The sequence below is a fragment of the Amycolatopsis ruanii genome (assembly GCF_003385175.1).
GTDB lineage: Bacteria > Actinomycetota > Actinomycetes > Mycobacteriales > Pseudonocardiaceae > Amycolatopsis_E > Amycolatopsis_E thermalba.
In genome coordinates, this window is sequence record NZ_PQHY01000001.1 from 165,038 (window position 1) to 217,496 (window position 52,459).

The window sequence follows — 52,459 nt, forward strand, 5'->3', positions numbered from 1 at the left end:
GGGCCGGCGCCTTCGCGGCCGACGGCGTCTGCCACGACCCGGTCAGTCAGCTGCCCCTCGTCGGCCGCGCCGCCATCCGCGCCTTCATCGCCTCGGTCGTGCCCGGCTTCGACCCCTTCCTGGGGCCTGACCCCGCACGAGGCGCACACCGTCGGCAACGGTCAGGCCCGCGCCAGGGTGGTCCAGGTGGTGTTGTAGCCCCGTGCAGCAGGCGGGACTGGCGCAGCAGCCGCGGCAGCAAGGCCAGCAGTTGCCCGTAGCCGATCCGGCCGCTGCGGGCGGCCTCGCGCGGCAGCAGCCACACCGTGGCCAGGCCCGCCAGGGCGGTCAGCAGGTAGACCGCGGGCCAGCCCAGTGCCGGCCCGACAAGCCCGCCGACGACGCGGGAGCCGATGATGCCGGTCATCAGCCCGATCTGGACATCGGCCACCACCATCGCACGCCGCGCCAGCGGCACCAGCAGGGAGATCCCTGCGGCGTAGCCGAACTGAGCGCAGGTCGCCGCGATCCCCGCTGATGCCGCCGGCACCCCAGGTCGCGGGCGAACAGCTCCAGCAGTGGCCGGACCATCTGATGGCCGAGCTGGCCTGGGCCGTTCCGCCCGGCGAGGGGGACCTGCCCGCCTCCGCCGAGCGGCTGTTCGACTACCACCGCGCCCGCCCCGAGGCGCTGCGGCCCCGCGCACGACCGGCACGACCTACCCACGCCCTGCCCCGGGAACCCGAGGTGTGACAGCAGGCACGGCGGGTCTATACCGGACGGATGGGGAAATTCATCACGATCGGCTACGGCGACAGCGCCGGCTACGAGCGGACCGACGAGGCGGTGCGCGCCGCCGCGCACGAGCATGACTCCCGGCTGCGCGCCGGCGGCGTCGAGATGGGGATCGCGGGCCAGCCGGTGCAGGTGCGCAACCACGACGCGGCCGGAGCGCAGGTGACGCCGGGCCCCTACCTGCGGTCGGACCTGCCGGTGGCGGGTTTCGCGATCATCGAGGCGGACTCGGTCGAGGAGGCGGCGCGCATGGTGGCCGGCACGCCGTGCGCGGTCGCGCACGGCGTGGTCGAGGTGTGGCCGCTGCGGGCGTGACGCCCTACCTCGGTGGTGCCTGGAAGCCGCCGATCTCCCGCTCGAGCAGTTCGGCCAGCCGCAGCGGGGTGCGGTCCTCGAACATCGGACCGATGAGCTGCACGCCGACCGGCAGACCCTCGGGCGACCGGCCCGCGGGCACGGCGGTGGCGGGCAGGCCGGGCATGGTGGCCAGGCCGGCCCACACGAGCTGGTCGAAGTACGGGTACTCGGCGCCGTCGATGTCGATGCGCCGTGCCATCGGGTTGGGGGTGTGGTCGTGCGGGAACGCCGGTGTCGGCGTGATCGGGCACGCCACGGCGTCGAACTCGGTGAACAGCTGCCGCCAGCCGTGGCGGTGGAGTTCGCGGCCGGTGTTCGCCTCGATCCAGTTGCGGTGGCTGAACGCCATGGCCCGCAGCCGCACGGCGTTCAGGCTCTGATCATCGGCGGCGGGGAGTTGCAGCGAGCCGAGGGGAAAGCGCGCGACAGCGCCGGAAATCAGCAACTGCATGTAGAGCGTGGCGGCTTCGGTCAGGTCGGGCAGCAGCGGGCTGTGCCACTCGACGCGGGCGCCGGCGTCGGCGAGCGCGGCGGCCACCCGCAGCACGCCCGCCCGCACGGCGGACCCGGTCGGGAGGAGCGGGTGCTCGTCGAGGACCAGGACCCGGAAATCGCCCAGCCGCTCGTGACGGGCAGGCGGCAGTGCCAGCCGGTACGCCACGCCGAGCGTCAGCGGATCCGGCCCGGCCATGACGTCGAGCAGGAGCGCGAGGTCGCGTGCGGTGCGCGCCATCGGGCCGACGACGGCGAGGTCGAGCTCGGCGGGCAGGGCCGGTTCGGACGGCGGGACCATGCCGCGGCTGGCCGCCAGCCCGACGGTCGGCTTGTGGGCGTAGACGCCGCAGAAATGCGCGGGGGTGCGCAGCGAGCCGGCGATGTCGGAGCCGAGGGACAGCGCGCCGAACCCGGACGCCAGGGCCGCCGCCGACCCGCCGGAGGATCCGCCCGAAGTGCGCGCGGAATCCCACGGGTTGGTGGTGGTGCCGTAGATCTCGTTGAAGCTCTGGATGTCCTGCAGCCCCAGCGGCACGTTGGTCTTGCCGAGCACCACCGCGCCCGCGGCCTTGAGCCGCGACACCTGCACCGCGTCCGCGGCCGGCACGTAGTCCCGGTGCGGCGGCATGCCCCAGGTGGTGGGCAGCCCGGCGATGTCGTAGGACTCCTTGACGGTCACCGGAACCCCGAGCAGCGGCCGGTCTTCGCCGTGGGCGCGGGCCTGGTCGGCACGGTGTGCGGCGGCCCGGGCGCGGTCGAAGTCCGGTACGCAGATCGCGTTGATCACCTCGTCGTCGCGCTCGATCCGGGCGATCGCCTCGTCGGTCAGCTCCACCGAGGTCACTTCGCCGGCACGCATCGCGGTCGTGAGCTCTTCGGCCGACCGGTAGTTCCATTCCATGAATCCGACCGTATCCGCCTTCCGAACAGGCCATAAAATCCCGATTTGCACAACGGATTCGGGGCCTGCTGCGCGACGTCGATCCCGTCGGGGATAGTGGTGGGATGCCTGGCGATCCGGTGTGGCAGGCCGCGCGGCTGTCGCTCGGCACCGCCTCGGCCCTGGGGTTCGCGCGCTTCGCCTACGGGCTCGTCGTCCCGGCGATGGGGCGCGATCTGGGGTGGAGCCTCGCCGACGCCGGGGTGATGAGCACCGCCAACGGGCTCGGCTACCTCCTCGGCGCGCTGGTCACCGCCACCGTCGCCCGGCGGGTGGGCGCGGCGGCCGCGTTCCGCTGGGGCATGGTGCTGACCGCGCTGGCGCTGGCGGCCACCGCGGTCAGCGGGAACTTCGTGGTGCTGCTGGTCGTGCGCGCCGTGGCCGGGGTGACGGGCGCGGTGGTGTTCATCGTCGGGGGTGTGCTCGCGTCGCGGATCGCCGTCCGCGCGTCGTCCGGGACGCCCAGCACCGTCTACTTCGCCGGCAGCGGGCTCGGCATCGTCCTCAGTGGAGCGGTGATCCCCGCCCTGGGGCCGCACTGGCGCCTGGCCTGGCTCGGGCTCGGCGCCGCGGCCGCGGTCGCCGCGCTGGTGAGCTGGTCCGCGGCCGCAGTGGACGTCGGCGCCCCGGCCACGAGCACCGGGCGCGCCCGGATGAAGCCGTTGTGGCCCACCGCGGTGGCCTACCTGCTGTTCGCCCTGGGCTACATCACCTACATCACGTTCCTGTCCGCCGTCCTCGCCGCGCACGGCGCCGCGGTCTGGCAGGTGAGTCTGGTGTGGACGGTGCTGGGCCTGGCGGTGGTGGTGGCGTCCGCGCTGTGGCGCGGCGGCCGCGGGCTGGCCACCCTGCTCGCGGTGCTCGCCGCGGGCTCCGCGCTGGCGCTGGTCTCCCCCGCGCTGCCGGTCGTGCTGACCTCCGCGATCGTCTACGGGGCCACGTTCATCGGGGTGCCGGCCGCGGTCACCGCGCTGATCAGGGACCACACCCCGCCCGCCGACTGGACCGCCACCCTCGGCGCGTTCACCACCGTGTTCGCGGCCGGGCAGACCGCGGGCCCGTGGCTGGCCGGTGTGGTGGCCGACCACACGTCCCCGGCCGCGACCGTGGCGTGGACAGCCGTGCTGTGCGCCGCCGGGGCACTGGTCGCCCTGATCCCGGCTCCCCGGCGCGGCCCACGGTGACGCGGCAGTCGCGGACCTCGTGTCGCCGACACGTCGCGCTGCGCGGGGCCGGTTGTCAGGCGCGTGGGTCCGGCACCGCGCGGATCGCCAGGAAGCCGGTCGGCTCGCGGGTCAGCCGCGCGTAGCGGTCGGGGTCCACGGTGGCCGCCTCGGCCGGGGGCCGGGGCTCGAGCAGCCGTTCGATCAGGAAGCCGGCCTCGTGCAGTTCCTCGCAGGTCTGCTCCAGCGGGTTGAGCCAGTAGCGGACCCGCCAGCCCCGGCTCCACACCTCCTCGATCACGCGCGGCTCGAAGTAGTTGCCGCCGTGCCGGAGCCAGTCGCCGAAGGGGTGCTGGCGGGACAGCACCAGCGCACCCTCCGGCCGCAGCACGCGACGCAGCTCCCGCAGCACCGCGACCCGGTCGTCGAGGTACTCCACGGCCAGCGCGAACAGCACCCGGTCCACCGACGCGTCCGGCAGCCAGTCCAGCGGCCGGGCGAGGTCGTGCACCCGGAACTCACCGCCGGGCACGCGACGCCGGGCCAGCTCGACCATGCGCGGGCTGATGTCCGCGCCGATCACCCGGGCGCCGCGCTCCACCAGGTCCGCGGCGTAGAGCCCCGGACCGCAGGCGGCGTCCAGCACCGTCAGCCCGTCCACCTCGCCCAGCAGGTCCCGGCACGCGGGCCGGTCCAGGTGGGCGTTGTAGAACCCGTCGCGGGCGTGGTCGAGGAACTCGTCGGCGAACGCCTCGTACTGCGGCTCGGGGCCGACGCTCACGCGCCGGTCAGCCCGGCCAGCGCCAGCAGCGGCGCGATCTCCGGGTCGCGGCCGCGGAAGGCGCGGAAGAAGGCCATCGGGTCACCGGCGCCGCCACGGGAGAGCAGCGTGCGGCGGAAGTGGTCGCCGTTGGCGCGGGTCAGGCCGCCGTTCTCGCGGAACCACTCCACGGTGTCGGCGTCGAGCACCTCGCTCCAGATGTAGGAGTAGTACCCGGCCGAGTAGCCGCCGCTGAACACGTGCGCGAAGTAGGTGCTGCGGTAGCGCGGCGGGATCGCCGGCACCGCCACCCCGGCCTTCTCCAGGGCCGCGGCCTCGAACGCGGCGGTGACCCCGACCGCGTCCTCGGTGCCCAGCCCGTGCCAGGCCTGGTCCAGCAGCGACGCGGCCAGGTACTCGGTGGTGGCGAAGGGCTGCCCGTGCTGGGCCGACTCCGCCAACCGCTCCACCAGGCGCTGCGGCAGCGGCTCGCCGGTTTCGTGGTGCTTGGCGTAGTTGGGCAGCACCTCCGGCCACAGCATCCACATCTCGTTGACCTGCGACGGGTACTCCACGAAGTCGCGCGGCACGCTGGTGCCGGAGAACTTCGGGTAGCGCACGTCGGAGACCAGCGCGTGCAGCGCGTGCCCGAACTCGTGGAACAGCGTGGTGACCTCGTCGAACGTGAGCAGCGTCGGCTCACCCGCCGGCGGCTTGGCGATGTTGAGGTTGTTCACCACCACCGGCCGCTCCCCCAGCAGGTGCGACTGGTCGGTGAAGGTGTTCATCCAGGCGCCGCCGCGCTTGGAGTCGCGCGTGTAGTAGTCGCCCAGGAACAGGCCCAGCGGGCTGCCGTCGGCGTCGAAGACCTCGAACACCCGCACGTCCGGGTGGTAGACGGGCAGGTCGTGGCGTTCGGTGAAGCTCAGCCCGTACAGCTTGCTCGCGGCGAACAGGACACCGTCGCGCACCACGCGGTCCAGCTCGAAATACGGGCGCAGCGTGGCGTCGTCCAGGTCGAACTTCGCCTTCCGGACGCGTTCGGCGTAGAAGGCCCAGTCCCACGGCTGCAGCGTGGCGCCGGGGTGGTCCTGCTCCAGGTAGGCCTGCAGCTCCTCGGCGTCGCGGCGGGCATTGGCGACCGCGACCGGCGCGAGGCGCTCCAGCAGCCCGACGGCGGCCTCGGCGGTGCGGGCGGTCTCGTCGGAGATCACGTACGCCGCGTGGCTGGGGTGGCCGAGCAGCGCGGCCCGTTCGGCGCGCAGTTGCACGACCCGGGCCAGCACCGCGGTGTTGTCGTTGTCGTTGCCGCGGTTGCCGCGGGAGATGGACGCGGTGAACAGCCGCTCCCGCAGCGCCCGGTTCGCCAGCGACGCCAGCAGCGGCTGCGAGGTGGGCAGGTTCAAGGTGAGCAGGTACTTGCCCGCCTCGCCCCGGGACGCGGCCGCCTCACCGGCCGCGGCGATCGTGCCCTCGGACAGCCCGGCCAGCTCCGCCACGTCCTCGACCAGCACGGCGAGGTCGTTGGTGTCGCGCAGCAGGTTCTCCTGGAACCGGGTGGACAACGTGGACAGTTCCTCGTTGAGCACCCGCAACCGGGCCTGCTGGCTCTCGTCGAGCCCGGCGCCGGCGCGCTGGAAGTCGGTGTAGGTGCGCTCCAGCAGCCAGGCCGACTCCTCGTCCAGGCCCAGCTGGTCGCGCCGCTCGTAGAGGTCGCGCACGCGGGCGAACAGCGCCGGATTCAGGTGGATGGCGTCGGAGTGCGCGGCCAGCTTCGGCGCGACCTCGGCCTGCAGCTCCTGCCGCGCCGGGTTGGTGTCGGAGGAGGTGAGGTTGAAGAACACCGACGACACGCGCTGCAGCAAGCGGCCGGAGGTGTCCAGGGCCACGATGGTGTTCTCGAAGGTCGCCGGTTCCGGGTTGGTGGCGATGGCCTCGATCTCGGCGGCGTGCTCGGCCAGTCCCGCCTCGAACGCCGGGCCGAAGTGCTCGTCGGCGATCCGGTCGAACGGGGGCAGACCGTAGGGCAGGTCACTCGCCTGCGAGAACGGGTTGTCCGGTGTCATCCAGCGCGGCCCTTCTGTCCTGTCGACCCTCCGACCTCCGCGTCGGAGGACGTCTTCTTCTTCCTACCGCGCTTCGGTGCGGGCGGCACCACCCCGGCCAGATCGGAGCTGTGGTCGTTGACGCGCATCACGAACGGGCGCACCTCGGTGTAGCGGACGACGGAGATCGACGCCGGGTCGACCACGATCCGCTGGAACGCGTCCAGGTGCTGGCCCAGCGCGTCGGCCAGGATGGACTTGAGCACGTCGCCGTGGCTGCACAGCAGCCAGACGGCGTGGTCGCCGTGCTCGGCGCTGATCCGCGCGTCGTGCTCGCGCACGGCGGTGACCGCGCGGGCCTGCATGCCGGCCAGCCCCTCGCCGCCGGGGAACACCGCGGCCGAGGGGTGGGCCTGCACGACCCGCCACAGCGGTTCCTTGACCAGGGTCTTCAGCTCGCGGCCGGTCCACTCGCCGTAGTCCACTTCGGACAGCCGCGGGTCGACGGTGCGGGTGAGGCCCCGCTCGGCGACGAGCGGGGCCACGGTGTTCTTGCAGCGCAGCAGCGGCGAGCACACGACCTCGGCCAGCGGCACGCCGGCCAGCCGCTCGACGAGCGCCCGCGCCTGCGCGCGGCCGGTGTCGTCGAGCCCGACCTTGGGGGTCCGCCCGGCCAGCACGCCCGACCCGTTCGCGGTCGAGCGGCCGTGCCGGAGCAGGATCACGGTAGCCACGCCGCCAACCTACAGGGCGGGCCCCGCGTCCGGATCAAGGACGCCGGTGGCGACCAGCACGATCAGCAGCGCGCCGAGCGCGAGCCGGTAGATCACGAACGGCACGTAGCTCTTGGTCTTGATGAAGTTCATCAGCCAGGCGATCACCACGTAGCCGACGCCGAAGGCGACCAGGGTCGCGAGGATCGTCGGCCCCCACTGCGGGCTGTGCTCGCCGCCGATGTCGGTGAGCTTGTACAGGCCGGAGGCGAACACCGCGGGCACAGCCAGCAGGAACGCGTACTCGGTGGCGTCGGCGCGGGTGTAGCCGAGGAACAGGCCCGCGGTGACGGTGCCGCCGGAGCGGGACACGCCCGGGATCAGCGCCATCGCCTGGGCGAAGCCGTAACCCAGGCCGTGCGGGACGGTCAGGTGGTCCAGCGTCCGGTACTGGCGGCCGACCCGGTCGGCGATGAGCAGCAGGATGCCGAACCCGATCAGGGTCGTCGCGGTGAGCCGCAGGTCGCGGAAGGCGCTGTCGATGGCGTCCTGGAACAGCAGGCCCAGCACCGCGATCGGCAGCGACCCGACGATGATCAGCCAGCCCAGCCGGGCGTCCGGGTCGTGACGCGCCTCCCGCTGGTAGAGCGAGCGCCACCAGGCGGCCAGGACGCGGCCGATCTTCTTCGAGAAGTAGAGGATGACCGCCAGCTCGGTGCCGATCTGGGTGACCGCGGTGAACGCCGCCCCGGGGTCGTCCCAGCCGGCGAGCGCGGCGGTGATGCGCAGGTGGGCGCTGGAGGAAATCGGGAGGAACTCGGTCAGGCCCTGCACCAGGCCGAGGACGAGTGCTTCGAACCAGCCCATGCTCACCGGGCCTTCGGGAAAATCAGTCGCGTTCGCACGGTGGGAGAGGCTATCGGCGGCCCGCGTCACTCGATGAGCCGCCTTCGTCAAGTTGTTTACGGTACTGTCGTTACGCCCTCCCGTCGCCCGCCGCCACCCTCAACGGTGGCGCTCCGCGCCGCAGTTACCCTCTGTGTATGCAGAAGCGACAGCTCGGCAGGTCGGGGTTGCGGGTCTCCCGGATGGCGCTCGGCACGATGTCCTGGGGCGCGGAGACGGACGCCGACGAGGCGGCCAGCCAGCTCGTCGCGTTCGTCGAGGCGGGCGGGACGCTCGTCGACACCGCCGACATCTACTCCGGCGGCGAGAGCGAGCGGATCCTCGGCGGGCTGCTGGGCGACCTGGTGCCGCGCGACGAGATCGTCGTGGCGACCAAGGCCGTCGCCCGCCGCACCGACGGGCCGTTCGGCGGTGGCGCCTCCCGCGGCGCGCTGCTGTCCGCGCTGGAGGGGTCGCTGCGGCGGCTCGGCGTGGACCACCTGGACCTGTGGCAGCTGCACGCCTGGGACGACTCGGTGCCGCTGGAGGAAACCCTCTCGGCACTGGACCACGCGGTGACCTCCGGCAAGGTCCGCTACACCGGGGTGTGCAACTACTCAGGCTGGCAGCTGGCCTCGGCCGCGGCGGCCCGGCCCGCCGGGCTGGTCGCCAGCCAGGCCGAGTACTCGCTGGTGGAGCGCGGTGTGGAACGGGAGCTGGTGCCGGCGGCCCGCTACCACGGGCTCGGCGTGCTGCCGTGGGCGCCGCTGGGCCGCGGGGTGCTGACCGGCAAATACCGGCACGGCACGCCGGCCGACTCGCGGGGCGCGTCGGCCGAGTACGCCGGCTACGTCGAGCAGCACCGCACCGAACGGGCGGCGCGGATCGTGGAGGCGGTCGCCACCGCGGCCGACGGGCTGGGGGTGTCTCCGCTGGTGGTGGCGCTGGCGTGGGTGCGGGACCGGCCGGGTGTGGTGGCGCCGGTGGTCGGGGCGCGCGACACCGGGCAGCTCACCGGGTCGCTGGCGGCGGAGGAGATCGCGCTGCCGGTCGCGATCTCCTCGGCGCTGGACGACGTCAGCGCCGTCGAGTTCGGTTACCCCGAGCGGGGCACGAAGTGACCGTGAGGTGGATGGCACGTGACGCGGCGGGGTTTTCAGGGGATGCTGGAGGCAACAGAGGAATGCGATCCGGAGGTCTTGTGCGCTCCTCCGCCACCGTCGGGACCGGTGTCGCGCTGGTCTGCGCCCTGGTGCTGAACGGGTGCTCGTCGCAGTCCACCGAATCCACCGACACCCTGCAGGTCGTGGCCAACCCGGTCGCGGCGACCGCCCCGGTGTCGCCCCCGCCTGCGGCCGCCCCGGCGGGCACGGTGATCCCCTCCGCCGAGGTCACCGCGCTGGCCGCCGACCCGGCCACCGGGACACTCGCCGTGGCCGTTCCGGACGCCGTGCTGCTGTACCGGTCCGCCGATCCGGCGGCCGCGCCGGTGCGGGTGCCGGTGGCCGGGCGCGTCGAGCAGCTGCGCGTGTCCGGCGGGGTGCTACTGGCCACGCTGCCCGCGGCCGGGCAGGTCGCGCGGATCGCGCTGCCCGGGGGCGAGGTGAGCACGCTCGCGGTGGCGGGGCAGCCGGCCGGCGCGGTCGTCGACGGCGACCGGACGCTGGTCGCGGTGCGGGACCGCAAGGCCGTGGACGTGTTCACCGGCGGGCAGCTGACCAAGACCATCCAGGGCCAGCTCTACAGCGCCGACGACGTGCTGCGGGCCGGCGGGCACACCGTCGTGCTGGACGAGCTGCGCACCGCCGTGTTCGCGGTGGACGTCGACGGCGGCACGATCGCCGAGGGCCTGCGCGCCGGGGACGGCGCCACGCACGCGGTCGCGGACTCCTTCGGCCGGGTGCTCGTGGTCGACACCCGCGCCGGTGCCCTCCTGGCGTTCTCCACCGGCCCGCTGTTGCTGCGGCAGCGGTACCCGGTGCCCGGCGGGGCGTACGGCCTCGCCTACGACGCGCAGCGCGCGCTGGCGTGGGTGACGCTCACCGAGCGCAACGAGGTCGTCGGGTTCGACGTGCGCGGCGGCGAACCGGTCGAGAAGTACCGTTTCCCGGCGGTCCGGCAGCCGAATTCGGTTACCGTCGAGGAGCGGAGCGGGCGGGTGGTCGTCGGCTCCGCGGCGGGAGAAGGGGTCCAGGTGATCCAGCCATGAAGCACCCGGAGGCGGTGGTCGACGAGGACTGGGAGTACCGCCGGTTGCAGTTGCCACCCGGCGTCTCCCGGCGGGCCGCGGCCACGCAGCTGTCCATCAACGCCGAGTACGGCGGGTGGGAGCTGTCGACGGTCCGGCTCTACTCCGACGGCACCCGGCGCGTGTGGCTGCGCCGCAAGCGCCAGCCGGCCACCGCGCTGCCCGAGGTCCTGATCTGACCGAGCGGCGTGGCGCCGCCTCCGCGGGGGCGTGGCGGCGTTGGCGCTGCCCGCCCCGCGTCAGCCGGCGAGCGAGCGGCCCGTCTCGGCGAGCGCCTCGCGGAGGATGCGCATCGCTTTGGGGCCCATGCCGTGCAGGGCGAGCAGCTCGGCCTCCGTCAGGGCGGCGACCTGGTCGAGTGTGGTGATCCCGGCGTCCGCGATCGCGCGGGTGGCGGGGCGGCCGATGGCGCGGGGCAGGTCACCGGTCCCGGGCTCCGCGGACTCGGCGGCCCGCGCCCGCGCGGCCAGCGGTTCGGGCGCGTGGGCGAGCCAGGCGCGCCGGACCCAGTGGTTGAGCTGCTGCCCGTTGATGTCGGCCAGTGGCACCCGCACCCCGCCGCGCACGCGGGTGGCGGAGGGGTGCGCGGCGAGCACCTCGGCCACCTCCGCGGCGGGCAGCCGCAGTTCCGCCTGCTTGTCCGCGAGCGCCGCGAACACCACGCCGCCCACGGTGAAGGCGCCGCCGTCGGCCACCGCCTCCGGGAGGGATCCCGCCGTCTTGCGCAACTGCGCCGCGGTGGTCATGACGCGCGGAAGAACCGGTCCAGCACGCGGGTGCCGAACTTGAGCGCGTCCACCGGCACCCGCTCGTCCACGCCGTGGAACAGCCCGGAGAAGTCCAGGTCGGCGGGCAGTTGCAGGGGGACGAACCCGAAGTTGCGGATGCCCAGCGTCTGGAACGACTTGGCGTCGGTGCCGCCGGAGAGCATGTAGGGCAGCACCTTCGCGCCGGGGTCCTCGGCGGTGATGGAGGCGGTCATGGCGTCCACGAGCGCGCCGTCGAACGTGGTCTCGACCGGGGGCAGCTCCATCCACTCCTTCTCGATGTCCGGGCCGAGGATCTCGTCCAGCTCGCGGTCGAAGGCCTCCATCCGGCCGGGCAGGATGCGGCAGTCCACGGCGGCCTCGGCGACCGAGGGGATGACGTTGGACTTGTAGCCGGCGGTGAGCATGGTCGGGTTGGCGGTGTCGCGCAGGGTCGCGCCGATCATGCGGGAGATGTTGCCGAGCTTGGCCACGGCGCCGTCGATGTCGTCCTCGGGGAAGTCCCAGCCGGTGATCTCGGTGACGCCGGCGAGGAACTCGCGCACCGAGTCGGTGAGCACGAGCGGGAACCGGTGCTGACCGAGCCGCGCGACCGCGGCCGACAGCTTGGTGACGGCGTTGTCGCGGTGGATCATGGAGCCGTGGCCGGCGGTGCCGCGCACGCGCAGCTTCATCCACCGGATGCCCTTCTCCGCGGTCTCCACCACGTAGGTGCGCACGTCGTCCTTGAGGTTGATGGAGAAGCCGCCGACCTCGCTGATCGCCTCGGTGGCGCCCTCGAACAGGTCGCGGCGGTTTTCCACCAGCCACTGGGCGCCGAACTTGCCGCCGGCCTCCTCGTCGGCGAGGAAGGCGAAGATGATGTCGCGCGGCGGCACGATGTTCTCGCGCTTGTAGTGGCGGGCCAGGGCCAGCATGATGCCGAGCATGTCCTTCATGTCGACGGCGCCGCGGCCCCACACGTAGCCGTCCTGGACGGCGCCGGAGAACGGGTGGACCGACCACTCGGAGGCGTCGGCGGGGACGACGTCGAGGTGGCCGTGCACGAGCAGCGCCCCGCGGCTGGGGTCGGCGCCGGCGAGGCGGGTGATCACGTTGTGCCGGTTGCGGCCGCCGGACTCGACGTAGTCGATCTCGTAGCCGACCTCGGTGAGCTTCTCCGCGACGAACTCCGCTGCCGCCTTCTCCCCCACCAGCGTGTCCGGGTCGCCGGTGTTGGTGGTGTCGATGCGGATCAGCTCGCTGGTCAGCGTGACGGCTTCGTCGGCCGCGATCTCGATGCTCACGCCGCCATTCCTATCATCACGCGGGTGCGAGATCAGCTGGAGCGGGCCGTCGGGCTCGTCCGCGACGTCACCGGCGCGGCGCTGCTCGGCGTCTACCTCCACGGTTCCGGTGTGCGCCGGAGCCTGGACCAGCGGCAGCGGCGGGCGCTGCTGGAGGGCTTGCTGGAGATCTCCGCTCCGGCCACCGCAGCCCGGCCGGTCGAACTCACCGTCGTCGTCCAGTCCGAGATCCGTCCCTGGCGGTTCCCGCCGTCCGGCGACTTCCTCTACGGCGAGTGGCTGCGGGACGACCTGGAAGCGAGCGGGCCTCCCCGGCCCGGCCCGATGGCGGACCTGGCCGTGGTGCTCACGATGGTCCTGGCCGGTGACCAGGTCCGGGCGAGCGTCGCGGGCATCCCGGAGCTGCTCGCCGAACTGGACGACGACACCCGCAACGTCGTGCTGACCTTCGCCCGCGTCTGGGCGACACTGTCCACCGGCGAGATCAAGTCCAAGGAGGCCGCCGCGGACTGGGCCCTCGCCGTCTCCCGCCGGCACACCGCCCCGTGCTGGCGCACGCCCGCGATCTGTACCACACCCGCCACTACGCGGACGAAAGCTGGACTCCCGACCTGCGGGCGCGGGTGCGGCCGCACGTGGACGAGGTCCTCGCCCACATCGGCCGGCTGCGGGCCTGAGTCAGGGCCGGGAGCCGATCCCGGTGCCGATCTCGCCGATGCGGCCTGCCGCGGAGTCGGCGGCCAGCGGCGGGGTGTTCATGCCCGCGCCGGCACGCAGACCGGCCAGGAACTCGCCGATCGCCTCGAGGCCGTCGTGGCGCGGGATCCAGCCGAGTTCCTCGCGGGCGCGAGTGGTGTCCATGATCGGCAGCCGCAGGACGGTGTCGAGCAGGCCGGGTGAGGCCGGCAGCAGGTGGGCGTACCAGCCGGCGGACACCGCCGCCCGCAGCGTCCACGTGGGCACGGGCACGGTGCGGGCGCCCAGCAGGCGGGCCAGTGCGTTGGCGTCGATGACCGGGTCGGCGGCGATGTTGAACGCGCCGCGCACGTCGGTGAGCGCCGCCAGGCGGAACGCTTCGCCGATGTCGGCGGAGTGCACGGCCTGCACCCGCAGGCCGGCAACGTCCGGGATGACCGGGATCAGCGACGGCCGGGCCAGGCTGCCGGGCAGGAACGGGCCGGCGAACAGGCGGCGCTGCTCGGAGGCGGCTTCGCGTTTGAAGACGAACGCCGGGCGCAGCCGCACGACCCGCACGCCGGGATTGGTTTTCTCGAACCCGTCCAGGTAGCGCTCCAGGTAGGACTTCTCGCGCGGGTAGGCGGCCGCGGGCCAGCCGTGGGTGGGCCAGGTCTCGGTGACCGGGCGGTCCTTCGGGCCGGGCGAGTAGGCGCCGACCGACGAGGAGTACACCAGGGCGGGCACGTGCTCCCGGGCGGCGGCCTCGAACACGCGGATCGCGCCGAGCACGTTGGCGCGCCAGGTCAGCGCCGGGTCGTGGGTCGGCTGGAACAGCCACGCCAGGTGGACGACCACGTCGGCGTCGCGCACCAGGTGGGCGATCTGGTCCTCGGCCAGGTCGGCGGTGCGCCACCGCAGCTTCGGCACGCTCCACTCGGGTTCGCGGCGGACCACGCCGAGGATCGACGCCACCGCCGGGTCGCGGCTGAGCGCCTGGACGGTGCTGGTGCCCACGTTGCCGCTGGCGCCGGTGACCACGACGCGCAGGCCCTTGCTCACTGGCGAGTTCATGCGCACGCGGATACCCGGCGGGCCGGGGCGTCAACCGTCGCGTTTGGTGCGGCCGGGATCGGGGACACCTCGGGGCAGATGAGGAAGGAGTGCGCATGGGACAGCCACCCCAGCAGCAGGAACCGCCGGGCGTGACGCACGAGATGGAGCCCGCGCCGCGGGACCGGATGGCCGGCTACACCGGGCGCGGATTGCTGCGCGACAAGCGCGCGCTGGTGACCGGCGGGGACTCCGGCATCGGGCGGGCGGTCGCGATCGCGTTCGCCAAGGAGGGCGCCGACGTGGCGATCGCCTACCTGGAGGAGCATTCCGACGCGGAGGAGACCGCGGAGCTGGTGCGCAAGGAGGGCCGGCGCTGCCTGTTGCTGCCCGGCGACCTCGGGGAGCGGGAGCGGTGCCGCACGATCGTGGACGAGACCGTGCGCGAGTTCGGCGGGCTGGACGTGCTGGTCAACAACGTGGCCACGCAGCAGGAGCTGGATTCGCCCGAGGATCTGACCGACGAGCAGTGGATGCGCACCTTCGACGTGAACATCCACAGCTACTTCCGGGTGACGCACGCGGCGCTGCCGCACCTGGGCGAGGGCTCGTCGATCATCAACACCGCGTCGGTGAACGGGTTGCGCGGCAACAAGTCCCTGATCGACTACTCGGCCACCAAGGGCGCGGTGATCGCCTGGACCTACGCGATGGCGCAGGCGCTGGCCGGCCGGGGCGTGCGGATCAACGCGGTCGCGCCGGGTCCGGTGTGGACGCCGCTGATCCCGGCGACGATGTCGGGCGAGCACGTGGAAAAGTTCGGGCAGCAGGTGCCGATGGGGCGGGCGGCGCAGCCGGACGAGCTGGCGCCGTCGTTCGTGTTCTTCGCGTCCGGCCAGCTGTCGTCGTACTACACCGGTGAGGTGCTCGCCGCGCTCGGCGGCGAGACGCTGCCGGGCTGAGGAGGGACCATGCCGCAGGAGCCAGTGTCGGAGCAGCAGGAGAACCTGGAGCTGGACGCCGAGCCGGAGCCGCTGGAGGACCCGGTGACCTGGCGGGTGACCGATCCGGACCGGGCGGTCGAACCGGATTCGGAGGCCGCGGCCGAGCAGGTGTCGGCGCCCGACCGGTCCAACGAGCTGATCGACGCCGAGGGCACCGAGATCGGTGAGGACCAGGGCCGCCGCCGGCCGGCCGGGGGCGCCGAGCAGCAGGCGTTGCGGGTCGAGGACGGCGAAGTTTGACGTACGGGCGTCCCGGGAAACCGTCGGCCAGGCACGAGAGGCGACAGGAGGTGCTCCGATGCCTGGACGTGAGGCCCTGCCCAGCACGCTGAAGCGGTCGTCGAAGAAGGCGCAGGACACGTGGGTGAAGACCCACGATTCGGCGGTGGAGACCTACGGCGAGGGCCGGCGCGCGCACCAGACGGCGTACGCGTCGCTGAAGCACTCGTTCGAGAAGGTCGGCGACCACTGGGAGGAGAAGGGCCGCAAGGGCCCGTCGGACAAGCAAGCCGCGCGGGGCGCCGGCCGCAAGCCGGCGAAGACCGCCGGCGGGGTGGACGCCTCGGCCAGCAAGCAGCACCTGTACGACGTGGCGAAGAAGCTCGACATCAAGGGCCGCTCGTCGATGAACAAGAACGAACTGGTCAAGGCGATCCAGAAGGCCAACGACCGGGAGACCGCGAAGGCTCGCCGGTAGCGGTCCGGCAGGTACTGGTTGAGGAAGGGCCCGGCTCCGGCCGGGCCCTTCGTCATGCCCGGCCGCGCTCAGGCCGGGGGCAGTGGCGGGCGCCCGTGCCGGTCGATCGTCTGGCGGGCCGGGCGGGGGACCCGCCAGTCGAGACGGGTGCCGGCGCTGCGTTCGAGCTTGGTGAGCACCTGGCGGGCCGCGGCGAAGGCGGCTTCCTGCTCGGCCGGGGTTGCCGCGCCCTCGGCCAGTTCGAGCAGCTTGATGCCCTGGTTGATCAGCGCCCGCTCGTCGGTGGTGAACCGCGAGGCGCGCAGCTTGTCGGCCGCCTCGCAGGCCGCCCGCCACGCCTGTTCCGCGTTCTCGGTGGCCGCGACGTACTTGCGGGCCACCTCGGTGGGCGGGTAGCTCTCGGTGTGCAGCGCCATGGCCTCGTGGAAGGCGTCGATGAACCGGCTGGTCGAGGGCACCGCCGGATCGGCGAGCGCGGGCCGCCGCAGGACCTGCTTCGGGTCGGATTCGTAGTCGCCGTACTCCCCCGCGATCCGGGCGTACCGGTCACGCGCGGCGTCCCACAGGGCGCGCAGCGACTCGGCGGCGTCGGGGGCGTCGACGGGCCGTCCGGGTGGCCGGGACGGCGCGGGGTGCGCGCGGGCCTGCCAGCGCTGGTGCATCGCCGCGCGGGAGTAGGACGCGGCCAGCACCCAGATCAGCACCATGATGGGCCAGATGAACGCTCCCAGGTCTTGGTAGGGCATCGGCTGCTCCCTCACCACGGCGGCGCCCGGCGCGAGCGCCCTGCCTCCATGATGCGCCTGGTTCCGGGTGGCGGTGGAATGTGCGCCACACCCGCCCGCCCGGCGCGCCTGGCACAATCCGGGGCACTGCACGACGACGAGTGGGGAGCGCCGATGGGGCCGCTGGCCGGGATCAAGGTGCTGGAACTGGCGGGCATCGGCCCGGGACCGCACGCGGCGATGATCCTCGCCGACCTCGGTGCGGACGTGGTGCGCGTGGAGCGGCCCTCCGGTGGCCTGCAGGTGCTGCCGCCGCAGGCGCGGGACCACGTGCTGCGCGGCCGCCGTTCGATCGCGGCCGACCTGAAGACCCCCGAGGGCAAGCGGCTGGTGCAGCAGCTGATCGACAAGGCCGACGTGCTGCTGGAGGGCTTCCGGCCGGGGGTGGCCGAGCGGCTCGGCGTCGGGCCGGAGGACTGCCTGGCCCGCAACCCGCGCCTGGTCTACGGCCGCATGACCGGCTGGGGCCAGGACGGCCCGATGGCGCCGCGGGCCGGTCACGACATCAACTACATCTCCCTCACCGGCGCGCTGCACGCGGTGCGTGACACCGCCGGCAAGCCGATCCCGCCGCTGAACCTGGTCGGCGATTTCGGTGGCGGCTCGATGTTCCTGGTCACCGGGGTGCTGGCGGCGCTGGTCGAGCGCGCGGGTTCCGGGCGCGGCCAGGTGGTGGACGCGGCGATGGTCGACGGCGCGAGCGTGCTGCTGCAGATGGTGTGGGCGCTGCGGGCGCAGGGCGCGTGGGCCGACGAGCCGGGCACGAACCTGCTCGACACCGGCTGCCCCTACTACGACACCTACCGGTGCGCCGACGGCCGGTACATCGCGGTCGGGGCGCTGGAGCCCCAGTTCTACGCCGAGCTGCTCAAGGGGCTGGGCCTGGACGGTGCGGACCTGCCCGCGCAGGGCGACCGCGGCGGCTGGCCGAAGCTGCGGGAGCGGTTCACCGAGGTCATCGCCTCCCGCACCCGCGACGAATGGACGGCGGTGTTCGCCGGCACGGACGCGTGCGTGACGCCGGTGCTGTCCTTCGCCGAGGCGGCGGAGAACGAGCACCTGGCCGCGCGCGGCTCGGTGCGGGACATCAACGGCGGGACGCAGGCCGCGCCCGCCCCGCGCTTCTCCCGCACGGCCAACGCGGAGCCGGCGCCGCCGGCCACGCCGGGCGAGGACACCGCGGAGGTCATCCGCGACTGGGGCGTTCAGGCCTGAGCCGGCCGCGGCAGCCCCACCTGGTCCGGCACCACGCGGACCAGGTCGCGTAGCCAGGTCTCGACGTCGTCGGGCCACCACCGGCCGGACGGCAGCCGGGAGAGCGCTTCCCGCACGGCGGGCACCGTCGGCCGGCCGGGACGACCCGGCTGGGCGCGGCGCCCGCGAGCACGCCCAGCCACCAGTGCTTCCCCGTGGCGGGCAGGGATTCCGGGTCGAGGACGAGGTAGTAGTCGGGCAGCAGCGTGGCGCCCCGGCGCAGGTCGGCCACCGCGGTCTCGATCGCGACCTCCAGGGTGCCGGGTGGTGCCTGCCGGTCGAAGAACCGGGCCCAGGCGTCGGCGACCCCGGCGAGCGGATCCCGGTCGTGCACCACGTACGCGGCGTGGGTCTGCCCCACGAGCGCGGCCGCCTCTCCGGAGGACGCCACGCGGACGTTGGCCAGCCCGTCGAGCCCGGCGAGGACCTTCTCGCTGCCGGAGCCGGCGAGCACGACGACGGTGCTGTTCGGCCTTGCCATGCCGTCCAACCTACCGACGGAAGTCGTAGGCCGGACAGAGGTCTGGACCTCTCGCCGGAGTGTGGGCTAGGTTACACCCGGGCCATTAAGTTGCCCGCGGCAACAAATCCATGTGTCAAGGAGGACCACGGATGAGACCCCGATCTGTTCGCCGGAGATCCCTGTTCACCGCGCTCGCCGCCACCGTCGCACTCACCTCCGGTGCGACCTCGGTGTCGGCGGCGCCCCTCCAGCGCGGACCCGCCTACCTCGACCCGGGCAAGCCCGTCGCGGTGCGGGTGACCGACCTGATGTCCCGCATGAGCCTGGACGACAAGCTCGGCCAGATGACCCAGGCCGAGCGCAGCGCCATCGCCGACCCCGCCGACATCGCCACCCACCGGCTCGGGTCGCTGCTGTCCGGCGGCGGTTCCGTGCCCACCCCGAACACCGCGCAGTCCTGGGCCGACATGTACGACGGGTTCCAGCGCGCCGCGCTGACCGCTCCCCTGCGCATCCCGATCATCTACGGCGTGGACGCCGTGCACGGCCACAACAACGTCCACGGCGCGACGATCTTCCCGCACAACATCGGCCTGGGCGCCACCCGCGACCCGCATCTGGTGGGCCGCATCGGCGACGCGGTGGCCGAGGAGGTCTCGGGCACCGGCGTGGACTGGGACTTCGCGCCCTGCCTGTGCGTGGCCCGCAACGACCGCTGGGGCCGCACCTACGAGTCCTTCGGCGAGACCCCGGAACTGGTCTCGTCGATGTCCACGATCATCGACGGCCTGCAGGGCCGGTCCCTGTCCGGCCGCGATTCGATCCTGGCCACGGCCAAGCACTACGTCGGCGACGGCGGCACCACCGGCGGCGTCGACCAGGGCAACACCGAGCTGACCGAGCAGCAGCTGCGCGCCATCCACCTGCCGCCGTTCCGGGCCGCGGTACAGCGCGGGGTCGGGTCGGTGATGATCTCCTACAGCAGCTGGAACGGCGTGAAGATGCACGCCAACCGCTACCTCGTCACCGACGTGCTCAAGGGCGAGCTGGGCTTCACCGGGTTCGTCGTGTCGGACTGGCAGGGCATCGACAAGATCGACGGCCAGGAGGGCTTCACCGCCGAGGAGGTCCGCGCCGCGATCAACGCGGGCGTGGACATGGTGATGGTGCCCTACGACTACGTGAAGTTCATCGACACGCTGCGCGCCGAGGTGCAGGCGGGCCGGGTGCCGATGAGCCGCGTCGACGACGCCAACCGCCGCATCCTGACCAAGAAGTTCCAGCTCGGCCTGTTCGAGCGGCCCTTCACCGACCGCCACTACACCTCGACGGTCGGCAGCCCGGCGCACCGGGCCCTGGCCCGCCAGGCGGTGCGGGAGTCGCAGGTGCTGCTCAAGAACGACGGCGGGGTGCTGCCGCTGGACCGCGGCGGCCAGAAGATTTTCGTGGCCGGCAAGAACGCCGACGACATCGGCAACCAGAGCGGCGGGTGGACGATCACCTGGCAGGGTTCCAGTGGCCCCATCACACCGGGAACCACGATCCTGCAAGGCATCCGCGACAAGGCGCGCGCCGGCACGGTGACCTACGACCGGGGCGGCGCCGGCATCGACGGCAGCTACGACGTCGCGGTCGCGGTGGTCGGCGAGACGCCGTACGCGGAGTTCATGGGCGACCGGCCGGCCGGCCTGGGCCTGGACGCCGAGGACCTGGCGACCCTGCAGCGGCTGAAGGACTCCGGGGTGCCGGTGGTGGTCGTGCTGGTGTCCGGCCGGCCGCTGGACATCGCGGCGGAGCTGCCCGGCTGGGACGCGCTGCTGGCGTCGTGGCTGCCGGGCACCGAAGGCGGCGGGGTCGCCGACGTGCTGTTCGGCGACTACAACCCGACCGGCAAGCTGCCGGTGACGTGGATGCGCAGCGCAGCGCAGCAGCCGATCAACCTCGGCGACGGGCAGGACCCGCTGTTCCGCTACGGGTTCGGCCTCCGCTACGGCCGGGGCTGACCACGCCCGGGGAAGCACGGCCTTGAGGGCCCGGGCGGTCACGCGCGCCGGTCAGCGGCGGCCCGCGCGGCTGCCCTGGTACGCGGGCTCCCGCAGGCGCGACAGCCAGTCCGGGTAGAGGCGGGCGCCGGGTGGGCTGTGCAGCATCGGGTCGAAGCTGGGGCGCTCGCCGTCACCCAGGGGGTTGTCCAGCACGATCCGCGCCACCGGGGTGGCCGGGCCGGTGAGCTTGGCGACGCAGCACGTCACCGTCACCGGCCCGGCCGCCACCGCGTCCAGCGAGGCGCCGTCCGGCCCGTCCACCGACGCGAGGATCCACCGCAGCCCGCGCGCCACCCGGTAGGGCACGACACTGCTGAACCGCGCCCGCCGCCACCCGCGCGCCGGGCGCAGCAGCACCCGCGCGCTCGCGCTGGCCAGGGTGAGGTCCCACGGGCCGTCGTCGGTCGGGATGCGCAACGCCAGGCCGAGGATGTCGGGCATCCGGCCGGGCAGACCGGCCCCTTTGGACAGCCGCGCCACGACCGGGCCACCGAGCAGCCACGGCAGCTCGTCCGGTGCCAGCGTCTCGAGCGTGCCCCGCAGCAGGATTCCGCGCGGGTGGAACACGCGCGCCCGCCGCCACCGGGCCAGCGCGCCGAACACGGGTCGCACGACGGGAGGTGCCATACCTGGCGGCTACCCAGCCACGGGCGAATCATCCGTCCTCCGATGGGTAGCCGTACCCGGACACCGACCGGGAAGGGGCCGACGAATGTTCCCCGCCGACTCGCTCACCTTCATCGGCACCGCCACCACCCTGGTCCGGCTGGGGCCGTTCACGGTGCTGACCGACCCGAACTTCCTGCACCGCGGCCAGTGGTCCTACTTCGGCCAGGGCCTGGTCTCCCGGCGCCGCACCGAACCGGCCGCGCAGGTCGCCGACCTGCCGCCGCTGGACGGAGTCGTGCTGTCGCACCTGCACGGCGACCACTTCGACCGGGTCGCCCGCCGGGACCTGCCCGCCGACGTGCCGATCCTGACCACCGAACACGCCGCCCGGCGCCTGGCCAAACGCGGCTTCCGGGCCACCGTCGCCCTGCCCACCTGGCACCACGACACCTTCCGCGACGGCGACGCCCGGCTCTCCGTCACCGCCGTCCCCGCCCGGCGCGGCCGCGGCCCGCTCAACCGGATCCTGCCGCCGGTCATGGGCAGCATCTGGGAGTACACCCCGCACCCCGGCGCCGCCACGCTGCGCATCTACGTCAGCGGCGACACGATCGTCCACGACGAGCTGGCCGGGATCCGCCGCCGCTACCCGGAGATCGACGTGGCCGTGCTGCACCTGGGCGGCACCCGCGTGCTCGGCGTGCTGGTCACCCTGGACGACCGGCAGGGCGGGCGGATACTGGAGCTGATGAACCCCACCCACGTGGTACCGGTGCACTTCGACGACTACGGCAAGTTCACCTCGCCGGTGTCGAACTTCCTCGCCGAGGCCGCCCGCCGCCACCCGGCCACCGACGTGTGCCTGCTCGCCCGCGGCGAGAGCTTCTCCCTGGCGAACCTGCTCAGCGCCCGCTCGCCCGGCTGATCCGCTCCCGCTGCGGCACCACCACGTACCGCGGGTCCTTCGTGGACGCCACCCCGGCCTCGAACACCCCGAACCGCTGCACCGCGCTGCCCGCCAGCAGAGCCAGCCCCGACACCACCTGCACCGCCCGGCTGCGGCGGCCCGCCAGCGCACCCACCGCGCCGCCCAGCGTCAGGTACTCCGACCACTTCCGCAGCCGGTGCGCCTTCCCGGTGGTGTAGGCCTGCGAGACCAGCCCGAGCCGCTGGTCGATCACCTTCGACGCGACCAGCTCCGCCGCCGCGCCGAGCACCGCCAGCCGCCGCGCCGGCCCCGCCTCCGACACGGGCGCGCACACCATGCCCAGCCCGGCGCCGCTGGCCGCGGCCGAACCGGTGAACACGAACGGCAGCTGCCGGTGCGCCTCCCGCCAGGCCGGCACCGCCGTCTGCGACAACAGCACCGCCGTGTAGGAGGCCACCCCGGGCGCGATCGCCGCCGCCGACAACCCCGCCGGCCGCGCCGCCCACCGCACCAACCGCCCGGGCAGCGTGCGCTGCCACCGCCGCGGCACCAGCTCGGCCACCCCCGCCACGCCCGCGCCCGGCCCGTAGGCGACGAGGATCCAGGTGCCCACGCTCATCGGCGAGCTGCGCTTGGCCACCCGCAGCATGTGCAGGAACCGCTCCGGCCGCCCCAGATCCGCCACCAGCAGGTACATCGACGCCGCGAGCGCCCCCAGCGCCCCGGCCCGGCTCGCCCTGCGCAGCACCGGACGGCCGGTCAGGTCGGCGCCCGCGCCGAGCATCGCCGACCCGGCCGACAACCCGCCGGTGAACAGGTAGGCCGGGATCTTCCACTCCCACACCGGCGGCTTGAGCACCGGCCGCCCGTAGTAGGACCGGAACTCGGCCCTGGGCACCGCGACCTGCTCCCTCATCCCCTGCCCCGTCCGAAGAAGACCGACACCGCGGCGGCCACGAACGCCGACGCGGCCATGCCCGCGTACTTCCACATCGACCCCGCGTCCCGCGTGGGCACCACCGGATCCGGCGGCAGGCCGTACACCTCGGGCTCGTCCAGCAGCAGGAAGAACGCGCCGTCGCCGCCCACGCCGTCGTCCGGGCTCTCCCCGTACAACCGCGCCTGCGGCACCCCGGCCTCGTGCAACGCGTCCACCCGGCGCGCGGCCCGCTCCCGCAGCTCGTCCAGCCGCCCGAACTGGATCGAATCGGTCGGGCACGCCTTCGCGCACGCCGGTTCCAGCCCGTCGCGCAGCCGGTCGTAGCACAACGTGCACTTCCACGCCCGGCCGTCGTCCTCGCGCCGGTCGATCACCCCGTACGGGCAGCCGGACACGCAGTAGCCGCACCCGTTGCAGATGTCCGGCTGCACCACCACCGAACCGAACTCGGTGCGGAACAACGCGCCGGTCGGGCACACGTCCAGGCAACCGGCGTGCGTGCAGTGCTTGCACACGTCCGAGCTCATCAGCCACCGGAAGTCCGTCCGGCTCTCCGCGCCGCCGCCCGCGCCGGGCAGGTCGAACGACGGCATCCCGAGGTCCACCGACGGCGGCTCCGGCTGCTCGACGAACGCCACGTGCCGCCACGAGTTCGCCCCGAGCATCCCGGTGTTGTCGAACGACATGCCGAGCAGGTCGAACCCGTCGTCGGGCACCCCGTTCCACTCCTTGCACGCCACCTCGCACGCCTTGCAGCCGATGCACACCGAGGTGTCGGTGAAGAACCCCATCCGCGGCGGGTGCTCGAGGTGGCCGGCGTCGCCCGCCGGATCGTCGAGCGGACCGTAGAAGCTGTTGCCCATCACCCCTCCGCTCCCCGCGCCGTGTCCAGGTGGGTGCCGGTCGCCACGGTGATCCCCGCCCGCGCGCGGTACTCCTGCAGGTAGGCCAGTAGATCCGGGCCCCGGGGGCGGCGGCCCGGCCGGATGTCGCAGGTGGCGACCTTGCTCTCCTGGATGAACACGTTCGGATCGAGCACCACGCCGAGCAGGTCGTTGACCACGTCCCCGTCCACCAGGCCGGTCTGCCCCCAGTGGTAGGGCATCCAGATCTGGTGCACCACCCGGTCCTCGATCCGCAACGGCCGCATCCGCTCGGTCACGAACACCCGCGCGTCCACCGCCGCCCTGCTGGTCACCACGTGCGCCCAGTCCAGGTGCGCCAGCCCGCGCTCGGCGGCCAGTTCCGGCGACACCTCGACGAACAACGCCGGCTGCAGCTCCGCCAGGTAGGGCAGCTGACGGCTCATCCCGCCCGCCGTGTGGTGCTCGGTCAGCCGCGCGGCGGTGAACACGTACGGGAACACCTCGCCGTGCGGCTCCGGCGGCGACGGGTTGGACGGGTTGTCCACCCGCGGATACACCTTGCGCGCCGGGTTGCCCTGCTGCCCGTACAGCGGGTTGCGCACCGGCGACTCGTGCGGCTCGTAGTGCGTGGGCAGCGGCCCGTCCAGCACCCCGTTCGGCGCGAACAACCACGCCTTGCCGTCAGCCTGCATGATGAACGGGTCGTCCCCGTGCAGCGCCTCCGGGCCGACGGCGCCCGGCTCGGGCCGGTAGTCCGGCGGCTTGGTCTTCTCGAAGTCCGGCACGTCGTGCCCGGTCCACTCGCCCTTGCCGGCGTCCCACCACACGAGCTTCTTGCGTTCGCTCCACGGGCGGCCCCGCGGATCGGCCGAGGCGCGGTTGTAGAGCACGCGCCGGTTCAGCGGCCACGTCCAGCCCCACTCCGACTCGTACGGCCCCTGCTCGTCGTGCGGTTTCCGCCGCGCCGCCTGGTTCACTTCGCCGGCGTAGACCCCACTGTAGATCCAGCACCCGCACGCCGTGCTGCCGTCGGCCTTCAGCTCCAGGTAGCCGTTCAGCGCGCGCCCGGTCTCCAGGTTCACTCCGTTGATGCGCCGCAGCACGTCCTCCCCGGAGGGCTCGTCGCCGTGCTCCATCCGGTAGTCCCACCACAGGTCCAGCAGGGGCCGGTCCCGCTCGTCGGCGGAGCCGGCCAGCTTCTCCTTCAGGATCCGGCCCAGGTGGTAGAAGAACCACAGCTCGCTGCGCTGGTCGCCCCTCGGCTCGACGGCCTTGTCCCGCCACTGCAGCATCCGCTGCGTCTGGGTGAACGTGCCCGACTTCTCCACGTGCGAGGCCGCCGGGAAGAAGAACACCTCGGTGCGGCACCGCTCCGGCGCGATCTCCCCGGTCTCGATCTCCGGCGAGTCCTTCCAGAACGTGGCGCTCTCGATCATCGCCAGGTCCCGCACCACCAGCCAGTCCAGGTTCGCCATGCCCAGCCGCTGCAACCGCCCGTGCGCCGAGCCCACCGCCGGGTTCTGCCCCAGCAGGAAGTAGCCGAAGACCTTCCCGTCGATCATGTCCATGACCGTGCGGTAGGTGCCGTGGTCACCGTTGATCCGCGGCAGGTAGCCGAAACACCAGTCGTTCTCCGCGGTGGCGTGCTCGCCCCAGTACTCCTTCAGCAGCGACACCAGGTAGGCGTCGGCGTTGCGCCAGAACCCCTTCTGCCGGTCACCCCGCACCAGGCGCAGGTAGTCCGCGATGCTCTCGTGCGAGGTGTCCGGCATCGGCAGGTAGCCGGGCAGCAGGTTGAACAACGTCGGGATGTCCGTCGACCCCTGGATCGAAGCGTGACCCCGCAACGCGAACACCCCGCCACCCGGGCGGCCGATGTTGCCCAGCAGCAACTGGATGATCGACCCCGCCCGGATGTACTGCGCCCCCATCGAATGCTGCGTCCAGCCCACGCTGTACACCAGCGCCGCCGTCCGCTCCCGGCCCGAGTTCTCCGTCCACGCCCGGCACACCTCGTCGAACAGCTCCCGGGGCACCCCGCAGGTCCGCTCCACCATCTCCGGCGTGTACCGCGCGAAATGCCGCTTGAGCACCTGGAACACGCACCGCGGGTGCTCCAGCGACGGATCCGCGGCGATCTCGTCCGCCCCGCCCTCCAGCGGCGGCCCGCCCGACCCGTGCTGGTCCGGCGCCGACTGCTCCTTCGCCCGCGCACCCCCGCCCTCCCGCGGCCGCGCGCTCTCGTAGTGCCAGCTCGCCGGATCGTAGGAACCCGTCTCCGGGTCGTACCCGCTGAACAACCCGTCCAGGTCCTCGGTGTCGGCGAAGTCCTCCCGCACCAGGAACGACGCGTTCGTGTACGCCCGCACGTACTCCCGGAACTCCAGCCCGTGGGACAGGATGTGGTTGATCACCCCGCCCAGGAACGCGATGTCCGACCCCGCCCGCAACGGCACGTGCCGGTCCGCCAGCGCGCTCGTCCGCGTGAACCGCGGGTCGATGTGGAACACCTTCGCGCCACGCGCCTTGGCCTCCACCACCCACTGGAACCCGACCGGATGGGCCTCGGCCATGTTCGAGCCCATGATGATCACGCAGTCGGAGTTGACGAGATCCTGCTGGTAGTCCGTCGCGCCACCGCGACCGAAGGAGGCTCCCAGACCGGGAACCGTGGCGGAGTGTCAAATACGGGCCTGGTTCTCGATCTGGATCGCGCCCAGCGCCGTGAACAGCTTCTTGATCAGGAAGTTCTCTTCGTTGTCCAGCGTCGCGCCGCCCAGGCTCGCCAGCCCCATCGTGCGGCGCAGCGGACGGCCGTGCTCGTCGTGGTCCTGCCAGCCCCGCCGCCGCGCGTCCAGCACCCGCTCGGCCACCATGTCCATCGCCGCCGGCAGATCCAGCTCCCGCCACTCCGTGGCGTACGGCGCGCGGTAGAGCACCTTGTCCAGCCGCTGCGGGCCGGTCACCAGCTGCTTGCTGGCCGACCCCTTCGGGCACAGCCGGCCGCGCGAGATCGGCGAGCCGGGATCGCCCTCGATCTGCACGACCCGCTCATCCTTGACGTACACCTTCTGGGCGCACCCCACCGCGCAGTACGGGCACACCGAGTTGACCACCCGGTCCGCCTCGGCGGTGCGGGGCATCAGGGAGCGCGACCGCGCGGACTGCGCCGCGCTGCCCCGGCCCAGCCGGTCGGCGCCGGTCAGCTGCCGGTAGACGGGCCACGACCGCAACCAGTCACCCACGCCCATCGCTCACCTCCGGCCCGTTCTCCAGCCCCGCGTTCCCGGCGCACGCGGCGGGCAAACCCCGCGCGATCAATCTTCGTGCGTCGCCCGCCCCGCGTCCAACCGGGAGTGGTACCGCTCGTGCGCCTCCCGCACCAGCTCGTCCGAGATCCACGCGATCGGCTCGACGTCCACCAGCAACGGCTCGTTGTCCGGCCCGAAGTCGACCTCCTTGCCGGTCAGCACCCACGGCCGCGCACCCTCCGCCTGCTGGTGCGCGTACTGCACGATCCGCCGCGCCAGCCAGTCCTCCACCGGCAACGACCACCAGCCCGGCGCGTTCAGCGGGTTCACCGACACCCCGGGCATCTCCAGCCCGCTCTCGTGATCGGTGCTCGGGTGCTCCGCGTCGGCCTCCGGCCCCGGCGAGTACCGCACGTACACCACGGCGCCGGGGATCAGCAGCTCCGCCAGGTCCGCCAGCCGGCGCAGGGTGGGCAACGAGTCTTCAACCGCCATACCGCACACATGCCCCGCCACGGCTCCGGTTAACCGTCCCCGGCGTAGCGGGTCATCACCGCCTGCCGTTACGCCCCTTGTCGACGGTGGGTTTTGACTGGTGTTCGCCGAGGTGACATGCGAGTCTGGCTGGTATGCCCGGGACCGACGACTTCGACGAGGCCCAACCCGTCGCCGGGTTACGCGAAACGCTGTCCCAGCTGCGATTGCGCGAACTGCTCCGGGAAGTGCAGGACCGCATCGAGCAACTGCTGCAGTCCCGCGACCAGATGGACGGGCTGCTCGAGGCGATGCTCGCGGTCGCCGGCGGTCTCGAGCTCGACGCGACCCTGCGGCGGATCGTGCACGCCGCCATCAACCTCGTCGATTGCCGTTACGGCGCACTGGGTGTGCTCAACCAGGACCGCGAGGGACTCGCCGAGTTCGTCTACGAAGGCATCGACGAGGCCACCCGCCGCGAGATCGGCGAACTGCCCACCGGGCACGGCCTGCTCGGCCTGCTCATCCAGCAACCGAAACCGATTCGCCTCGACGATCTGTCCCAGCACCTCGCCTCCTACGGTTTCCCGCCGCACCACCCACCCATGCGCACCTTCCTCGGCGTTCCGGTGCGGGTGCGCAACGACGTCTTCGGAAACCTCTACCTCACCGAAAAGAACAACGGCCAGCCGTTCACCGAGGACGACGAAGTCGTCGTGCAGGCACTGGCCGCCGCGGCCGGCATCGCCGTGGAAAACGCCCGCCTCTACGAGGAAGCCCAGCTGCGGCAGCGCTGGCAGGAAGCCACCAGCGAGATCCGCGCCGAACTGCTCGCCGCCGCCGACCCCACCGACGTGCTCTCCCTGATCGCCAACCGCGCGCTCGCCCTCGCCGGCGCCGACTACGCGTTCATCGCCCAGCCCGACGACCCCGACGTGCCACCCGCCGACGTCACCCACCTGACGGTCACCGTGTCGGCGGGTCTCGACTCCGACCCGCTGATCGGCCGCGAGATCCCCCTCCGGGGCTCCAGCTGCGGCGCGGCCTACACCGACGCCCAGCCCCGCCGCGTGGAGAACCTCACCTTCGACCTGAGCCACGAGTTCGGGCCCGCCCTGGTCCTGCCGCTGCGCGCGTCCCGCGACTACGTCTCCGGCGTGCTCGTCACCCTGCGCAAGGCCGGGCAGGACCCGTTCGACAGCACCCAGCTGCCGCTGGCCGCCGCGTTCGCCGACCAGGCCGCGCTCGCCCTGCAACTGGCCGAGGACCAGCGTTCCCTCAACGAGCTCAAGGTCGTCTCCGACCGCGACCGCATCGCCCGCGACCTGCACGACCACGTCATCCAGCGGCTGTTCGCCCATGGGCTGGCGCTGCAGAGCACCCACATGCGCACGCGCAACCCGGAGATCCAGCGGCGGCTGGCCGACATGATCGACGACGTGCAGAACATCGTCGCCGAGATCCGCACCGCGATCTTCGACCTGCACGGCGGCCTGCAGGGCACCACCCAGCTGCGCAAGCGGCTCAACGAGATCATCGCCGAGGTCACCGGCGACACCGGCCTGCGCACCACGGTCCGCATGTCCGGCCCGATCGGCGTCGTCGGCAGCGATCTGGCCGAACACGCCGAGGCCGTGCTGCGGGAGGCCCTGTCCAACGCGGTGCGCCACGCCCGCGCGAGCACCCTGGCGATCACCGTCTCGGTCGACGACGACCTGGTCATCGACGTCGTCGACAACGGCACCGGCATCCCCGGGAAGGTGGCCCGCAGCGGGCTGCGCAACCTCACCGAACGCGCCACCCAGGCCGGCGGGCGGTGCACGGTGACCGCCCTGGACAGCGGCGGCACCCGGCTGACCTGGTCCGCCCCGGTCACCTAGGCGGCGCCCAGGGTCCTTCGGCCCTTACCGGCCGTCTCGGGGCCGGTAAGGCTGGGATCATGCACGCCTGGCGAGTGGTCCGCCCCGGGCCTCCCGGCACCCGCGAGTTCGAACTCCGCAACGAGGCGGTCCCCGACGTCGGCGACGGCGAGCTGCTGCTGCGCGTGCTCGCGTGCGGGGTGTGCCGCACCGATCTGCACGTCGTCGAGGGGGATCTGCCGGTGCACCGTGCCGGGGTGGTGCCCGGGCACGAGGCCGTCGGCGAGGTCGCGGCCCTCGGCACGCACGTCACCGGCTTCGCGGCCGGCGACCGGGTCGGCGCCGCCTGGCTCCGCGGCACCTGCGGCGCGTGCGCCTACTGCCGCCGCGGCGCCGAGAACCTCTGCCCGGACTCCCGCTACACCGGCTGGGACGCCGACGGCGGCTACGCCCGCTTCACCACCGTCCCCGCCGCCTACGCCCACCGGCTCCCCGGCGGCTACTCGGCCACCGAGCTCGCCCCGCTGCTGTGCGCCGGCATCATCGGATACCGCGCCCTGCGCCGCGCCGACCTGCCCCGCGGCGGCCGCCTCGGCGTCTACGGCTTCGGCGCCAGCGCCCACCTGGCCACCCAGGTCGCGCTCGCCGAAGGGGCCACCGTGCACGTCATGACCCGCAGCGCCCAGGCCCGGCAACTGGCCCTCGACCTCGGCGCGACCTCCGCCGGCGCCACCGAGGACCCGCCGCCGGAACCCCTCGACGCGGCCATCCTGTTCGCTCCCACCGGCGACCTCGTGCCCGCCGCGCTGGCGGCGCTGGACCGCGGCGGCACCCTCGCCGTCGCCGGCATCCACCTGACCGGCATCCCGCCGCTGACCTACCAGGACCACCTCTTCCAGGAACGCACCCTGCGCAGCGTCACCGCCAACACGCGCCGCGACGCGCGGGAGTTCCTCGGCTTCGCCGGCGAGCACCACCTGCGGATCGTCACCACCGCCTACGCCCTCGACCAGGCCGACCAGGCGCTGGCCGACCTGGCGGCCGGCCGCGTCACGGGCGCCGCGGTGCTGGTCCCCTGATGCCCCGTCCTTGCCAGAAAATCGGAGGAAGGACAGTAGGGTGACCTCCGGCGCGGATTTTTACAGAACCCGCGCCGTATAGGTCGTTATACAGTCTTCTGGTGCTGCCGTCGTTCCTGCTCGACGCGCTCCTGGAAGGCTTTCTCGGCGAAGTAGCGCCGCATCGCCGCCTCCGCCATCTCCTCGGTCGTGTGCCGGCCCGTGCGGGACGCCGCGGACCTCGTCGCCTCCCGGGCGGCGCGCCGGCTCTCCAGGTCGTTCATCGTCCACTCCTTCCCTGGCCGAGCGATTCCCATTCGCGCTCCCACGCGGCCGCGCGGACCCGGTCTAGCGCGACGTGCACCGCGAGCACGACGAGCGTCAGCACCAGCACCACGCCGAGCCACGCGAGCAGGCCGATGCTGAGCGCGATGCTCATCGCGTTGAACGTCGACAGCGGCGGCGGCACCGGCTCCCCCGCGCCGTCCACCCAGATCGGCACCCGGGCTCCCTGGTCGGTGCCGGCCGGGACGGTGACCGGTCCCGTGCGGTCGGTGCCGTCCGGCAGCCGCCACCGGGCCGGGACCTCCGCCACCTGCACGGCGGGCCCGCCGGCCACGAACGTGCCGGCGTCGGCCAGCACCAGCGCGGTCACCTGGGTCCGGTCGGCCTGCTGCGCCCGGGCCAGATCGGCGTGGCGGGCGTAGACGTCGGAGACGAGCACCCCGGCCACCGGCACGGCGACCACCGCCAGCAGGATCGCCAGCACGGTGAGGCGGGCCTCCCAGCGGTCCCACGGGCGCACCAGCGGGCCGCCCGGGTGGAGCAGCCGCCAGAGCCGGACGGGCCACGATTCGGCAGCGGTCATCATCGGCCCGCCTCCCGGCCCGCACGCACCGCCCCGGCTCCGCCGCACATCTCCCGAGTCCTTCCACCACCCAGCTCAAGGGTGACCCCCGAACGGCCGCAGGTAAAGGGGCGTTGTTCCCCTGGTACGAAGCCGGATACCCGGGGCGCGTGCGGGAGCGGGAGCGAGCGGCGCCAGGAGCCGCTGGTGTCCCGAGCCCGGACGCTCCACGGACCAACCGCCCCGCACCGAGCAAGTGGCCCCCGGCCACGCCCTCCCGCACACTGGGGTGGATGCGCGAGATCGGCACCGCCCCCAGACTGTCCGGCCGGGCCGCCGTTCTCGGCGCCATCGCGGTCCTGGCCGCGGCCACCACGCTCGCGAACCGCGTGCTGCCCGGCTGGGCCTATCCGCTCTGCGGGGTGGTGACGGCCGCTGTCCTCATCGGACTCGCGCGGCTGACCGGCCGCCGCTTCGCCGAGATGGGCCTGCGGCACTGGCGCCGCCCGGCGATCGCCGGTGGGCTCGGCTGCCTGGTCGTCGCGGCCGGGTTCGGCGTCGCGCTCGCCGTGCCCGCGCTGCGGCCGCTGTTCCAGGACGGCCGGGTCGGGCAGCACCCACCCGCCGAGCTGGTGTGGCTGGCGCTGGTGCGCATCCCGCTGGGCACCGTGCTCCTCGAAGAGGTCGCCTTCCGCGGCGTGCTGCCCGCGCTCCTGGGCGGCGGCGAACGCTGGCGCTGGCGGCCCGTCCTGGGCGCGTCCGCGTTGTTCGGGCTGTGGCACCTGCTGCCGTCGCTGGCCCTGCGGCGCAACGCCGGCGTCGACGCGGCCGTGGGCGCGCTGCCCCTGCCGGTGCTGTCCGCGCTGGCGATGCGCGTGGCCGCGGTCGCCGGGGTCGTCCTCTGCGCGCTCCGCTACACCGGCCGCGGCGTGCTCGCCCCCGCGCTGGTGCACCTGGCGCTCAACTCCGGCGGGCTCGTCCTGGCCTGGTTCGCCGGGCGCGCCGGCTAGCCGGGAACGTTCGCCTCCAGCTCGTCGAGCCACGCCCGCGCGCTCGCGTCGCTCGGGGCGCGCCAGTCGCCGCGCGGGGACAGCGAACCGCCGGACCCGACCTTCGGCGCGTTGGGCATCGCGGAGCGCTTGAACTGGCTGGTCTGGATGAACCGCCACAGGAACTCGCGCAACCACTTCTTGATCGTCGGCAGGTCGTAGCTGTTGCGCTCGGACTCCGGCACCAGGTCCGGCCACCGCCCGGCGTGCACGTCGCCCCACGCGTGCTGCGCCAGGTAGGCGATGCGGCTGGGCCGGTAGCCGAACCGCAGCAGGTAGTACAGGTGGAAGTCCTGCAGCTCGTACGGCCCGACCTTCGCCTCCGAGCTCTGCGCCGGGCCGGAGTCCGGGCCCTCCCCCGGCACCAGCTCCGGCGAGATCTCCGTGGCCAGGATCGACCGCAGCACCTCGTCGGCGCCCTCGCCCAGCTGCTCGGTCGCCACCTCCCACGCGATCAGGTACCGGATCAGCGTCTTGGGCACCGAGGCGTTGACGTTGTAGTGCGACATCTGGTCGCCCACCCCGTAGGTCGCCCAGCCCAGCGCCTGCTCGCTCAGGTCACCGGTGCCGACCACGAGCGCGTTGTGGTGGTTGGCCAGCCGGAACAGGTGCGAGGTCCGCTCCCCCGCCTGCACGTTCTCGAACGTCACGTCGTACACCGGCGAACCGTCGGCGGCCGGGTGCCCGATGTCGGCCAGCATCTGCTTCGCCGAGGGCCGGATGTCGATCTCGTGCGCGGACGTGCCCAGCGCCTTCATCAGCTTGTGCGCGTTGGTCAGCGTGTGGGTGCTGGTCGCGAACCCGGGCATCGTGTAGGCCAGCACGTTCTCCCGCGGCAGCCCGAGCTTGTCCATGCTCTGCGCGGCGATGATCAGCGCCTGGGTCGAGTCGAGGCCACCGGACACGCCGATGACGACCTTCTCGATGCCGGTCGCCGCGAGCCGCTGCGTCAGCCCCTGCACCTGGATGTGGTGGACCTCGCGGCAGCGCTCGTTGCGGTCCGCGGTGTTCGCCGGCACGTAGGGGAACCGCTGGATCTCCCGCCGCAACCGCACCAGCCCCGGCGGCAGCTCCAGCTCGAAGTCCACGCGCCGGAAGGACTTGAGCCGCTCCCGGTGGTCGTGCGCGTTGTCGTTGAAGCTGGTCATGCGCAGCCGGTCGGCGGCCAGCCGCTCCAGGTCGACGTCGGCGGTCACCAGCTGGTTCGACTCGAACCGCTCGCCCTCGGCCAGCAGCGACCCGTTCTCCGCGATCACCGCCTGCCCGTCCCACGCCAGGTCCGTGGTGGACTCGCCCGGCCCGGCCGCGGAGTACAGGTAGGCGGCGATGTAGCGGGCCGAATGGTTGGTGCACAGCTCGCGCCGGTAGCCGGCCTTGCCGATGACGATGTTGCTCGCCGACAGGTTCAGCAGCACCGTCGCCCCGGCCAGCGCGCCGAACCCGCTCGGCGTCACCGGCACCCAGCCGTCCTCGCAGACCTCGACGTGGAACACCAGGCCCGGCACGTTCGGCGCGGCGAACAGCAGATCGCTGCCGATCGGCGCGTCCTGCCCGGCCACCCGCACCCGCTCCGACACCGCGTCCCGGGCCGCCACGAACTGCCGCTTCTCGTAGAACTCGCGGTAGCCCGGCAGGTAGCTCTTGGGCACCACGCCCAGCACCCGGCCGCGGTGCACCACGATGCCGCAGTTGAACAGCCGCCCCTCGAACCGCTGCGGCGCGCCGATCGCGAACACGCCCGGCAGGTCCGCCGACTCCTGCACGAACCGCGCCACGGCGTCGTCCACCGCGCCCTGCAGCGCGTTCTGGTGGAACAGGTCGTCCGCCGTGTAGGCGGAGAAGCCCAGCTCGGGGAACAAAGTGATGGCGACGCCGTCCCCGGCCGCGCGGCGGGCCAGCGCCAGATGGGCGTCGCAGTTGAACTCCGGATCCGCGACCCGGACCTCCGGGACCGCGGAGGCCACCCGCACGAACCCGTGCCGGTAGAGCGAGGTGAAGTCGTGGGCCTGCGCTGATGTCACACTGTCCCCGTTTCCGCGTGCGTGCCGTGCACCTTCGAGCCTAGATCTAGACTCCGACGATGCCCGACCCCACCACCGCCGTACGTGATCTCGCGGACTCCCACGTGGCGCGGCTGTGCGCCGCCGACCCCCAGCTGGGCACCATGCTGGGCGTCGCGCCCGGGGAGGACCGGCTCACCGACCTCTCCCCCGACGGCCAGCGGGAGCGGGACGAGCTGGCGGCCGCGACGCTGACCCGGCTGCACGGCCTGGAGCCGTCGGGCGACGACGAGCGCCGCTGCGCGCGGCTGCTGCGGGAGCGGCTGGACACCGGGCTGGCGCTCAGCGCCGCCGGTGAGCACCTGCGGATGGTCCGCAACATCCTCGGCCCGTTGCAGAGCCTGCGGAACACGTTCCTGATGATGCCCACGGCCACCGCCGAGGACTGGGCGGTGATCGCCCGCCGGATGATGCGGGTGCCCGGTGCCCTGGCCGGGTACGTCTCGTCGCTGCGCGAGGGTGTGCGGCGCGGCCTGCTCGCCGCGCCCCGGCAGGCCGCAACGGCGATCGCCCAGCTCGACGCGTGGGAGGACTGGTTCACCGGCTTCACCGCGGCGGCAGACGTGCCGCCCGCGCTGCGCGCCGATCTGGACCGGGCCGGCGCCGCCGCGCAGGACGCGCTGACCGGGCTGCGTGACTTCCTGGCCGGCGAGTACCTGCCGCACGCCGCCGGGACGCCGGACGGCGTCGGTGAGGACCGGTACCTGCTGCACGCCCGCCAGTGGACCGGCGCGCACCTCGACCTGGCCGAGATCACCGAGTGGGCGTGGGCGGAGTACCGCGCCCTGGCCGCGCAGGTGCGCGAGGAGGCCGGCCGCGTGCTGCCCGGCGCCCCGGTGCTGGAGGCCATGGCGTACCTGGACCGCGAGGGCCCGGCCGTGGAGGGTGCGGAGGAGGTCCGCGGCTGGCTGGCGGAGCTGACCGAGCGGGCGATGGACGACCTCGACGGCACGCACTTCGACCTGGCGCCGCCGGTGCGGGTGCTGGAGACGCGCCTGGCCCCGCCCGGCAGCGCGGCGGCGCCGTACTACACGCGTCCCGCACGGGACTTCTCCCGGCCCGGCCGCACCTGGCTGCCGACGCTGGGCCAGACGCGGTTTCCACTGTGGACGTTGATCAGCACCTGGTACCACGAGTCCGTACCGGGACACCACCTGCAGTTCGGCCACTGGACCACGCTGTCCGGCCGGTTGTCGCTGTTCCAGACCAGCGCCGGTGCGGTGAGCGCGACCACCGAGGGCTGGGCGCTCTACGCGGAGCGGCTGATGGACGAGCTGGGCTACCTCGACGACCCGGCCGCCCGCCTGGGGTATCTCGATTCGCAGATGATGCGGGTGATCCGGGTGATCGTGGACATCGGCATGCACCTGGGGCTGCCGGTGCCGGAGGAGGCCGGGCTCGGGGCGGGCCTGCGCTGGACCGCGGAGACCGGCCGGGCGTTCTTCGGCGCCCACACCACGCGCGAATCGGCGTTCCTGGACAGCGAGATCGTGCGCTACCTGGGCGTCCCGGGCCAGGCGATCAGCTACAAGCTGGGCGAGCGCGCGTGGCTGGCCGGCCGCGCGGCGGCCCGGGCACGCAACCCGGCGTTCGAGCTGAAGGCGTGGCACATGGCGGCGCTGTCGGTGGGGACGCTCGGGCTGGATGACTTGGAACCGGAACTGGCCGCGCTCTGACCGGCCCGGCGGCGGTGGGCGGCCAGTTCCGCGCTGCGCCCGGCCGGGTCGCGGGGCGGGACGGCCCGCCACGCCGCCGGCGCCGGTCCAGCGCCGGGCGCCCGGCGTCCGCGCGGCCTACGGCGCCGGACGGGTCGCGTTCGAAGGCCTCGGCCTGGCGGCTCCCTCAGCCGAGGGGTTCGACGGGCTGGCGCAGGACCGTGCGGAGCTTGTCCGGAGCGGCCCGGCGCGGGTCGCCGAGGTAGATCTCGTGGTGCAGGCCGGAATGCCGCAACCCCTGCGCGGCCAGGTAGTCGCCCAACCGCGCCAGCACCGGGCCTTCCGCGTCGTACGGACCGACGTGCAGCACCTGGGCGCAGCGTCCCTCGTGCAGCGTGTGGAAGCGGACCCCGGCGATCGCGGGCAGCTTCTTCTTCGCCAGCGCGGCCTGCCGCGCCTCGCCGGCCAGCTGCTCGTCCACCCACGGCGGCTGGCCGATCAGCATCGTCCAGTGCCAGGAGTCCTTCTCCCGCCGCGTGAAGACGCCGTAGTCCTCGGCCCACCACAGCCCCTCCAGCGGGCCCACGACGAAGTCCTCGCCCCCGGCGCGGCGGACGGCGAACTTGATCGTGTAGGCCACCGCGTAGAGCGCCTCGACGGCCCGCGCGTACTCCGTGGACGTGTTGGGGTCGCCGCTGCCGTCGATGGCGACGAACCGCTGCGCGGGCACGTCGACGAGAGCCCAGTCGGTGTTCTTCGGCGCGTAGAGCGTTTTCAGCGCCCGTTTCGGGTCGTAGGCGGGCATGGTCAGCGGTCCCCTTCCAGGGTGGCGCGGTAGCCGCTCAGCCACCGCTGCTCGGCGGCGAGCTGGTGCAGCGAAAAGTCGAAGATCGCCCGCACGAACGCGGGCGCGTCCGGCTGGGCCTCGGCGGCACGGCGGACGGCCTCCACGCGTTCGTCCAGCGCGGCGGCGCGGGCGGCCAGTGCCTCGCGCAGCCGGTCCGGCGGGATGAGCGGCTGGCTGGCCAGGCCGACCAGGACCGGCGGGAACACCGGCCGCGGCCGCGCGATGGCCGCTTCCGCCTCCGCCGCGCACACCTCCCGCCCCCGGTCGGTCGCCCCGAACACCTTGCGCGCCCTGGCCCGTCCGGTGCCGCCGGTCGCGACCTCGGTGATCAGCCCGCGGTCGCGGAGCCGGCCCAGGAGGTAGTAGATCGAGCTGAACCCGATCTCGGTCCACTCCCGCATGCCGCGCGCGGTGATGACCTCGTCCAGCTCGTAGCCGTGCCGGGGTTTCTCCACGAGGAGGCCGAGCAGGGTCAGCTCGGCCGGGGTCAGTGCAGGCGCCACGCAGTTACTCTAGCACTAGAACAACTACTCCACCATGACGCTCTTCGCGAGGTTGCGTGGCCTGTCGATGTCGCGGCCGAGCTTGCGCGCGGTGTGGTAGGCCAGCAGCTGCAGCGGGATCGTCAGCAGAACGGGGTCGAGCTCCGGTCCGGCGGAGGGAACCCGGACCACCTCCTCGGCGCCCGGCACCGCCAGTCCGGTGGTGGTGACCGCGACGACCGGGCCACCGCGCGCCCGGATCTGCTCGATCGTGCCGAGGTTCTTCGCGGCCAGCTCGTCGTCCGGGATCAGCACGACGCTCGGCAGGGCGGGATCGACCAGCGCGAGCGGACCGTGCTCGAGTTCCGAGGACTGGCAGGCCTCGGCGTGCACGTAGGAGATCTCCTTGAGCTTCTGGGCGCCCTCCCGCGCGACCGGCCAGCCACGCACCCGGCCGAGGAAGAACACGTGCTCGGCGTCGCCGACGCGGCCGGCCAGCGACGCGATCCGGTCGGACTCCGCGAGCACCTGCCCGATCCGCTCCGGCAGCTCCGCCAGGGCGCGCGCGATCCGCCTGCCCTCGGCCGGCGACAGGTCCCGGACCCGGCCCAGCGTCAGCGCCAGCAACGCGAACGTCAGCGTCATGTTCGTGAACGCCTTCGTCGAGGCCACCGAGATCTCCGGCCCGGCGTGCAGGAACACCCCGCTGTCGCACTCCCGCGCGATCGCCGACCCGACCACGTTGACCGCACCGGCCACGTGCCCGCCCTTGCGCCGCAGCTCCTCCACCGTGGCGAGGGTGTCGGCGGTCTCGCCGGACTGGCTGACCGCGATGTAGAGGCAGTCCGGGTCGACGACCGGGTTGCGGTAGCGGAACTCGGCCGCCGGTTCGGCGTCGGCGGGCACGCGGGCCAGCTCCTCGACGAGGCCGGCGCCGATCTGCCCGGCGTAGTAGGCCGATCCGCAGCCGAGGAACTTCACCCGGCGGATGCCGCGCAGCTCCCGCGCGGTGAGCCGCAGCCCGTCCAGCCGCGCGGTGCCCAGCCGCTCGTCGAGCCGCCCGCGCAGCACCCGCTGGGCGGCCTCGGGCTGCTCGGCGATCTCCTTGGCCATGAAGTCGGGGTACCCGCCCAGCTCGTAGTCGCCGGGCGCGTCCTCCACCACCGTGGGTGGCCGGTCGGCGCCGCTGGAGGTCACGTAGCCGTCGGCGCGGATCGTGGCCAGCTCGCCGTCCTCGAGGTAGATGACCTGCTGGGTGTGCCGGACGAGCGCGGCCAGGTCGGAGGCCACGAACATCTCGCGGTCGCCCAGGCCGAGCACGAGCGGGCTGCCGTGCCGGGCGGCGACCAGGACGTCCGGCCGCTCGGCGTCGAGCACCAGCAGGCCGTAGGTGCCCTCGACGTCGGCCCGCGCGGCGCGCACCGCCTCGGTGAGCGTGCCGCCGCGCGCGGCCGCGGCGGCGATCAGGTGGGCGAGGACCTCGCTGTCGGTGTCGGACACCAGCCGCACCCCGCACGCGCTCAGCGTCGCGCGCAGCTCGGTGGCGTTCTCGATGATCCCGTTGTGCACCACCGCGATCCGCCGTCCCGTGTCGGTGTGCGGGTGGGCGTTGGTGGCCGTCGCGGGGCCGTGGGTGGCCCAGCGGGTGTGGGCGATGCCGGTGGTGCTGCCGGCCAGGTTCGCGGTGAGCCGGGTCAGTTCCGCGACGCGCACCGCGGCCTTGCGCACCAGCAGCCTGCCGTCGCGGGCGAGCGCGACGCCGGCGGAGTCGTAGCCGCGGTACTCCAGCCGCCGCAGGCCCTCCAGCAGGATCGGCAACGCGGGCCGCCGGCCCAGGTACCCCACGATTCCGCACATGGCGCGCCTTCCCTTCCGCGGGGGCGATGCTGTCGGAGTCGCCGGTGCGGCGACCACCGTTACCGGGGTTCCCGGCGCGGGCGCGTCGTGCCCGGGTCCGTTTTCCGCTGCGGCAGGATGGCGGGATGAGCGACGGGGAGGTCTTCGGCGCGGTCGGGCCGCGGCTGCGGGCGCTGCGCAGGCAGCGCCGGGTCACGCTGGCCCAGCTGGCGGAGGCGACCGGGATCTCGGTGAGCACGCTGTCCCGGCTGGAGTCCGGCGGTCGGCGGCCGACGCTGGAGCTGCTGCTGCCGCTGGCGCGGGTCCACCAGGTGACCCTCGACGAGCTGGTCGGCGCGCCGGACACCGGGGATCCGCGGGTGCACGCCAAGCCGGTGGTGCGGTCCGGGGTGACGATCCTGCCGCTGACCCGGCGGCCGGGCGGGCTGCAGGCGTTCAAGATGATCTACCCGCCCGGCAAGCCCTCGCGCGAACCGGACCAGAAGGTGCACGAGGGTTACGAATGGCTGTACGTGCTCTCCGGCCGGCTGCGGCTGGCGCTCGGCACGCACGACGTGCTCCTCACCCCCGGGGAGGCGGCGGAGTTCGACACGCGGACCCCGCACTGGTTCGGCAACCCCGGCCCGGAGCCGGCCGAGATCCTCAGCCTGTTCGGCCCGCAGGGCGAGCGGGTGCACGTCCGGGCCCGCCCGAAAGGCGAGGCCTAGGCAGTGTCCGGCGAGGATCGCGGGTGGGTTGGGGGATTCTGCTGGTCCTGTCAGACGACGCAGCTTCAACCAGGTCAAACAGTGGCGCTGCACCGCCACCCGATTCGACCGCTTTGAGGACACGCCCTAGCGGGCCGCGGGGTTCCCTTCCGCCCGGCGCGGCGTGGAGCAACGCAGGATCGTTCAACGCCGCGCCGTATAGGTCGTTATACGCCCGGGGTCAGCCCCGCACGGCGGCCGGGTCCATCCACATGATCTCCCAGTTGTGCCCGTCCGGGTCCTCGAAGACGCGCTGGTACATCTGCCCGTAGTCCATCGGGTCGCGGGTCTCCCGGCCCCCGGCCGCGACCGCCTTGTCCACCAGCGCGTCGACCGCCTCCCGGCTCTCCGCCGACAGGGCGAGCAGCACCTCGGTGGACTTGGCGGTGTCGATGATCTGCTTGTCGGTGAAGGTGCCGAAGAACTCGTTTCTCAGCAGCATCACGTAGATCGCGTCGCTGAACACCAGGCAGGCCGCGTTCTCGTCGGTGAACTGCGGGTTGAACTCGTAGCCCAGGTCGGTCCAGAACTTCTTGGCCCGGTCCAGGTCGGACACGGGCAGGTTCACGAAGATCATCTGTTTCGTCATGACCGCACCCTATGACCGGATCGCCCGGGCGCGCTTCTCCTATCTTGCGCTCATCCCCGATCCGGCTCCAGCGGGATCAGCGGCGCCGGGCCGGCCAGCTCCCCCGCCGGGGCCGGGTGGCAGGCGAAGTTCTTCGCCCGGGCGCCGCCGTCGACCACGAGGTCGCAGCCGGTGATCAGGCGCGCGTAGTCCGAGCACAGCCACGTCCGCGCCGACGGCCTCGACCACCCCGGCGCCCTCGTGGCCGCCGACCACGGGAAGCGCATCTGCGCGTCGCCCTTCTGGATGCGGTCGTCGGAGTGGCACAGGCCGGCCGCGTGGTGATGGTCATGACGGTCCCCGTTCGCTGACGTGGGGTGGCGGGACCCACCTTCACTTCGGGCCCCGGACCGCACCAGCGCCCTTCCCACGTCACGCAAACCTTGCGCCCCGGCTCAGGCCGCGCCGGGGATTCGCTCCACAACGCCGGAGCCGGGCATTCCGGGGTGCCGGTCAGCGGCCCCGCAGCGACGGGTCGGCCGGCGCGGGGCGGGTGTCGGCCTTCTCGGCCGGGGCGAGGCCGAGCACCTGCAGCGCGCGGCACACCGCGCCCGACGGCGCGCCTCACGCCTCGGAGCGGCGGGCTCGCCCCGCGAACGGGGATTCGCCCGCCGGACGGTGGCACCCGCCTCGCCGAACGTGGCACTCACGCGCCCGAACGTGGCACTCACGCGCCCGAACGTGGCACTCGCGCACCGGAGCGTGGGACTCGCGCGCCGTAGCGTGGGACTCGCGCGGCTGAGCGTGGGATCGCGCAACCGGTCAGGCGCGCGCGGGCGCCGGGACCTCCAGCCCCTGCAACGCGGTCACCAGCGGCGCCAGCTCCGGCAGCTCCTCCGCCGCCGCCAGGGCCTCCGTCAGCGCGCGGTCGTGCGTCGGGCGCGCGGCGTCCAGCAGCTCGCGCCCCGCGGCCGTCACCTCGGTGTAGATCCCCCGCCGGTCGGTCGGGCACAGGTACCGCTGCAGCAGCCCCCGGTCCTCCAGCCGGCTCACCAGGCGCGTCGTCGCGGACTGGCTCAGCACCACCGCGCTGGAGAGCTGGTTCATGCGCAGGTGGAAGCCGTCCTGGCGGGACAGCACCTCCAGCACCGTGTACTCGCTCACGGACAGCTCGTGCTCCCGCTGCAGCGCGCGCTCCAGCCGGTCCTCGATCCGCGCGTGCAGCGCCGCCAGGGTCCGCCAGCCGTGTGCGCGGGCTTCGACCGCGTCGTCGGGCAGTGACACGTTTCACCTCTTCCGCCGGGCTTCCCAGCCTACCCGCTGAGTCCTTGCCTGCTAGTGTAGCCGCCGTTGGCAATAACCCGCGTGTGCAACTATTGCCAAAGCCGGTAACGTCTCCGCGCGGGTAGTTGACGGAAGCTCTCCAAGACTCGAGGAATCACATGCCTGTCGCCCTCATCGCGCTGGCCATCGCCGCCTTCGGCATCGGCACGACGGAGTTCGTGATCATGGGCCTGCTGCCCGAGGTCGCCACCGACCTCGGCGTCTCGGTACCCACGGCCGGGCTCCTGATCTCCGGTTACGCCCTCGGCGTCGTGGTCGGCGCGCCCCTGCTCACCGCGCTCGGCTCGAAAGTGCCGCGCAAGACCGTCCTGACCGGCCTGATGGTGTTGTTCATCGCGGGCAACGTCGTCTCCGCGATCGCCCCCGGATACGGTCTGCTCATGACCGGCCGCGTGGTCGCCGCCCTCTCGCACGGCGCGTTCTTCGGCGTCGGCTCGGTCGTCGCCGCCTCGCTCGTGCCGAAGTCCCGCCAGGCGAGCGCCATCGCGATCATGTTCACCGGCCTGACCGTCGCCAACGTGCTCGGCGTGCCCGGCGGCACCGCGCTGGGCCAGCAGTTCGGCTGGCGCTCGACGTTCTGGGCGGTGGCCGGCCTCGGCGTGATCGCCCTGGTGGGCGTCGTCGCGCTCGTGCCCCGTCAGCCCGTCACCGAGGGCCAGACCCTGCGCAGCGAGGTCGCCGTGTTCCGGCGGCCGCAGGTGTGGCTCGTGCTGGCGATGACCGCGCTCGGCTTCGGCGGGGTGTTCGCCTCCTTCACCTACATCGCCCCGATGATGACCGACGTCGCCGGCTTCTCCCCCGGCGCGGTGACCTGGCTCCTCGTGCTGTTTGGCGGGGGCCTGGTGGTGGGCAACCTGCTCGGGGGCAAGGCCGCCGACCGCGCGCTGATGCCGAGCCTGTACGTCATCCTGGCCGCGCTGGCCGTGGTGCTCGTCGCGTTCGTCTTCACCGCGCACGCGCAGCTACCCGCCGCGGTCACGATCGCGTTGTTCGGCGCCGCCGGCTTCGCGACCGTGCCGCCGCTGCAGGCCCGCGTCATGGCCAAGGCCGGGGACGCGCCGGCACTGGCGTCGGCCGCGAACATCGCGGCCTTCAACCTCGGCAACGCGGGCGGCGCCTGGCTGGGCGGGCTCGCGATCGGCCACGGCCTCGGCTACACCGCCCCGAACTGGATCGGCGCGGTGCTGGCCGCCGCCGGGCTCGGCGTCGCGCTGGTCTCCGGCGCGCTCGACCGGCGCCCGGCCACCCGGACGCAGCCGGAGATCCCGGCCGTCCACCGATGAACGACAGCGAAAGGAAAGACATGACCGCCATTCCCACGGTCGAACTGAACAACGGCGTGCACATGCCGCAGGTGGGCTACGGGGTCTTCCAGGTCCCCGCCGACGAGACCACCCAGGCGGTCACCGCGGCACTGGAGGCCGGCTACCGCAGCATCGACACCGCGACCGCCTACGCCAACGAGGCCGCGGTCGGCAAGGCGCTGGCCCAGTCCGGCATCGCGCGCGAGGAGCTGTTCGTCACCACCAAGCTGTGGAACGCCGACCAGGGCTACGACGAAACGCTGCGCGCGTTCGACAAGAGCATGGCCGATCTGGGCCTGGAGTACCTGGACCTGTACCTGATCCACTGGCCGGTCCCCGAGGCCGACCGGTACGCCGACAGCTGGCGCGCGTTCGAGGCGCTCTACTCCGACAGCCGCATCCGCGCGATCGGCGTGTCCAACTTCCAGCCGCACCACCTGGACCGGCTGGCGCAGGAGAGCCGGATCGTGCCCGCGGTCAACCAGATCGAGCTGCACCCCTACCTGCAGCAGGCCGAGCTGCGCGACTACCACGCCCGGCACGGCATCGTGACCGAGGCGTGGAGCCCGCTGGCCAAGGGTGGCGAGCTGCTCGGCGAGCAGACGATCACCGCGCTGGCGGACAAGCACGGCCGCACCCCGGCGCAGATCGTGCTGCGCTGGCACCTGCAGCTGGGCAACGTCGTGATCCCGAAGTCGGTCACGCCGTCCCGGATCAAGGAGAACCTCGACGTGTTCGGCTTCGAGCTCGACGAGAGCGACCTCGCCGAGCTGGCGAAGCTGGAGAAGGGCCTGCGGACCGGGCCGGACCCGGACACCTTCAACGTGCGCTGAGTCCCGCGCCGGGCCGCCGCTACCGGCGGCCCGGCAGGTCCCGGCGCAGGCTGGTGGCCAGCACGGCCGCCTGGGTGCGGCGCTGCATCCCGAGCTTGTGCAGCAACCGCGACACGTAGTTCTTCACGGTCTTCTCGGCCAGGAACATGCGCTCGGCGATCTCGCGGTTGGTCAGCCCCTCGCCGATCAGGTCGAGCAGCTTGCGTTCCTGCTCCGACAGCCGGGCCACCGCGCCCGCCGGGGCGGCCTCGTCCCGGATGCGGGACATCAGCGCCGAGGCGGCCCGGTTGTCCAGCAGCGACTTCCCGGCCCCGACCTGGCGCACCGCGGACACCAGTTCCATGCCCCGCACGTCCTTCACGACGTACCCGCCGGCACCGGCGAGGATCGCGTCCAGCATGGCCTGCTCGTCGGTGTAGGACGTGAGGATCAGGCAGTGCAGCCCCGGCATCCGGGACCGCAGCTCCCGGCACAGCTCGATGCCGCTGCCGTCGGGCAGCCGCAGGTCCAGCACCGCCACGTCCGGCCGGACCGCCGGGATCCGGGCCAGCGCCTCGGTCACCGTCGCGGCCTCGCCCACCACGGTCAGCTCCGGGTCGGCGTCCACGAGGTCGCCGACACCGCGCCGGACCACCTCGTGGTCGTCGACCAGGAACACCGTGGTCATCGCCTCACGTCCTCACCGGTAGCGGCGGCGGTCCCGCAGCGGATCGGTCTCCAGCATCACGGCCTCGAACTTCTGCAGGCTCACGGTGAAGACCAGGATCACGATCGGTATCAGCAACATCAGCCACAACATTCGTGCCCCACCCCTGCCTAGTGTTCGTTGCTCATCGGCTACCCCGGCGGGTGGACCGCTAACCCGGGCCGTTACTCATCGGATACGTCGTTCGTGACCGGCCCACTCCTGCTCACGCAGCGCGTACTTCCGGATCTTGCCGGTGGAGGTCTTGGGCAGCGGGCCGAACACCACCCGCCTGGGTGCCTTGAACCGGGCGAGCCTGCCCCGGACGAACTCGGTGATGTCCCCGGCGGTCGCCGACGCCCCGTCCCGCAGCGTGACGTAGGCCACCGGCACCTCGCCCCAGTGGTCGTCCGGCGCGGCGATCACGGCGACCTCCAGCACGGCCGGGTGGTCGGCGATCGCCTGTTCGACCTCGACGCTGGCGATGTTCTCGCCGCCGGAGATGATCACGTCCTTGCCGCGGTCCCGCAGCTCGACGTAGCCGTCCGGGTGCATCACGCCCAGGTCGCCGGTGCGGAACCAGCCGTCCGGCGCGGCCAGCCGGGTGGCCTCCGGATCGCGGTGGTAGCCGAGCATGACGTTGTTGCCACGCACCGCGATCTCGCCCGTGGTGGCGCCGTCGGCGGGCACGTCCGAACCGTCCTCCGCGACGACCCGCGCCCGGCAGGACACCAGGTTGCCCACCCCCTGACGCGCCTTGAGCCGGGCCTGCGCGGCCGCGTCGAGCGCGTTCCACTCCGGGCGCCAGTCGCAGATCATGACCGGCCCGAACGTCTCGGTCAGTCCGTACAGGTGCGTGACGTCGAACCCGAGCTCGCCCATGCGGCGCAGGATCGCCGGGCTCGGCGGGGCACCCCCGGTGGCGACGCGCACCGGGTGCGCGACCGGCGCCGCCTCCGGCGCGTAGGCGAGCATGGACAGCACGGTCGGGGCGCCGTTGAGGTGCGTGACCCCCTCGTCGCGGATCAGCCGCCACACCCGCGCGGGCTCGACCTTGGGCAGGCACACGTGCGTGCCCGCGGCCGCGGTCACCGCCCACGGGAAGCACCAGCCGTTGCAGTGGAACATCGGCAGCGTCCACAGGTGCACCGCGGACGGGGACAGGCCGGTGTGCCCGACCATCGCCAGTGCCTGCAGGTAGGCGCCCCGATGGTGGTACATCACGCCTTTCGGGCGACCGGTCGTGCCCGAGGTGTAGTTGATCGACAACAGCCCGCGTTCGTCCCGCGGCGCCTCGGCCCGGGGCGTGGCGCCGGCCAGCCGCCGCTCGTAGTCCTCCCCCGCCCGGACGACCTCGACCGGCCGGCCGAGCCGGGTGAGCACCTCGGTGACGAGCTCGTCGAACACCGGGTCGTGCACCAGCACCGCGGCCTCGCAGTGCGCCAGGATCCCGGCGATCTCCCCGGCGGACAGGCGCGTGTTGAGCGCGACCAGCGGCACCGCGGCCCACGGCACGCCGAAGTGGGCCTCCAACAGCACGTGCGTGTTCGGGGCGAGCACGGCGACCGGCCCGCCCCGCGCGAGCGGCGCGAGCACCCCGGCCAGCCGCCGGCACCGGTCGGCCAGCTCGGCGTAGGTGAACCGCCGCTCCCCGTCGACCACGCCGATCCGGTCACCGTGCGCCGCCTCGGCCCGGTCCAGGAACGAGACCGGCGACAGCGGCTCGAAGGACAGCTCCGTCACACGAGCGAGCGTATCCGCCGCGAGATCGTTTCCGCTGCCTTCGGAATCCGCGGTCGCACCGGTCCCTGACGAGCGGGACGCAGCGTGCCGATGCCCGTCCGGCTCACCGAGGCACGGCTCGCCGTCTTCACCGGGACCTGGCAGCCGCGAGGCCCGGTCCGGTTCCGCGGTCCCGCCCGCTAGATCGGATCCAGCGGGCGATCTAGCGCCTCCCGGTCGAGAACGGGAGGAGGCCACGATGGAGGACGTCCTGAGGGTCCTGACCCTGATCGGGAGCACCCGGGAGGGCCGGGCCGGTCAGCGGGTCGGGCAGTGGTTCGCCCGCCAGGCCGGCGAGCGCGGCGACCTCGACCTGGCGGTGGTGGACCTGGCGGAGTTCGACTTCCCCGCCCGCTACCCGGCCCGGGCGACCCCGGCGATGACGGCGTTCACCACCGAGATCGACCGCGCCGACGCGTTCGTCGTCGTGACCCCGGAGTACAACCGCAGCTTCCCGGCCTCCCTGAAGCAGGCGATCGACTACGCCTACGACGAATGGCAGGCCAAACCGGTGGCGTTCGTGTCCTACGGGTGCCGCTGCGCCGGCCTGTACGCGGTGGAGCAGCTGCGCGTGGTCTTCACCGAGCTGCACACCGTGACCCTGCGCAACACCGTCAGCTTCAACCTCTTCGACACCGGGCCCGACGGCGGCCCGCGTGACGAGGCCGTCCGCCACGCGGTCGGCCCGATGCTCGACCAGCTCGTCTGGTGGGGCCACGCGCTGCGCGCCGCCCGCCGGGCCCGCCCCTACGTGGCGTGACAAGGAAGGAAGGACCATGAGCGATCTGGCGATCGAAACGTCCGGGCTGGTCAAGGTGTTCGGCAAGACCCGCGCCGTGGACGGCGTGGATCTGGCCGTGCCCGCCGGCACCGTGTACGGCGTGCTCGGACCCAACGGCGCGGGCAAGACCACCGCGGTGCGGATGCTGGCCACCCTGCTGCGGCCCGACGGCGGGCAGGCCCGCGTGTTCGGCCACGACGTGCTGCGCGAAGCCGACGCGGTGCGGCAGCGGGTGAGCCTCACCGGCCAGTACGCCTCCATCGACGAGGACCTGACCGGCATCGAGAACCTCGTGCTGCTGGGCCGCCTGCTCGGCCACCGCAAACCGGCCGCCCGCCGCCGCGCCGACCAGCTGCTGGAGGCGTTCGGGCTGACCGACGCGGGCGGCAGGCAGGTGAAGAACTACTCCGGCGGCATGCGGCGCCGCATCGACATCGCGGCGAGCATCCTGCGCACCCCGGACGTGCTGTTCCTGGACGAGCCGACCACCGGCCTGGACCCGCGCAGCCGCAACCAGGTGTGGGACATCGTGCGGATCATCGTCGCGCAGGGCACCACCGTCCTGCTGACCACCCAGTACCTCGACGAGGCCGACCACCTCGCCAACCGCATCGCGGTCATCGACCACGGCAAGGTCATCGCCGAGGGCACCCCCGGCGAGCTGAAGGCCTCGGTGGGCGCGGGCTCGATCCACGTCCGCCTGCGCGACGCCGCCCAGCGCGGCGAGGCCCAGCGGGTCATGGCCCGCGCGCTGGCGTCCACCGTGGAACTCGGCGGCGACCCGGTGTCGCTGACCGCGCGGATCGGCGGCGGCGAGTCCGGCCTGGGCGCCGCCGAGCACGCCGCCCGCGCGCTGTCCGACCTGGCGCAGGCCGGCATCACCGTCGACGACTTCTCCCTCGGCCAGCCCAGCCTCGACGAGGTGTTCCTGGCCCTGACCGACCACCCCGCGGAACAGGAGGCAGCGGCATGACCGCCACCACGACCGACCCGGCCCCGGCCTACACCCCGGCCGCCGAAAGCCTGCACGCCGTGCTGGACGCCGGCGAGCAACCGCCGCGCCCCAGCGCGCTGTCGGCGTCGCTGACGTTCGGCTGGCGGGCGATGCTCAAGATCAAGCACGTGCCCGAGCAGCTGTTCGACGTCACCGCGTTCCCGATCATGATGACGCTGATGTTCACCTACCTGTTCGGCGGCGCGCTGGCCGGGTCGACCACCCAGTACCTGCAGTTCCTGCTGCCCGGGATCCTGGTGATGAGCGTCGTGATGATCACGATGTACACCGGGCTGGGCGTGAACATCGACATCGAGAAGGGCGTGTTCGACCGGTTCCGGACGCTGCCGATCTGGCGGCCGGCGGCGCTGGTGGGCGCGCTGCTCGGGGACATGGCCCGCTACAGCATGGCCTCGGCGGTCATCCTCGCCGTCGGGCTGATCCTCGGGTTCCGCCCGGCCGGCGGCGTCGGCGGCGTGCTCGCCGGGGTCGGCCTGCTGATCGTGTTCTCGTTCGCGTTCTCCTGGATCTGGACGATGTTCGGGCTGATGCTGCGCACCGAGAAGTCGGTGATGAGCGTGAGCATGATGGTGCTGTTCCCGCTGACGTTCCTGTCCAGTGTGTTCGTCGACCCGGCCACCATGCCCGGCTGGCTGCAGGCGTTCGTCAACGTCAACCCGGTGACGATCCTGTCCGACGCGGTCCGCAGCCTGATGATGGGCGCGCCGGACGGCAGTGACATCACCTGGACGTTCATCGCCAGCGGCGCGCTGCTCGCGGTGTTCGGGACGCTCACGATGCGGCTCTACAACCGCAAGTGAGCCGGGCTACAGCCGCCAGGTGATGCCGGGCTCGCCCGGGTCGTAGCGGCAGCTCGCGCCGGTGGAGACGGTCGCCCGCAGATGCTCGGCGAGCTGGGGGTGGCGACCGTCCAGCCGGCGCAGCGTGTCGCGGATCCGGGCGGTGACGGTCTTGCGGGCGCGCTCGGCCTCGTCCCCGAGGCGCCGGGTGCGCCCGCCGAGACCGGCGGCGGCGCGCAGTTCCGCCAGCAGGGCCGCCCGCTCGGTGTCGAGCCGGGCGGCCTTGTCGTCGTCGCCGCGGGCGGCCGCCGCGTCGATCTCGTCGTCCAGGACGGCGAGACGGCGCCGGTAGGCCGCCTTCGCCGTGTCGTCGAGGACCTCGTCCCCGCCCAGGCGGCGCGCGGCCACCACGACCTCGCCGCCGGCCGGGTCGAGCAGCCGCACCGCCGGCACGTCGGTGCCCGGGTGGCTGAGCAGGAAGTGCAGGTCCCGCAGGCCCTTCGCGTCCGGCAGGTGCAGCGTGCGGCCGGCCAGCGCGAGCGTCCAGGTCGTGCCGGTGAAGCGGAACTCGCCGGTCGCGGCGGGCCGCTCGCCGCGGGCACGCAGGCGCCGCACGCGTTCGGGCACGTGCCGCAGGCCCAGCTCGGCCGCCTCGGCGGCGAGCGCGTCCAGCAGCGCGGCGGCCTCGGTGTCGTCACCCGGCGCGGCCCGGTCCAGCAGCAAGGTGGCCCGGGCCAGCCGCGCTTCGACCACCCACGGCCGGGCCCGCATCGCCTCGGCGGACCGCTCGGCCGCGTGGTAGCGGTCCAGCGCCTCGTCCCAGTGGCGTTCCGCGGCGGCCAGCCTGCCCAGCCACAACGTGACCGGCCCGCTGATCTCGAACCCGAACACCGACACCAGCCACTGCCCGTCGTAGGGCAGCAGTGCCTCCCGGGCCCGCGCGGCCATCACGGCGTCGCCGGTGGCGGCCGCGGTCTGCGCCTGCAGCCGCAGGAACATCGGCAGGTACGCGCGCGGGAACGGCGGCCGCTCCCCGAGCTCGGCCAGGTACTTCGCCGCCTGGGCCGCGTCGCCGCGCTGCGCCGCGGTGGTGGCCTCCAGCAGGCCCGGATACGGGTAGTCGCCCGGGCCGAGCGAGGCGTGGAACCCGGCGAGCTCGTCGAACCGGCCCTGCTGCAGCAGCAACGACCACCGGTGGTGGCGCAGCATCGGCAGGAAATGGCTGTGCCGCACCTGTTCCTCCGCCGTGACCACGGAGTCGAACAGGGCCTCGGCGTCGGCGAAGCGGCCCTGGAAGGCGGCCAGGATGCTCTGGTCGATCCGCGCGCCGAACTGCATCCGCCGCGAGTCGCCCTGCTCGGCGAGCGCGACGAACGCCCGCATCTGGTCGAAGTACCGCGGATCGCCCAGCTCCACCAGCGCGACCCAGCGCAGCGACGTGGCGTACTGCTCGGTCTCGGTGTCGCCGCTGCGGTGGGCGACCTCGGCCAGCTCCGCCATCAGCGCCTCGCGCTCGGCGGCGGTGCCCAGGCCCCAGATCGAGTCGTGCAGCGTGGACAGGCTGAAACCGAGCGCCTCGTCGTCGCCGTCCTCGCGGGCCAGCATGCCCAGCTGGACGATCACCTCCCGCGCCCGGTCCTCCAGCGGGCGCTCCGTCTCACCCGGCCCGATCAGCGCGCGGTGCGCCTCGGCGATCAGCCCGGCCTTGAGGTCCGCGCGCTCCGCGTCCTCGCCCCAGCGGTAGGCCGTCAGGGCGACGCGGCCCAGCAGCTCCGCGTCACCCAGCGCCCGGGCCAGCGCGGTGGCCTCCTCGAACACCGCCCAGCCCTCGGCGGTCTCGTCGGAGTGGTGCAGCTCGCCGCCGAGCTCCAGCAGCACGAGCACGCGACGCCGCGGCTCGTCGGCGATCCCGGCCGCGCGCCGGAAGTGCCCGATCGCCTCCTCGAACGCCATCCGGCCGGAGGCGGCCCGTCCGGCGGCGACGAGCAGGCCCACCGCGCGCGACGGCGGCACCAGCGGGCCGGCGAGGTAGGCGTGCCGGGCGGCTTCGGCCGGGAGGATCCGCTCGGCCAGGGCGGGGTTGCCCGCCAGCGCGGTGACCACCGCGGCGTGGCGTTCGCGGACCTCGTCCTCGCCGAGGGAGTCGTAGAGCGTCTCGCGCACCAGGTCGTGGGCGAAAGCGAACCGGCCCCCGCCCCGCACGGTGACCAGCCGCGCGGCGACCGCCTGGTCGAGCAGCCGGTCGGCGGGCGCGGCGGGCATCGCGGCGACCGCGGCCAGCACCTGGCGGTGGAACTGCTGGCCGAGCACCGCGGCGGTGGTCAGCAGCGCGACGACCGGGTCGGGCAGCAGCGACAGGCGGCGGCGCACCGCGTCCCGCACGCCCGGCGCGATCGCCGTGACCGATCCGCCGCCGTGCCACAGCCGCGCGGCCTGCTCGACGAAGAACGGGTTGCCGCCGGTGCGGCGGTGCACCTCGGCCACGACGTCCGCGCCCGGGGTTTCGCCCACCGTCCGGGCGATCAGGTGGCCGACCTCCTCCGGTTCCAGGCCGGTGAGCGTGATCGTGCGGGCCTTGGCGACCAGCGAGGACAGCAGCGGGCGCAGCGGGTGGTCGGCCACCTCGACCTCGGCGTCGCGGTAGGTGCCGAGCAGCAGCAGCCGCTCGAACCAGGTGTGCCCGGCGGCGAACTCGAGCAGCTTGAGCGAGGCGGTGTCGGCCCAGTGCAGATCGTCCAGGGCGACGACGACCGGGCGGCTGTGCGAGGCGGTGACCAGGGCGCTGGTGACGGCGTCGTAGAGGCGGAACCCGTCGGGCGTCTCCCGCGGGTCCGCCTCGCCCCGCGGCACGGCCAGCCCGCCCCCGGCCTCCCGCTCGATCGCGGCCCACTCGCCGGCGGTGGCGGCGCGGCGGAGCCCGCGCAGCACCTGGACCCACGGCCAGTAACCGGGCGCGCTGCCGGAGTCCCAGCAGGCGCCGCCGAGGACGAGCGCCCCGCGCCGGCGCGCCTCGTCCGCCGCGCCGGTGATCAGGGTGGTCTTGCCGATCCCGGGCTCGCCGGTGACCAGCACGAGCCCGCCGTGGCTGTCCACCGCCCGCCCGATCTCGGCGCGCAGCAGGCTCACCGGGTGATCGCGGCCGATCAGCGCGGGTTCGAGGTGGGTGTCCATCGCCCCTGACGCTAGCGCGCCGGTGTCCGTATTGTCCGCCGGTTTCCCTCACCCCCGGCCCACCACCGCGCGCATAACGGTTCCGGGCTGTTCATCCGCGCCGCCTTTACACCGGGAGCCACCGCCACCACACTCCACGCAATACTTGCGGATCCGCTGGGGAGGCGAGGATGCGCTGGCGTGAGCTGCTGCCCAGGGCGGGCGAGGTCCCGGGGCGGGGCAGGGCGGGGCTGACCGCGGTCGGCACCCTGGTGCTGGGC

General features: G+C 73.3%; 50 protein-coding genes and 1 pseudogene. 23 read left to right on the forward strand and 28 right to left on the reverse strand.

Features of this window, described 5'->3' with window-relative positions; genetic code table 11:
• Positions 1-46: 46 nt before the first annotated feature.
• On the reverse strand, positions 47-457 hold the full coding sequence (locus D0D28_RS00880; protein ID WP_162830948.1) for an MFS transporter: 411 nt from the start codon (positions 455-457) through the stop codon (positions 47-49).
• Between the two features lie 59 nt (positions 458-516).
• Between D0D28_RS00880 and D0D28_RS35970 the strand changes: the two genes are divergently transcribed.
• Positions 517-732 (forward strand): hypothetical protein, encoded by a 216-nt coding sequence (locus tag D0D28_RS35970; protein WP_205413154.1) that lies wholly within the window; start codon positions 517-519, stop codon positions 730-732.
• Between the two features lie 30 nt (positions 733-762).
• Entirely contained in the window at positions 763-1,089 is a 327-nt protein-coding gene (locus D0D28_RS00890) for a YciI family protein (RefSeq protein WP_094003035.1), read from the forward strand.
• A 4-nt stretch (positions 1,090-1,093) separates the two neighbouring features.
• Here the strand turns inward: D0D28_RS00890 and D0D28_RS00895 are convergent, their stop codons facing one another.
• Positions 1,094-2,527: an amidase gene (locus D0D28_RS00895; protein WP_116109268.1), complete on the reverse strand. Its 1,434-nt coding sequence runs from the start codon at positions 2,525-2,527 to the stop codon at positions 1,094-1,096.
• A gap of 104 nt (positions 2,528-2,631) precedes the next feature.
• On the opposite strand from D0D28_RS00895, the gene D0D28_RS00900 reads away from it, so the two are divergent.
• Positions 2,632-3,750, forward strand: a complete 1,119-nt coding sequence (locus D0D28_RS00900) for a YbfB/YjiJ family MFS transporter (RefSeq protein WP_116109271.1) — start codon at positions 2,632-2,634, stop codon at positions 3,748-3,750.
• 55 nt (positions 3,751-3,805) lie between these two features.
• On the opposite strand, the gene D0D28_RS00905 is transcribed toward D0D28_RS00900, so the two are convergent.
• Genes D0D28_RS00905 through D0D28_RS00920 form a run of 4 tightly spaced genes read right to left on the reverse strand, consistent with a single transcriptional unit; the run spans position 3,806 to position 8,114 of the window.
• Positions 3,806-4,510: a class I SAM-dependent methyltransferase gene (locus D0D28_RS00905; RefSeq protein WP_094003038.1), complete on the reverse strand. Its 705-nt coding sequence runs from the start codon at positions 4,508-4,510 to the stop codon at positions 3,806-3,808.
• A complete protein-coding gene (locus tag D0D28_RS00910) occupies positions 4,507-6,555 on the reverse strand; it encodes a M3 family metallopeptidase (RefSeq protein WP_116109274.1) in 2,049 nt (682 codons plus the stop codon). The genes D0D28_RS00905 and D0D28_RS00910 overlap by 4 nt, the downstream gene beginning before the upstream one ends.
• Entirely contained in the window at positions 6,552-7,268 is a 717-nt protein-coding gene (locus tag D0D28_RS00915; RefSeq protein WP_094003040.1) for a histidine phosphatase family protein, read from the reverse strand. The genes D0D28_RS00910 and D0D28_RS00915 overlap by 4 nt, the downstream gene beginning before the upstream one ends.
• A 9-nt stretch (positions 7,269-7,277) precedes the next feature.
• On the reverse strand, positions 7,278-8,114 hold the full coding sequence (locus D0D28_RS00920; protein WP_094003041.1) for an undecaprenyl-diphosphate phosphatase: 837 nt from the start codon (positions 8,112-8,114) through the stop codon (positions 7,278-7,280).
• A 176-nt stretch (positions 8,115-8,290) separates the two neighbouring features.
• Between D0D28_RS00920 and D0D28_RS00925 the strand changes: the two genes are divergently transcribed.
• The 3 genes from D0D28_RS00925 (at position 8,291) to D0D28_RS00935 (ending at position 10,559) form a co-directional block, all read left to right on the forward strand.
• A complete protein-coding gene (locus D0D28_RS00925) occupies positions 8,291-9,253 on the forward strand; it encodes an aldo/keto reductase (RefSeq protein WP_116109277.1) in 963 nt (320 codons plus the stop codon).
• Positions 9,254-9,315: 62 nt separating this feature from the next.
• A complete protein-coding gene (locus tag D0D28_RS00930) occupies positions 9,316-10,341 on the forward strand; it encodes a YncE family protein (protein WP_430732339.1) in 1,026 nt (341 codons plus the stop codon).
• A complete protein-coding gene (locus D0D28_RS00935; protein WP_094003044.1) occupies positions 10,338-10,559 on the forward strand; it encodes a DUF5703 family protein in 222 nt (73 codons plus the stop codon). The genes D0D28_RS00930 and D0D28_RS00935 overlap by 4 nt, the downstream gene beginning before the upstream one ends.
• Positions 10,560-10,619: 60 nt before the next feature.
• Here the strand turns inward: D0D28_RS00935 and D0D28_RS00940 are convergent, their stop codons facing one another.
• A complete protein-coding gene (locus tag D0D28_RS00940) occupies positions 10,620-11,126 on the reverse strand; it encodes a helix-hairpin-helix domain-containing protein (protein WP_116109282.1) in 507 nt (168 codons plus the stop codon).
• Complete coding sequence (locus tag D0D28_RS00945; RefSeq protein WP_094003046.1) at positions 11,123-12,433, reverse strand: M20/M25/M40 family metallo-hydrolase; 1,311 nt, start codon at positions 12,431-12,433, stop codon at positions 11,123-11,125. The genes D0D28_RS00940 and D0D28_RS00945 overlap by 4 nt, the downstream gene beginning before the upstream one ends.
• Before the next feature lie 351 nt (positions 12,434-12,784).
• On the opposite strand from D0D28_RS00945, the pseudogene D0D28_RS36450 reads away from it, so the two are divergent.
• Positions 12,785-12,895 (forward strand): annotated as a pseudogene (locus D0D28_RS36450) (aminoglycoside adenylyltransferase domain-containing protein); the annotation flags it as partial.
• Positions 12,896-13,111: 216 nt separating this feature from the next.
• Here the strand turns inward: D0D28_RS36450 and D0D28_RS00955 are convergent.
• Positions 13,112-14,182, reverse strand: a complete 1,071-nt coding sequence (locus D0D28_RS00955) for an NAD-dependent epimerase/dehydratase family protein (protein WP_205413155.1) — start codon at positions 14,180-14,182, stop codon at positions 13,112-13,114.
• Positions 14,183-14,277: 95 nt separating this feature from the next.
• Between D0D28_RS00955 and D0D28_RS00960 the strand changes: the two genes are divergently transcribed.
• The 3 genes from D0D28_RS00960 to D0D28_RS00970 are packed head-to-tail and all read left to right on the forward strand — an operon-like array spanning position 14,278 to position 15,862.
• Positions 14,278-15,123 carry an SDR family oxidoreductase gene (locus D0D28_RS00960; RefSeq protein WP_094003047.1) on the forward strand — a complete coding sequence of 282 codons (846 nt, stop codon included), beginning with the start codon at positions 14,278-14,280 and terminating at the stop codon, positions 15,121-15,123.
• 9 nt (positions 15,124-15,132) lie between these two features.
• Positions 15,133-15,405: a hypothetical protein gene (locus tag D0D28_RS00965; RefSeq protein WP_094003048.1), complete on the forward strand. Its 273-nt coding sequence runs from the start codon at positions 15,133-15,135 to the stop codon at positions 15,403-15,405.
• A 58-nt stretch (positions 15,406-15,463) separates the two neighbouring features.
• Positions 15,464-15,862 carry a ChaB family protein gene (locus D0D28_RS00970; RefSeq protein WP_094003049.1) on the forward strand — a complete coding sequence of 133 codons (399 nt, stop codon included), beginning with the start codon at positions 15,464-15,466 and terminating at the stop codon, positions 15,860-15,862.
• A 68-nt stretch (positions 15,863-15,930) separates the two neighbouring features.
• Here the strand turns inward: D0D28_RS00970 and D0D28_RS00975 are convergent, their stop codons facing one another.
• Complete coding sequence (locus D0D28_RS00975; protein WP_094003050.1) at positions 15,931-16,608, reverse strand: hypothetical protein; 678 nt, start codon at positions 16,606-16,608, stop codon at positions 15,931-15,933.
• 153 nt (positions 16,609-16,761) lie between these two features.
• Between D0D28_RS00975 and D0D28_RS00980 the strand changes: the two genes are divergently transcribed.
• Entirely contained in the window at positions 16,762-17,862 is a 1,101-nt protein-coding gene (locus tag D0D28_RS00980) for a CaiB/BaiF CoA transferase family protein (RefSeq protein WP_116109285.1), read from the forward strand.
• Here the strand turns inward: D0D28_RS00980 and D0D28_RS00985 are convergent.
• Entirely contained in the window at positions 17,834-18,382 is a 549-nt protein-coding gene (locus tag D0D28_RS00985) for a hypothetical protein (protein ID WP_240323030.1), read from the reverse strand. The two genes, D0D28_RS00980 and D0D28_RS00985, sit on opposite strands and share 29 nt — an antisense overlap.
• Before the next feature lie 131 nt (positions 18,383-18,513).
• On the opposite strand from D0D28_RS00985, the gene D0D28_RS00990 reads away from it, so the two are divergent.
• The gene (locus D0D28_RS00990) at positions 18,514-20,367 is read left to right on the forward strand and encodes a glycoside hydrolase family 3 protein (protein WP_116109287.1); all 1,854 of its coding nucleotides are present in this window, start codon (positions 18,514-18,516) and stop codon (positions 20,365-20,367) included.
• A 51-nt stretch (positions 20,368-20,418) separates the two neighbouring features.
• On the opposite strand, the gene D0D28_RS00995 is transcribed toward D0D28_RS00990, so the two are convergent.
• The gene (locus D0D28_RS00995; RefSeq protein ID WP_116109289.1) at positions 20,419-21,036 is read right to left on the reverse strand and encodes a hypothetical protein; all 618 of its coding nucleotides are present in this window, start codon (positions 21,034-21,036) and stop codon (positions 20,419-20,421) included.
• 85 nt (positions 21,037-21,121) lie between these two features.
• Here D0D28_RS00995 and D0D28_RS01000 point away from each other — a divergent pair, with 85 nt between their 5' ends.
• Positions 21,122-21,943 carry an MBL fold metallo-hydrolase gene (locus D0D28_RS01000; RefSeq protein WP_116109292.1) on the forward strand — a complete coding sequence of 274 codons (822 nt, stop codon included), beginning with the start codon at positions 21,122-21,124 and terminating at the stop codon, positions 21,941-21,943.
• On the opposite strand, the gene nrfD is transcribed toward D0D28_RS01000, so the two are convergent.
• The 4 genes from nrfD to D0D28_RS01020 all read right to left on the reverse strand — a co-directional run bounded on the left by nrfD (position 21,921) and on the right by D0D28_RS01020 (position 27,498).
• Positions 21,921-22,862: an NrfD/PsrC family molybdoenzyme membrane anchor subunit gene (gene nrfD, locus D0D28_RS01005; protein ID WP_116109294.1), complete on the reverse strand. Its 942-nt coding sequence runs from the start codon at positions 22,860-22,862 to the stop codon at positions 21,921-21,923. The two genes, D0D28_RS01000 and nrfD, sit on opposite strands and share 23 nt — an antisense overlap.
• A complete protein-coding gene (locus tag D0D28_RS01010; protein WP_094003057.1) occupies positions 22,859-23,749 on the reverse strand; it encodes a 4Fe-4S dicluster domain-containing protein in 891 nt (296 codons plus the stop codon). Before D0D28_RS01010 ends, nrfD begins: the two co-directional genes overlap by 4 nt.
• On the reverse strand, positions 23,749-27,003 hold the full coding sequence (gene fdh, locus D0D28_RS01015; protein WP_094003058.1) for a formate dehydrogenase: 3,255 nt from the start codon (positions 27,001-27,003) through the stop codon (positions 23,749-23,751). Before fdh ends, D0D28_RS01010 begins: the two co-directional genes overlap by 1 nt.
• Positions 27,004-27,069: 66 nt before the next feature.
• Positions 27,070-27,498 carry a DUF6098 family protein gene (locus D0D28_RS01020; RefSeq protein WP_094003059.1) on the reverse strand — a complete coding sequence of 143 codons (429 nt, stop codon included), beginning with the start codon at positions 27,496-27,498 and terminating at the stop codon, positions 27,070-27,072.
• A gap of 134 nt (positions 27,499-27,632) precedes the next feature.
• Between D0D28_RS01020 and D0D28_RS01025 the strand changes: the two genes are divergently transcribed.
• Positions 27,633-29,357 (forward strand): GAF domain-containing sensor histidine kinase, encoded by a 1,725-nt coding sequence (locus D0D28_RS01025; RefSeq protein WP_198958098.1) that lies wholly within the window; start codon positions 27,633-27,635, stop codon positions 29,355-29,357.
• Between the two features lie 59 nt (positions 29,358-29,416).
• The gene (locus D0D28_RS01030; protein ID WP_162830949.1) at positions 29,417-30,415 is read left to right on the forward strand and encodes a zinc-binding alcohol dehydrogenase family protein; all 999 of its coding nucleotides are present in this window, start codon (positions 29,417-29,419) and stop codon (positions 30,413-30,415) included.
• A gap of 86 nt (positions 30,416-30,501) precedes the next feature.
• Here the strand turns inward: D0D28_RS01030 and D0D28_RS35975 are convergent, their stop codons facing one another.
• Together D0D28_RS35975 and D0D28_RS01035 are read right to left on the reverse strand one after the other, a co-directional pair.
• Positions 30,502-30,678 carry a hypothetical protein gene (locus tag D0D28_RS35975; protein WP_205413156.1) on the reverse strand — a complete coding sequence of 59 codons (177 nt, stop codon included), beginning with the start codon at positions 30,676-30,678 and terminating at the stop codon, positions 30,502-30,504.
• Positions 30,675-31,265, reverse strand: a complete 591-nt coding sequence (locus tag D0D28_RS01035; protein WP_094003061.1) for an Rv1733c family protein — start codon at positions 31,263-31,265, stop codon at positions 30,675-30,677. Before D0D28_RS01035 ends, D0D28_RS35975 begins: the two co-directional genes overlap by 4 nt.
• A gap of 269 nt (positions 31,266-31,534) precedes the next feature.
• On the opposite strand from D0D28_RS01035, the gene D0D28_RS01040 reads away from it, so the two are divergent.
• A complete protein-coding gene (locus D0D28_RS01040) occupies positions 31,535-32,251 on the forward strand; it encodes a CPBP family intramembrane glutamic endopeptidase (RefSeq protein WP_116109299.1) in 717 nt (238 codons plus the stop codon).
• On the opposite strand, the gene D0D28_RS01045 is transcribed toward D0D28_RS01040, so the two are convergent.
• A complete protein-coding gene (locus tag D0D28_RS01045) occupies positions 32,248-34,311 on the reverse strand; it encodes an NAD(+) synthase (RefSeq protein WP_116109302.1) in 2,064 nt (687 codons plus the stop codon). The two genes, D0D28_RS01040 and D0D28_RS01045, sit on opposite strands and share 4 nt — an antisense overlap.
• A gap of 59 nt (positions 34,312-34,370) precedes the next feature.
• On the opposite strand from D0D28_RS01045, the gene D0D28_RS01050 reads away from it, so the two are divergent.
• Entirely contained in the window at positions 34,371-36,026 is a 1,656-nt protein-coding gene (locus tag D0D28_RS01050; protein WP_116109305.1) for a DUF885 domain-containing protein, read from the forward strand.
• Positions 36,027-36,192: 166 nt separating this feature from the next.
• On the opposite strand, the gene D0D28_RS01055 is transcribed toward D0D28_RS01050, so the two are convergent.
• The 3 genes from D0D28_RS01055 to glmS are packed head-to-tail and all read right to left on the reverse strand — an operon-like array spanning position 36,193 to position 39,191.
• Positions 36,193-36,810: a GyrI-like domain-containing protein gene (locus D0D28_RS01055; RefSeq protein ID WP_116109308.1), complete on the reverse strand. Its 618-nt coding sequence runs from the start codon at positions 36,808-36,810 to the stop codon at positions 36,193-36,195.
• 2 nt (positions 36,811-36,812) lie between these two features.
• On the reverse strand, positions 36,813-37,355 hold the full coding sequence (locus D0D28_RS01060; RefSeq protein ID WP_240323031.1) for a PadR family transcriptional regulator: 543 nt from the start codon (positions 37,353-37,355) through the stop codon (positions 36,813-36,815).
• Between the two features lie 24 nt (positions 37,356-37,379).
• Positions 37,380-39,191 (reverse strand): glutamine--fructose-6-phosphate transaminase (isomerizing), encoded by a 1,812-nt coding sequence (gene glmS, locus D0D28_RS01065; RefSeq protein ID WP_116109310.1) that lies wholly within the window; start codon positions 39,189-39,191, stop codon positions 37,380-37,382.
• Positions 39,192-39,316: 125 nt separating this feature from the next.
• Here glmS and D0D28_RS01070 point away from each other — a divergent pair, with 125 nt between their 5' ends.
• Entirely contained in the window at positions 39,317-39,898 is a 582-nt protein-coding gene (locus D0D28_RS01070; RefSeq protein WP_116109312.1) for a helix-turn-helix domain-containing protein, read from the forward strand.
• Between the two features lie 220 nt (positions 39,899-40,118).
• Here the strand turns inward: D0D28_RS01070 and D0D28_RS01075 are convergent, their stop codons facing one another.
• The 3 genes from D0D28_RS01075 to D0D28_RS01090 all read right to left on the reverse strand — a co-directional run bounded on the left by D0D28_RS01075 (position 40,119) and on the right by D0D28_RS01090 (position 41,789).
• Positions 40,119-40,526, reverse strand: coding sequence for a VOC family protein (locus tag D0D28_RS01075; RefSeq protein WP_116109315.1), 408 nt, complete (start codon positions 40,524-40,526; stop codon positions 40,119-40,121).
• Between the two features lie 50 nt (positions 40,527-40,576).
• Positions 40,577-40,792 carry a hypothetical protein gene (locus D0D28_RS37545; protein ID WP_429727771.1) on the reverse strand — a complete coding sequence of 72 codons (216 nt, stop codon included), beginning with the start codon at positions 40,790-40,792 and terminating at the stop codon, positions 40,577-40,579.
• Positions 40,793-41,327: 535 nt separating this feature from the next.
• The gene (locus D0D28_RS01090; RefSeq protein WP_094003068.1) at positions 41,328-41,789 is read right to left on the reverse strand and encodes a MarR family winged helix-turn-helix transcriptional regulator; all 462 of its coding nucleotides are present in this window, start codon (positions 41,787-41,789) and stop codon (positions 41,328-41,330) included.
• A gap of 158 nt (positions 41,790-41,947) precedes the next feature.
• Between D0D28_RS01090 and D0D28_RS01095 the strand changes: the two genes are divergently transcribed.
• Together D0D28_RS01095 and D0D28_RS01100 are read left to right on the forward strand one after the other, a co-directional pair.
• Positions 41,948-43,132: an MFS transporter gene (locus tag D0D28_RS01095; protein ID WP_116109317.1), complete on the forward strand. Its 1,185-nt coding sequence runs from the start codon at positions 41,948-41,950 to the stop codon at positions 43,130-43,132.
• 20 nt (positions 43,133-43,152) lie between these two features.
• On the forward strand, positions 43,153-43,986 hold the full coding sequence (locus D0D28_RS01100; RefSeq protein WP_094003070.1) for an aldo/keto reductase: 834 nt from the start codon (positions 43,153-43,155) through the stop codon (positions 43,984-43,986).
• Positions 43,987-44,005: 19 nt separating this feature from the next.
• Here D0D28_RS01100 and D0D28_RS01105 read toward each other — a convergent pair whose 3' ends face one another.
• Entirely contained in the window at positions 44,006-44,653 is a 648-nt protein-coding gene (locus D0D28_RS01105; RefSeq protein ID WP_116109320.1) for a response regulator, read from the reverse strand.
• Between the two features lie 207 nt (positions 44,654-44,860).
• Positions 44,861-46,414, reverse strand: a complete 1,554-nt coding sequence (locus D0D28_RS01110; RefSeq protein ID WP_116109322.1) for an AMP-binding protein — start codon at positions 46,412-46,414, stop codon at positions 44,861-44,863.
• A 238-nt stretch (positions 46,415-46,652) separates the two neighbouring features.
• On the opposite strand from D0D28_RS01110, the gene D0D28_RS01115 reads away from it, so the two are divergent.
• Genes D0D28_RS01115 through D0D28_RS01125 form a run of 3 tightly spaced genes read left to right on the forward strand, consistent with a single transcriptional unit; the run spans position 46,653 to position 49,049 of the window.
• Positions 46,653-47,213, forward strand: coding sequence for an NADPH-dependent FMN reductase (locus D0D28_RS01115; RefSeq protein ID WP_094003073.1), 561 nt, complete (start codon positions 46,653-46,655; stop codon positions 47,211-47,213).
• Between the two features lie 16 nt (positions 47,214-47,229).
• Positions 47,230-48,207, forward strand: coding sequence for an ATP-binding cassette domain-containing protein (locus D0D28_RS01120; RefSeq protein WP_094003074.1), 978 nt, complete (start codon positions 47,230-47,232; stop codon positions 48,205-48,207).
• Positions 48,204-49,049 (forward strand): ABC transporter permease, encoded by an 846-nt coding sequence (locus D0D28_RS01125; RefSeq protein WP_094003075.1) that lies wholly within the window; start codon positions 48,204-48,206, stop codon positions 49,047-49,049. Before D0D28_RS01120 ends, D0D28_RS01125 begins: the two co-directional genes overlap by 4 nt.
• Positions 49,050-49,055: 6 nt before the next feature.
• Here the strand turns inward: D0D28_RS01125 and D0D28_RS01130 are convergent, their stop codons facing one another.
• A complete protein-coding gene (locus D0D28_RS01130) occupies positions 49,056-52,199 on the reverse strand; it encodes an ATP-binding protein (RefSeq protein WP_116109325.1) in 3,144 nt (1,047 codons plus the stop codon).
• Between the last annotated feature and the right edge of the window lie 260 nt (positions 52,200-52,459).

What these genes read in the sequence shown, in the direction of transcription:
- D0D28_RS37545 (WP_429727771.1), bottom strand. Translation starts at nt 40,792, where the DNA reads ATGCGCTTCCCGTGGTCGGCGGCCACGAGGGCGCCGGGGTGGTCGAGG.
- D0D28_RS00990 (WP_116109287.1), top strand. Translation starts at nt 18,514, where the DNA reads ATGAGACCCCGATCTGTTCGCCGGAGATCCCTGTTCACCGCGCTCGCC.
- D0D28_RS00965 (WP_094003048.1), top strand. Translation starts at nt 15,133, where the DNA reads ATGCCGCAGGAGCCAGTGTCGGAGCAGCAGGAGAACCTGGAGCTGGAC.
- D0D28_RS00995 (WP_116109289.1), bottom strand. Translation starts at nt 21,036, where the DNA reads ATGGCACCTCCCGTCGTGCGACCCGTGTTCGGCGCGCTGGCCCGGTGG.
- D0D28_RS00985 (WP_240323030.1), bottom strand. Translation starts at nt 18,382, where the DNA reads ATGGCAAGGCCGAACAGCACCGTCGTCGTGCTCGCCGGCTCCGGCAGC.
- nrfD (WP_116109294.1), bottom strand. Translation starts at nt 22,862, where the DNA reads ATGAGGGAGCAGGTCGCGGTGCCCAGGGCCGAGTTCCGGTCCTACTAC.
- D0D28_RS01125 (WP_094003075.1), top strand. Translation starts at nt 48,204, where the DNA reads ATGACCGCCACCACGACCGACCCGGCCCCGGCCTACACCCCGGCCGCC.
- D0D28_RS01050 (WP_116109305.1), top strand. Translation starts at nt 34,371, where the DNA reads ATGCCCGACCCCACCACCGCCGTACGTGATCTCGCGGACTCCCACGTG.
- D0D28_RS00980 (WP_116109285.1), top strand. Translation starts at nt 16,762, where the DNA reads ATGGGGCCGCTGGCCGGGATCAAGGTGCTGGAACTGGCGGGCATCGGC.
- D0D28_RS01040 (WP_116109299.1), top strand. Translation starts at nt 31,535, where the DNA reads ATGCGCGAGATCGGCACCGCCCCCAGACTGTCCGGCCGGGCCGCCGTT.
- D0D28_RS01095 (WP_116109317.1), top strand. Translation starts at nt 41,948, where the DNA reads ATGCCTGTCGCCCTCATCGCGCTGGCCATCGCCGCCTTCGGCATCGGC.
- D0D28_RS00900 (WP_116109271.1), top strand. Translation starts at nt 2,632, where the DNA reads ATGCCTGGCGATCCGGTGTGGCAGGCCGCGCGGCTGTCGCTCGGCACC.
- glmS (WP_116109310.1), bottom strand. Translation starts at nt 39,191, where the DNA reads ATGTGCGGAATCGTGGGGTACCTGGGCCGGCGGCCCGCGTTGCCGATC.
- D0D28_RS01055 (WP_116109308.1), bottom strand. Translation starts at nt 36,810, where the DNA reads ATGCCCGCCTACGACCCGAAACGGGCGCTGAAAACGCTCTACGCGCCG.
- D0D28_RS01070 (WP_116109312.1), top strand. Translation starts at nt 39,317, where the DNA reads ATGAGCGACGGGGAGGTCTTCGGCGCGGTCGGGCCGCGGCTGCGGGCG.
- D0D28_RS00975 (WP_094003050.1), bottom strand. Translation starts at nt 16,608, where the DNA reads ATGCCCTACCAAGACCTGGGAGCGTTCATCTGGCCCATCATGGTGCTG.
- D0D28_RS00925 (WP_116109277.1), top strand. Translation starts at nt 8,291, where the DNA reads ATGCAGAAGCGACAGCTCGGCAGGTCGGGGTTGCGGGTCTCCCGGATG.
- D0D28_RS01000 (WP_116109292.1), top strand. Translation starts at nt 21,122, where the DNA reads ATGTTCCCCGCCGACTCGCTCACCTTCATCGGCACCGCCACCACCCTG.
- D0D28_RS01100 (WP_094003070.1), top strand. Translation starts at nt 43,153, where the DNA reads ATGACCGCCATTCCCACGGTCGAACTGAACAACGGCGTGCACATGCCG.
- D0D28_RS00935 (WP_094003044.1), top strand. Translation starts at nt 10,338, where the DNA reads ATGAAGCACCCGGAGGCGGTGGTCGACGAGGACTGGGAGTACCGCCGG.
- D0D28_RS00970 (WP_094003049.1), top strand. Translation starts at nt 15,464, where the DNA reads ATGCCTGGACGTGAGGCCCTGCCCAGCACGCTGAAGCGGTCGTCGAAG.
- D0D28_RS00940 (WP_116109282.1), bottom strand. Translation starts at nt 11,126, where the DNA reads ATGACCACCGCGGCGCAGTTGCGCAAGACGGCGGGATCCCTCCCGGAG.
- D0D28_RS01025 (WP_198958098.1), top strand. Translation starts at nt 27,633, where the DNA reads ATGCCCGGGACCGACGACTTCGACGAGGCCCAACCCGTCGCCGGGTTA.
- D0D28_RS00960 (WP_094003047.1), top strand. Translation starts at nt 14,278, where the DNA reads ATGGGACAGCCACCCCAGCAGCAGGAACCGCCGGGCGTGACGCACGAG.
- D0D28_RS00930 (WP_430732339.1), top strand. Translation starts at nt 9,316, where the DNA reads ATGCGATCCGGAGGTCTTGTGCGCTCCTCCGCCACCGTCGGGACCGGT.
- D0D28_RS01130 (WP_116109325.1), bottom strand. Translation starts at nt 52,199, where the DNA reads ATGGACACCCACCTCGAACCCGCGCTGATCGGCCGCGATCACCCGGTG.
- D0D28_RS00895 (WP_116109268.1), bottom strand. Translation starts at nt 2,527, where the DNA reads ATGGAATGGAACTACCGGTCGGCCGAAGAGCTCACGACCGCGATGCGT.
- D0D28_RS00910 (WP_116109274.1), bottom strand. Translation starts at nt 6,555, where the DNA reads ATGACACCGGACAACCCGTTCTCGCAGGCGAGTGACCTGCCCTACGGT.
- D0D28_RS00955 (WP_205413155.1), bottom strand. Translation starts at nt 14,182, where the DNA reads ATGAACTCGCCAGTGAGCAAGGGCCTGCGCGTCGTGGTCACCGGCGCC.
- D0D28_RS01035 (WP_094003061.1), bottom strand. Translation starts at nt 31,265, where the DNA reads ATGATGACCGCTGCCGAATCGTGGCCCGTCCGGCTCTGGCGGCTGCTC.
- D0D28_RS01020 (WP_094003059.1), bottom strand. Translation starts at nt 27,498, where the DNA reads ATGGCGGTTGAAGACTCGTTGCCCACCCTGCGCCGGCTGGCGGACCTG.
- D0D28_RS01115 (WP_094003073.1), top strand. Translation starts at nt 46,653, where the DNA reads ATGGAGGACGTCCTGAGGGTCCTGACCCTGATCGGGAGCACCCGGGAG.
- D0D28_RS01030 (WP_162830949.1), top strand. Translation starts at nt 29,417, where the DNA reads ATGCACGCCTGGCGAGTGGTCCGCCCCGGGCCTCCCGGCACCCGCGAG.
- D0D28_RS00920 (WP_094003041.1), bottom strand. Translation starts at nt 8,114, where the DNA reads ATGGGCTGGTTCGAAGCACTCGTCCTCGGCCTGGTGCAGGGCCTGACC.
- D0D28_RS35975 (WP_205413156.1), bottom strand. Translation starts at nt 30,678, where the DNA reads ATGAACGACCTGGAGAGCCGGCGCGCCGCCCGGGAGGCGACGAGGTCC.
- D0D28_RS00890 (WP_094003035.1), top strand. Translation starts at nt 763, where the DNA reads ATGGGGAAATTCATCACGATCGGCTACGGCGACAGCGCCGGCTACGAG.
- D0D28_RS01010 (WP_094003057.1), bottom strand. Translation starts at nt 23,749, where the DNA reads ATGGGCAACAGCTTCTACGGTCCGCTCGACGATCCGGCGGGCGACGCC.
- D0D28_RS35970 (WP_205413154.1), top strand. Translation starts at nt 517, where the DNA reads ATGCCGCCGGCACCCCAGGTCGCGGGCGAACAGCTCCAGCAGTGGCCG.
- D0D28_RS01075 (WP_116109315.1), bottom strand. Translation starts at nt 40,526, where the DNA reads ATGACGAAACAGATGATCTTCGTGAACCTGCCCGTGTCCGACCTGGAC.
- D0D28_RS01105 (WP_116109320.1), bottom strand. Translation starts at nt 44,653, where the DNA reads ATGACCACGGTGTTCCTGGTCGACGACCACGAGGTGGTCCGGCGCGGT.
- D0D28_RS01120 (WP_094003074.1), top strand. Translation starts at nt 47,230, where the DNA reads ATGAGCGATCTGGCGATCGAAACGTCCGGGCTGGTCAAGGTGTTCGGC.